The organism is Clostridium intestinale (assembly GCF_035905475.1).
Classification (GTDB): domain Bacteria; phylum Bacillota; class Clostridia; order Clostridiales; family Clostridiaceae; genus Clostridium_T; species Clostridium_T intestinale.
In genome coordinates, this window is the sequence record NZ_CP121166.1 from 2,015,555 (window position 1) to 2,073,225 (window position 57,671).

Genomic DNA, 57,671 nt, shown 5'->3' on the forward strand with positions numbered 1-57,671 from the left:
CTGTTCAATAAGTCCTTTATAGAAAGTTGGGATTTCTCCTACTCTTATTGGTTCTGGACCATCTTTAGTTATATATGCTGGAACCTCTACCATTGCATCATCTGGTACATTTTTAACTGCACCATTGTTTTCTACCATAACTAAATGTCTCTTTCTTAGGTCAAATGCTAAACTCATAGCTACTTCAACAATAAACTCACCATGAACTCCTGTGAAGAATTGTGAAAGATCTATTTCTCCAGTAGCATTGTATTCATCTACTGCATCAAATATTTTCTTTTCTCTTCCTTCCATAACTTCGTTAGCTCTTGTATGATTCTTATCTGCATCCTTAACTATGCTGTCACTTAATAGATAATATTGCATATAAGTATTAGGGAGATATTTAGGGAACATTCTTGCTATATATTTAGCATTATCAAATGTATGAAGCCATGATGCATCATTGTGTCTAACTTCACTTCTAGAGTCTGGTGGAATATAGCCATGTTCTCTAACATAAGCTTTTAATTCTTCAGTTTTATCTTCACCTTTTACTCTTACTTTAGTAAACCAACCGAAGTGATTTAATCCAAAATAATCTGCCTCAATATCATGTCTATCACAGTCTAATATATTAGACATATTTCTCATAATAGCTACTGGCATATCACATATATTAAGAATTCTAGCATTTGGTCTTAATTTATGCATAGCTTTTGCAACTATTGCTGCTGGGTTTGAGTAGTTTACAATCCAGTAGTTAGGACTTGCATATTTTTCACAGAAATCTATCATCTCAACCATTGGATATATAGTTCTTAAACCATATGCTAATCCTCCTGGTCCACAGGTTTCTTGTCCAACTACATCATATTTTAGTGGAATCTTTTCATCTGCTTCTCTTAATTTATATAAACCTACACGCATTTGAGCAAATACAAAGTCTGCGTCTTTAAATCCTTCTTCTGGATTAGTAGTAAATATAAGTTTTACTTCAGGATCAAACATCTCAACAACCTTTTTTACTATTACCCCTACCTTGTTTTGACGTTCCTCATTTATATCGTATAATCTAAGTTCAGATATTTTAAATTCGTCTTTTCTTGAAAGTAAACTTTTTACGATACCTGGTGTATATGTGCTTCCGCCGCCTACAATTACTAGTTTGAATGTTTTCATTTCAACTTCCTCCTAAATTCTTATTCTTTTATTTCTAATGCCTCATCAACAATTGTTCTAATTTTATTTATTGTAAGACCGTAGACTACTTGAATGTTATTTCCTTTTCTTACAACTCCAGATGCTCCTGTAGTTTTTAAAGTTTTTTCATCTATTACGCTGTTATCAACAACTTCTACTCTTAATCTTGAAAAACAATTCTCAACAGTTAATATGTTTTCTTTTCCACCTAAAGCCTTTATTATTGTAAGAGCTTTTTCTCTATCTGCTTTAGCCTCATCTTGGACTACTGCTGACTTCATTTGATTTTTTACTGCTGCTGCATTTTCATTTAAATCTATAATATCGTCTGAATCATCTTCTCTACCTGGAGTTTTTAGATTCATTTTTTCAATCATGAACTTGAACACAAAGAATATTACAACTATCTCAACAAGTCCTATTAATACATACATAGGCCAATGTGTTTTACCTACTCCAGCAGGCAAGTTTATAACTAAGAAATCCAAAATACCATTTGTTGCACAAACCCTTACATTGAATATATAAACAAACATTTGAAATAATCCATCAATAACTGAGTATACAAACCATAATAATGGTGCTGCAAATATAAATGTAAATTCAAGTGGTTCTGTAATACCAGCTATTACAGCTGTTAAAGTTGATGGAATTAATTGAGCTTTTAAGTTGCTACGTTTAACTTTTTTAGCTGTAAAGTAGAATGCTAAGGCTACTCCAATAACTCCAAAGGTTTTAACTAACCCATAAGTTAAAAATCTTGCTGAATCAGGCATCATAGTTATTGTTGGATCATTAAGGAGTGCTAAGAATACTGGTTTTGCGCCTATTACATTTTCACCACTTATTATCATCTGATCTCCCACTGCTGAATAAAGGAATGGTGACCAAATTAAATGATGTAGTCCTGTTGGAACTAAAAATCTATTCAAGAATCCATATACAAATACACCTAAAGCTCCTGCTGAACTCATAAATCCTGTTAAAGCTGTTATTCCATTTGCAATAGTTGGCCAAACATAAGTAGCCAAAATACTAAATACCGCAATTACTGGAATCATTACAACAAATACAAGTTTACTGTTACCATAAGGAGCCATAGCCCCTTTAAATTCTTTGCTTCCATATTTGTTGTGAACTACTGCAACAAGTACACCTAAAATCATTCCTAAAAAAACACCCATATCGGTTACATGGAAACCAAGTTGAATAGTTTGACCTGTTCCATATAAAGCACCTGCTGTATCTCCTTTGATTATCTTTCCTGATAACTCTAACCATCTACTATTTGCACCTAAAAATAATATATAAGACATAAGAGCTACAAAAGCAGCTTCTGCTTTTTTCTTTTTAGCCATTCCCATAGCTATTCCTACACAGAATAGAATACTTAAATTCCCCATAATAGGATTTAACATTCCATTAAAAAACTTTCCTATTGTCCAAATTGCTCCCTTTTCAGTAACAAAGGTTGTATTAGTAAAAACGGCAGTTAATGCGATAGACATTCCCACTATTGGTAAAAATAAGACCGGGCCAATCATAGCTTTGGCAAACTTTTGCATACTATTAAGAATCTTATCCTTCATTTAAATCTTCTCCTCTACCTACTTATTAAGTTTTATCTCTGGTAATTACCTTGAACCTAGAATAACATTATTAAATCTGCTTGTTAATAGTTTTCACCCTTTCAGTAACATGTTGACCAAAAAGTAAACATGTTTACCTTTTCAGATTAAAAATAGCCGTTTAAGAAAACCTTTCTCAAACGGCTATTTTACATGAATCACAAACTTTTCATCACTTTATCTAGTAAATATTCTATTATTATCATTACCCTAGCATAAAAATAATTTGCAGTTATATTTCTATCATCTAATTGTTTATCATCTAATATTGAAAAATGGAGAGTTGATTTTTTTGCCATATAATCCATAGGTCTTCCTGTAAAAGTAATTACCTCTAAATTATTTTTAACTGCATAATCTATAACCTTTGTTACACTTTCTGTTTCACCACTTTTAGATATACCTATAACTAATGACCCACCTATCTGATTGCTGTCGTACACTCCATATGAGTTAGTTTTAATACATTTAAATCCTAAAACCAAAAGCTTTCTCCAAAAAAATTCTGCAATAGGATCTGAAAAACCAGTAGCTGTTATAAGAATTATATTATCCCTATTTTTTACAAGCATATTTATAAAACTATCTATGTTTTCCTTCTCAATCTCCTCTATGAAACTGGTAATATCTGAAGTTCTATCTTGATTCTTTTTTTGATTTTTAATAATGAAATTAAGTCTATACACCATATCAGTGTAGCCTGTATATCCCAACTTTTTTGATAATTTAATTATGGTGGCAGTAGAAGTATAATTAATATTTGCAACTTCCCTTACTCCCATATTTAATACCTTATCTATATTTTTTAATATATATTCAAGTAGCTGTCTCTCAACTTCAGTTAACTTATAATTATCAGCAAGCTTATAAATATCAAACTCCATGTCCTACCTCCTGTAATTTATGATGCTCTTTTTATAATATCACAACTACATTGATAATCTCACAGGTTTTATTGGAATTTCCAAAAATAGATTTTTACACTTCACTTACTTTCTCAGCTAAAGGTATCTTTCTATCTTTTTTTTCTAAAATAACCAATCCTCCTAAAGTAATAATTGTACCTAAAAGAGATAAAAGCGTTATTTTTTCCTTTAATATTATGGCTGAAGTCAGGAGAGTTACTATAGGAACTAGATAAATGTAGACACTTGTCTTAACTACTCCTAACACTTTTACGCAATAGTTCCAGGTTCCAAAACATAAAGCTGATGCCCCTATTCCTAAAAATAGAATATTAAGCAAGTTATTCAGTTCAGAGAATCTATTTAAATTAATTTTGAAGTCATAAATAAACAAAGCGGGTATCATAAATATTATTCCATAAAAGAAAACCTTTCTCGTAACTAATATAATATTATATTTAAATTCACTTATCTTCTTTATTAAGGTAGAATATACAGCCCAAACAATTGCTGCAAAAACAGCTAATATATCCCCTATTGGGTTTAGCATAAGGACTCTACTACTATTGAAGTTTATTAATAATATTCCTATCATAGCAACTAGAAATCCTTTAAAAAATCTAAGTTCTAATTTTTCTTTTTTCAAGAAAAAGTGTGCAAGTAAAGCTGTAAAGAATGGATTTATAGAAACTATAACCCCAACATTAGAAGCAAGTGTATAGGTTAATGCTATATTCTCTAATAAAAAGTACAAGGTAACTCCAGTTATACCTGCAAATATAAAATACCACTCTTGCTTTCTATCAAGAAGCTTAAACTTTTTAGGATATGCCACTAAGAGAACAAAATAGCCTATAATAAATCTAAAAAATAGTATTTCTACAGGTGAAAATTCTTTTAAAAGTACCTTAGTAGATATGAATGTAGTCCCCCAAATTATTATTGTAATAAGTGCAAGTAAATGCCCTCTTGTATTTTCATTTTTTATCATAACTTTCTCCTTCATTATCATTTTGAGTAAATATCTTCATATATTGCCTTGGAGTAAGACCTATAAAATTTTTAAAGAACTTTGAAAAATGACTTTGATCCACAAATCCTGTCTCCATAGCAGTTTCAATTATTGATGCTCCACCCTCTAACAATAGTTTTGCTTTGTTTATTCTTATTGTTTCTAAATAACTATAAGGGGAAATTCCTTTTTGTTTAGCAAAAGAACGTAGAAGATAGTATTTACTTAATTTAACTAAATCACTTAGTTCATTTAAGGTTATATTCCTTGTATAATTATTTTCTAAAAACTCACAAACCATTTCAATTTCGCTACTTATATTGTCAAGCTTGAATACAGGTACTGGTTCTGTAAATTCCTCAATTAATTGCTCAATTAGAAAATAGAAAAGTTCTTCCTTTTTAAAATCCTTCTCTTCACTAAAAATCATAGAATGAAGTTCCTTTAAGGATGAAGATAGTTCACTATGAAATAGAACTGTTTTATTAAAGTAAGGAGTATATTCTTTCCCAGTAATCTCAAAAGCAACTTTTCTCATAACTTCCACTTTAATGTTAATGCACCTATAATCTAAGGTTTTATTGTCAATCTGCTCACAGGCATGATTGTCTTTTGGGTTAAACACAACTATATCTCCAGGCTCAACTATATATTCTTTATTTTTGCACTCTAACCTTCTCCTGCCACTATCTATAAAACCTATAACATAACAATCATGAAAGTGATTCGGAAACTTCTGCATTATACCTTTAAAGTTGTAAGCCTCTATATTAAGTTCTGTATCGTATTTTATGGTTCTTATTTCATTTTTCACTTTAAAACTTCCTTTCTCAATTTCATGGTCTAAGTTTATCATAAAAATAATATGGTTTCTTGTATGATATTGCTTTGTTTCTTCACATTAAATTGGACACAACTTATATTTTAGTGCTATAATCATTTTGTTAAAAACCATTAAGAGGAGTGAATTATATGTTTAGTGTAAATGCTGAAAAATGTATAGGCTGTGGTCTATGTGTTAAAGACTGTTTTCCAAGAGATATAGAAATGGTGGATGGAAAAGCTAAAATTAATAATGTAACTTGTATGAAATGTGGACATTGTATAGCTGTATGCCCAAAGGCAGCTGTATCTACCTATGACTATGATATGAATGAGGTAAAAGAATTTTCTTCTGAGGATTTTTCTTTAAGTTCTGATAACTTATTGAATTTTATTAAATATAGAAGAACTATAAGACAATTTAAAGATAAAGAAGTTGAAGAAGAAAAGCTTATAAAGATAATTGAAGCAGGAAGATTTACTCAAACTGGAAGCAATCTTCAAGATGTTTCTTATACTGTTATAAGAGGTGAAAACCTAAAAACACTTAAAGATATGACTTTTGAAAGCTTAAAAGTAATAGGTGAAAACATGCTAAATGATCCATCACCTGAGATGTCAAGATATAAGAGATATGCTCAGATGTGGTTAGACATGTATGCTAATTACAAACAAGATTCTAAAAATGATAAAATATTCTTTAATGCACCATCAGTAATAGTTGTTACAGCTAATTCAGATGTTAGCGGTGCTTTAGCATCTTCAAATATGGAATTAATGACAAATGCTTTAGGTCTTGGAACCTTCTTTAGCGGATTTTTTGTAAGAGCTTCTCAAAACAGCAAAGAAATTTTAGATTTTCTTAATATAGAACCAGGTAAACAAGTTGTTACTTGTATGATTATAGGATATCCAAGTGTCACTTATAAGAGAACTGTACCAAGAAAATCTGCAAGCATAACTTGGAAATAAGCTTTCTATAATTTATAATAAAATAAAAAAGGGAGGTATTTCTATGGATTTTGTAGAGTTAGTAAAAGAAAGATATTCTGTTAGAAGTTTTGATTCAAAAAAGGTTGAAAAAGAAAAGCTAGATTTAATACTTGAATCAGCTAGATTAGCTCCAACTGCTGCAAATCGCCAGCCACAGAGAATTCTAGTACTTGAAAGTGATGAAGCTTTAGAGAAATTAAAATCTTGCACTACTTATCATTTCAATGCACCACTTGCATTAGTTGTGTGTGTTGATACAGAAACTTCTTGGAAGCGTGTTAAGTTTGATGGTAAATCCTCAAGTGATATTGATGCAAGCATTATAACAACCCACATGATGCTTCAACTTCATGAACTTGGTCTTGGAAGTACTTGGGTTGGTTTCTTTGATCCAGTTGCAATAAAAGAAGCCTATAATATTCCTGATAATTTAGAAGCAATAAGTATACTTCCAGTAGGATATCCAAGTCAGGACTCAAAACCTAGCCCTATGCATACAACTAGAAAAGAACTTTCTGAAATAGTTTTTTATAATAAATTCTAATATGAAAAATGATGCTATTTATTCTAGCATCATTTTTTTATAATACTCACTTAATGAAGAAAGTCTTTCAATCATAAGTTCTTTTAAGGAATTGGGTTTTATTGACATTATAGAGTCAGAGTAATTAATAAAATAATTTGATATAAATTTCTCCTCTCCTTTATTATAAAAACCCTTGATATAATTTCTTTCACCCTCAATATTTAAGTGCATTGATGGATAGTGTTCCTTGTAAAATAAGTCTACACCTTTATTAGTTACCTCTATTTCAAAATCTATAGCTTCTTTTCTTTTAAATACTTTTAAAAATGCTTGCTTTAATTCTTTGATAGATTTGGGTTTATAATCATCTATTATAGAAATATACTCTATCTTGTCACATCTAAAAACTCTAATAGTTTCAGTTTCAAAATTAAATGCAGTTACATACCATTGCCCATAATTAGCTGTTATATCAAAGAACTGAACTTTATACTCTTTTCTAATTCCCTTTTTAGTATATATTAGATTACAAACCTGCTCCTCAATGGCTGCTTTTAAAATATCTTTTAATAAAGGACTACTATTATTATGTTTTGATACTTCAAACCGTAATATTTCTTCCATCTTATGAAGTTCGTCAATATATCCTTCTGAAAGACACATCTCAAATTTTCTTTTTAATGTTTCTAGTTTTAAATGAAATGGAGTTGATTCGTAAGCTTTTAAAGTTAACATCGAAAAATATAACGCACTCATTTCATCTACTGTAAATACAATTGGAGATAATAATTTGTTTTTTAAGACACCATAACGACCATTTCTTCCTGGTTCTGAAAAAATAGGCATTCCCATTTCCTCTAAAGATGCTACATCCCTTAATGCTGTACTTTTAGAAATATCATATCTATCCATTAGATCCTTAAGATTAAAGAAATTTTTATCATTAAGATATATCATCATATCATTTATTCTTTCAGATTTACTCATAATTTTCTCCTTATCATATTAATGGTATCAAAAAGTGACACCTTTTGAAAGTATACTATAACTATACTAATTATTAAAGGAGCGAATTAAATGGATATAAAAAAAGAATTTTTAAGAATTATGAAAGAGCACACTGAAATTGCCTTAGCAACAAATTTTGATAACCAATCTAACGTAAGAATTGTTAACTTTTATTATGAAGAAGCTTCTAACCTGCTATTTTTCACAAGTTTTAATAAAAACAATAAAATAAAAGAATTTAAATTAAACCCAAATGTAGCCTTTACAACAATCCCCCATGTAGAAAATGAACATATAAGAGCAACGGGACAAGTTATAGAAAGTCCTCGTACTATATATGATTTAAGAGAGGCTTTTGTAAACAAGTTCCCATTCTACGAAGATTTAATAAATCAAGTTGGAGAAAGTTTAATTCTTTTTGAAGTTCATTTTCCTAGTGCTAAAGTAACTTTAGATATGGAAAACAGCAGTACAATATCACTAAAATAAAAAATATCTGGAGGCAATTACTGTCTTCAGATATTTTTTATTCTCATCTATTTGCCCAAGCTGGAAGTTTCTCCATCATGGATTTTGCTGCTGTAGTTGCGACTTCTTCCATTAACCCTTGAGTATTAACTATAAATTTTGTTAAAGACTCTAACTTCTCATCATAAGACTGCATTGAGCCGTCTTCTTTTGAGCAGTATTTACAATAATCTTTAGTTTCATCTTCATTTGGAAAGTCCTCTTTATGTTTTAATGGCATTCCACAGGCAATACATTTTTTCATATTTTTCACCTCTTATTTATTCATTTTTACATAATCGGTTATTCCTAATCTGTTTCCAAAAGGATCTTCAAACTCTACTGCTACTCCAGTACCTATTTCAAAGGGTTCTGATAAAAATTCAACCCCTTTTTCCTTAAGTTCTTTATAAATATCTTGAACATTATCAACTTCAAACCATATAGTAGGTTTAATGTTTTTAAATATGGTTTCATCTTTTAGTATAATTGCAGGTTCTTCATCACCTACATTAAAAGCCATCATCCCTTTATTAGAGAAATCAAACTTAAGTTTTAATCCCAAAGTTTCTCCATAATACTCTTTTGCTTCCTTAAGATCCTTTACGCCTAGAAAAAAATTATCATAATTATTCATTTTAAAGTCCCCTATCTTTTATATATTTATTTGCAAGTTTATAAACTTGATTTACATGCTTGTTAGAAATATCCCAAGTTTTAAGTTCTTCTGTTATAAGAGAAGTATGTTTTTTACTTATATCTCTTAAGGCATTTCCTACAGATTTTCTTACATATTCACTTTCATCTTCTTTAAGTTCTGAAAGTAAATCTACTGCTACCTTTGGATGTTCCCTAAAATAATCTCTTCCTGTCCATATCCTTAATCCTTCAGTAACAGCCCTTCTGACATTTGCTCTATCACTTTTAAGCCAATCTTTAATTACAGGTAATGTTTTTTCATATCCTACGCAGGAGCAATACTTATCAAAGGCCTTTGCCAATATCTCTTGAACTCTCCAGTTTTCATCTAAGCTTACTTCCTCTTTTAGTAATACCAAGGCCTCATTTTTCTTCCAAGCAATTTCTCCTAAAATAAAAACCCCAAGTTCCCTAACTTGATAAATTTCTGATAAATAAAACTCTTTTCCAAGGTTAAAACTCTCTTCAATAGTATTGTTCTTAACTAAAACAAGAGCCTCTTTTTCAATTTCCTTAAACCCATTTTCAACTATTTTTACTCTATCTAGTATTTCCTCATACATGCCTATCCCTTCTTTACCTTTATTAGTTTTATATAATGATTAATTAAATCCTGACCATAATTATTTAAAATAGATCCATCTTTAGTAAATAAATCCCCATTAGTTAAATAATAATGGATTAATCCTACCCATGAGTTAAATAACAAATGTATAGGTGTATCTATTATTTTCCCTTTAGCTATTTCTTCCTTTAATACTTCCCCAATATGGAAAGATATACTGGATTGAATTATTATATATATATTACTAGCACTTTCAGGCAGCAATGTTCTCTCTATTATGAGCCTCGTATAAAACTTTTCAAACTCTATAAGTCCATTTATGTGGGCTTTTAGAATCTCTTCTAAGCTGCCCTTCACATCAATGAGCTCTTGAAGTTTTGAAACAATCCTATTCCCAACCTCTTCAATTACAGTATCTAGTAACTCCTCTTGAGTTTTAAAGTGAGAAAAAACTGTTCCGTGGGATACCCCTGCTTCTTTAGATATATCTATGGTTTTAGTATTTAATATTCCATTATCACCAAATAGTTTTATGGCTACCTCTATTAATTTCTTTCTAGTTAATTCCTTCTGCACATATCTTTTATTTTCTTTCATATGTTTCTTCCTTTAATTTAATTGAGTGTTTACTCATTGAGTTACAACTTAATAATATTCTTATAATTATTTTTTGTCAACAAAAAAGTATCCAGAATATTTCTCTGGATACTTTTTTTAAATCTATCCTATTGGAATATATGTAGCTTTTTCTCTTGGTTTTGAGAAAAAATCATCTACTGTTTTTATCCACTTTTTAAAGTGCTCAGTTTCTAAATGAGATGACATTCCTTTTTCTGAATTATATACTTCATAAAGCAAAAACTTAGTTTCATCTTCATCACTTTGAAAAAAGTCAAAACTTATTACTTCTTCTTCCTTTAAAGAATTTCTCTGATTCTCTAGAGTGGCCTTAATAAAGTCTTCTCTATTCTCCATATTAATATATAGAGTTACACTTTTTATTATCACTTTTAGTTCTCCTTATAGTTCCATGCTCATTCTAATCATATCAACACACTCTATACCATTTTCTATAATTTTTTCTTCATAATGCTTTTTGAAAAAATCTCTATCTACTCCAGTTATTCTAAAACCACATTTTTGATAAAAAGCTAGTTGAGTTATACTTGAATTTCCTGTACCAACTTCTAAAGTTTTTGCTTTTTGTATTTTGGATTTATTAATTGCATCATATATTAACAATTTACCTATTCCTTTTCCTTGATACTCATCGCAAATCGAAATATTTACAAGCTCCAAGGTAGCTGGTCTAGTTTTAATAAGTACATATGCACCTATAATATTGTTACCAATAAAACCACCATAAACTTCCCCTCTGCTTGCATACTCCTCTACTACTTCCATAGATGGATCTGATAATAAAAGTAAATCATAAGGAATTTCCTTTTTGTTTTCAATCTTTCTAATCTCAATTTTCTCCATTTGTCCCCCTTACTCCAATAAAAGTTCATAGAACTTCATTAGATTCCTTTTAATCTTACTACTATAGCATACCATACTCGTCTTACATTTGATTATTAAAATTCGATGTGGTATTCTTAAAAATAATATACAAATTTGACTTAAGGAGTAGCAAATATGGAAAGTATTTATAAAAATTATTCACCACTAGCTAAACTTGAAAATGAAGATGAGGTTAATAAATATTGGTTTATATTTTTCAATAACAAGCTTTTAGTAGAAGTCATTAATGATAAGGTAACCATCCCGTCTACTAAAACCCTAGAGGAATTAAACCTTTCTACTATTAGAAAACAATATCTTGGAACTCTTTTTGAACAACCTTCTTATTCAGTAGAAGTTGATTTAGAAGAATCTCCTAAAGAAAACTTGTACTTTAAGGAACTACGCTCTTTATATAATGACTTAGATGAAGATATCTTTCTTTTAGCTGGGAAAGCTTATCAAATTGTTACTTGGGATAAAACTCATCAATATTGTGGTTGTTGCGGAAGTACTACTATAACAATCAAAGAAGAATACGCAAAAAAATGTACAAACTGTGGATTTGTAAACTATCCAAGAATATCACCTGCAGTAATAACAGCTGTATTTAAAGAAGGTAAACTTCTTTTAGCTCACAATAAATCTTTTAAAGGAAATATGCATAGTCTTATAGCTGGTTTTGTAGAACCTGGAGAAACCCTTGAAGAAGCAGCCAAAAGAGAAATACAAGAAGAAGTTGGGATACAAGTTAAAAACGTTAAATATTGGGGAAGTCAACCTTGGCCATTTCCTAATTCATTAATGGTAGGTTTTACTGCTGATTATGAAAGTGGAGAAATAGTTGAGGATGGAACTGAAATTCTTTCAGCAGACTGGTTTGATATTGATAACCTACCTGAATTGCCAACTAGAGTGAGTATAGCAAGAAAAATAATAGATTCATATATAGAAAAAAATAAAGCCTAGAATTTCTAGACTTTATTTTTTAATTTAAATTATCCACAAAACATGTCCTATTTCTTCCTAAATTTTTTGCTTCATACAAAGCCTTATCTGCATCATTTATAAATTCTGATATGGTATGTTGATTATTAGGAACCATCGTTGTTACTCCTAGGCTTAAGGTCACATTTTTAGATATAGGAGAAGACTCATGGGGAATATCAAGATTTATTATATTTTTTCTTATCTCTTCAGCTATAATTTCTGCACCTTCTTTATGTGTCTCAGGCAATATTATAACAAACTCTTCTCCACCATACCTAGCTGAAAGATCCAAAGTCCTTTTTGCACTTTTAGATAGTTCTTTTGCGACTGCCTTTAAGCAGTCATCACCTTTAATATGTCCATAGTTATCGTTGTATAATTTAAAGTAATCAATGTCCATAATTATTAAGGACAGTGGTTTACTGGAGTTTAAACAATTATTCCAGCTCATCTCTATGTATGAATCAAAATTTCTTCTGTTTGATATTCCTGTTAATCCATCTGTGTAAGACAAATTTTCTAAATTAAAATTTGCTGCCTTAAGTTCAGATAATTCTTTTATCTTAATCTCCAGCAAGGTTTTTTGTTGCTCAATTATCTTGTTTTGATTATAAAGCTCTATAAAAAACTTCACCTTACTTTGTAATACCACTGGTTCAATAGGCTTAAAGAGATAATCAACAGCTCCAACCTCATACCCCTTAAATATACACTTCTTTTCTTTACTGATTGCAGTTACAAATATTATAGGAGTAAATCGAGTTCTTGAATTACTTCTCATTAGTTCAGCTATTTCAAATCCATCCATTTCAGGCATCTGAACATCTAATAAAACTAAAGCAAAATTATAATCAAACATCAAGCTTAGTGCTTCATTTCCTGAAGTAGCTTTTATAATATTGCATTCCATATTATAAAGTATGCTCTCTAATACCAATAAGTTTTCTGGCCTATCATCCACAATTAATATATCTATGTAATTTTTTCTGCTCACATTAAACTCCTCTAATAGTAATTTTATAAAATTATAAACCTAAAATTGTTCTTCTATATCTCTTTTGAAATATCTTTTCTTTCATTACAAAATCATTAAACATTTCTGCATTTTTAGAAAACTTTATATTTTCCTTAGAACCTAAACATAAAAACCCACCACTTATTAAGCTGTCTGCAAAAAGCTTAGTGACCTTGTCCTGCAAATCCTTACTAAAATATATTAATACATTTCTGCAGACTATAACGTGCATCTCTCCAAAAACTCCATCTGTAACAAGATTATGGTCTGCAAAAGTAACCTTCTCTCTCAAACTTTTATCAAACACAACAAAATCATTGCTTGCCAAATAATAGTTTGAAAGAGTTGATAACCCTCCAGCTTTTTGATAATTATAGCTATACTCCTTTATTCTCTCAAGTGGATAGATACCTTCTTTTGCCTTTTTTAAAACAACCTTATTAAAATCTGTTGCATATATTTGAGCTCTATCATATAAACCCTCTTCTTTTAGAAGAATAGCCATAGAATAAACCTCTTCTCCAGTTGAACATCCAGCATGCCAAATTCTAATAAAAGGATAAGTCTTAAGTACTGGTATAATCTTTTCTCTAAAACTTTTAAAAAAGCTTGGATCACGATACATTTCAGTTACATTTATAGAGAAATCACTTAATATTGTGCTTATAAACTTTTTATCATATATAACTTTGTGTTGAAGTTCACTTATATTTTTTAAATCTTCCATAGTCATTCTATGAACAATTCTACGTTTTATATGTGCTGGAGAATAACCCCTAAAATCATAACCGTATTTCTTATATATTGTTTCTAATAATAAAGCTATCTCCAAATCTTCATTATCAATTTTTTCTTTTAATTCCTCATTACTCATTTATACAACCACACCCTTAATAGAGAAATAAGTCTAGGAACATCTATAGGTTTAGTTAAATAGTCATCTGCTCCTACTTCAATACACTTTTGCCTATCTTCTTTCATTGATTTTGCTGTAACTGCTATTATAGGTGTTTTTGTAAATTTTGAATCTTTTCTAATTTCTTTAATTGCTAAATATCCGTCCATGTCAGGCATCATTATATCCATTAAAATTAAATCAATATTACCTTCTTCATTAAGTTTTTTTATTCCTTCACTTCCGCTTCTTCCAACTACTACCTTAAGACCTTTTTCTTCTAATACGCTAGTAAGTGCAAATACATTTCTCATATCATCATCTACTATTAGAATTTTTTTATTCTTAAAACCATCTTCTTCTACAGCTGATTGCATTTCATCTATTTCTATATTTTTCATTTCTATATCAGTTTCTTGAAGGAATAAACTAACTTCAGAAACTAATCTTTCACTAGAACGAGCACCCTTTATAATAATACTTTCAGTATACCTTTGTAACTTTTCTTCTTCATCTCTTGTTAATTGTTTTCCTGTATATATTATTATAGGAAAGTTTATAAGTTCTCTTTGCTTTAGTTCTAATAAGAAGTCTAAAGCTTTCATGTCCATTAATTCATAATCTAATATCATGCAGTCAAAGTTTTCATTTTCCAATAGTTCTAATGACTTTATACCACTTTTTACAGTTGTTATAAGTACATCTTTATCTTCTAATATTTGTTCCATATTTGAGTTTTTTTCTGACTCTACAATCAAAAGCTTTTTAAAATCATCTTTTAAACTATCCACTTCTTTTTCTTCTGCGGTCTTACTTACTTGAGTATTAACTTCACTATGAGTTTTAACCCTTTTTGCTTCAAAAGTCAAAGTAAAGGTGCTTCCAATGCCTTCATAACTCTTTACAGTTATTTCTCCATTCATAAGTTTTGCAAACTCTCTTGATATAGATAATCCTAGTCCAGTTCCACCATATTTTCTGCTTGTACTTCCATCTGATTGTTTAAATGCCTCAAATATAAGTTCTGTTTTATCTGATGCAATTCCTATTCCTGTATCTTTTACAGCTATATCTATATAGTAATTATACTCATCAGATTTTTTAGTTTTGCTTGAAGTTATAGAGTAAGTAACTCCACCTTTATGAGTAAACTTAAATGCATTAGATAAAAGATTGTTCGATATCTGCTGAAGTCTTTGATAGTCTGCCATTACTTCTAACTCTAATCCATCTTCTACTTCAACATCAAAGTATAAACCTTTTTTCTCTGCAAATGGAGCAAAAGATTGTTTTACATATTTGACTAAGTCTGCTAAACTGATAACTTCTAAGTTCAACTCTAACTTACCTGCTTCAACTTTAGAAATATCTAATATATCATTTATAAGTTTCAACAAGTCTTCCCCAGATGAGTTTATAGTGTTTGCAAACTCAAGTTGTTTTTCAGATAATGTACCATTTTCTTTATTTTCTGCAATCATTTGTGAAAGTACTATTATACTATTTAATGGAGTTCTAAGTTCATGGGACATGTTAGCTAAAAACTCTGACTTATATTTACTTGCAAGTTCTAAAGCATTAGCTTTTTCCTCTATTTCCTTTTGGGCTTTTGTTAAATTTTCATTTTTAGCTGTTATATCTTTTTTCTGAAGTTCTAAACCCTTAGTTCTCTCTTCTAGTTCTTCATTTAAAACTCTAAGTTCTTCTTGCTGCCTTTGCATGTAAGCTTCGGACTCTTTTAAAGCCTTAGTTTGTTGTTCTAACTCTTCATTATTTTGTCTTAACTCTTCTTGCTGAGTTTGTAGTTCTTCTGACTGCTCTAAAGTTTTTCTTAAAAGCTCTTTCAGTTTGTTTTGAGCTTCTGCAGAGTTTACAGCTATTGCAACTCCATTACTTACTTGTTCAATAAACTCTAACTGTTTATCACTAAACTCGTCAAAAGTTCCGAGTTCAATTATACAAACTACTTCATTATTGTCTAAACAAGGAACAACTAAAATGTTTTTAGGGACTGCTTCACCTAGTCCAGTATTTATGTATACATAGTCCTCCGGTATATTACTAATTGTCATACTTTGCTTTTCTAAAGCAGCTTGACCTATTATACCTTCTCCAAGTTTAACTATGTTAGAAAGATTTTTACGTTTTTTATATGCATAACTTCCAACTAACTTAAAGTTGCCATCTTCTGTTTTAACATATATAGCTCCTATTTTTGCATCAACATATTTACTTATATAATTAATCACTTTGTTGGCTAATACTGGTATGTTAACCTCTCCATTTATATTTTCGGTAAGCTCTGCATGTCCTGACTTAATCCAATTTTGATTTCTATTTTCTGTCATTATTTCCGTTAGTTTAAACATAAAAGTATTAAAATACTTAGCCATAGCCCCAAGTTCATCTTTTGAGTCTGCATTTAATCTAACATTTAAATCTGCATCTCCTTCAGATATCCTTTTAAAAGTTTCTGTTACTGTAGTTACAGGTTCCACAACCATTCTTGCCAAGAAGAAACCTATAAGAACTGAAACAAAAACTACTGCAACAGCTCCAACTAAAATTACATATACAGTTAACTTTTGAGTAGCTTTAAGATTGCTTTTTCTAGTTTCCAATACACTAACTTCTTTGTCAGCAATCTCCTTTAAAGAACTCCTCATGTCGTCCATATAGTTCTTAGCAACACCTTTTTGAGCTTCTTTAACTAATTCCTCAAGTCTTACGTTTCCAGTATTAACTTGTTTTCTTGCTTCAATTATGTTGCCATTTTGATAGTCAATCCATAAGTCTAAATCACTTCTTAATTTATTTATTCTTGTTTGCTGTATTGGATTACCACTTGTATAACTACTTAACTCTTCAATCTCATTATAAATATCTGTCTTTCCTTTATTAAAAGGTTCTAAAAACTCATCCTTACCTGTAAAAGCAAAACCTCTTGCTCCAGTTTCCATATTTAATAAACTAATTAAAATCTGATCCGATTTTCTTATTATATTGTAACTCTCAACATTTGAATCAATTGCCTTACTTTGTCCATTAAAATTAATGTAAATATAACTTAGTAGTCCAAGTACAAATATGACGACTAAGCCAAGTGCAAATGATAATTTTTGAGCAATTTTAAAATTCTTTAAGAACATATAATTCTCCTAAATCAAATTATTTTTATCCTGTATCAAAGATATTTTAGCATACGACAAATTATTACACAATCAAATAATATTAATTAAAATTTTTATCTAAATTCATTAAAAAAATTGAATATAAAGTTTAATTTAACAATAAAAACCACCAAAAATTTATTTGACTTTTAGTGGTTTTATGTCCATTATTTTATAATATTATCAAAATCCCAGTTACATATTTTTTCATTAAAAACTTTATGCATATATTGACTTGATTCTTTCTCTAAAGGTAACCATTTATATTTATCATGTTCCTCTGACAAGGTTATTTCACCTTCTTTAATGGTACACAGATAAATTACTCCAACAATCTGATAGTCGTCAGATACAAAAGTCCATGTATCAAAAAGTTTGATAGGATTTACCTTAATCTTAAGTTCTTCTCTTATTTCTCTTTTCAAAGTTTCTTCTGGAGTTTCTCCAAATTCTAATCTTCCACCTGGCAATTCATATAAGTCATAATTTACATTCGATTTATGTACTGCTAAAAACTTACCCTCATTAACAATTAACGCTTTTGTAGCAAAATATATAGTTTTAGTTCTCATTTTAAGTCTCCCTTTTACCCTATTTTAATATGTGCATATACTCTTTAGCATCTTTACCTTCAACTAAAAAGCTTTGACCCTTTGAACAAAATACTGAGGTAGATGTATACTCAATGTCAGCATTTTTGTTATATCCTATTTTTTCAATTACCTCTTCTTCATTATGGCACACATCATAACCATCAAATATTAAGTTAAGCTTACCTTTCCCTTTTGTAATTGCAACAAATTCAATGTTATAGTTCATAAAAGTTGCTACTGGTCCTCTTCCTATTATTATCACTTTATCAAGGTTTATATCAGGAGCTTCAAAAGTACCATTTAACCTTTGTATATCTGATAATATTTTTCCCATATAATCTAAATGTATATCTATTTTAAATCTATAATAAGGCTCTAGTATTATATTTTTTGTACTTTCTAACCCTTGTCTTAATGCTCTTAAGGTAGCTTCTCTAAAATCTCCACCTTCTGTATGTTTATTGTTTGCTCTTCCAGTAAGTAAAGTTACCTTTATATCCGTTATAGGTGAACCTGTGAGTATTCCCCTATGTTCTTTTTCAAATATATGTACCTTTACTAAGTTTTGATTTCCTACTGTCATATCATCTGCATGACATTTATTCTCAAACTTTATTCCTTCATTTCTTTTTAAAGGTTCTAACTTTAAGTGAACTTCTGCATAATGTTTTAATGGTTCAAAGTGTCCATATCCTACTGTTTCTTCTACTATTGTTTCTTTATAAAGAATTTCACATGGCCCAAACTCAACCTTTAAATCAAATCTCTCTTCCAAAACTTGTTTCAATATTTCTAGTTGAATTTCTCCCATTATATGAAGTTGAATTTCTTGTAGTTTTTCATCCCAAACTATATTAAGAGATGGATCTTCTGCTTCTAAGATTTTAAACTTATTTAAAACTTCTTTAATGTTTAGTTTTTTATCAAATATAACTTTAGACTTTAATGTAGGAACCATTTCATAATCAGCATTATCTACTAAAGTCCCAATTCCCTGACCTGTTTTAAAACTACTAAGACCAGTTACTCCAAATATATCTCCAGCATGAACTTCATCAACAGTTTTAAACTTACTCCCATTATAAACTCTTATCTGACTTACTTTTTCATAACTTTCTCCATCCTTAGTTTTAAACTCGTCTCTTACCTTTAAAGTTCCACTTAAAACTTTTAAGAAAGTTACTCTACTACCTTGTTCATCATACTTAATCTTGTAAACTAGTGCGCTTAACTCTTCATCTTTGTCATACTCTGTATAAGTTAGTAAGTCAAACTTAGCTAAAAACTCTTCAACTCCTACATCTTGTAGTGCAGACCCAGTTAAACATGGATAAACTTTGTTTTCTTTTATAAGTTTCTTTAAAGAACTTAACCACAACTTCTCATCATACTCACCATCTAGATACTTTTCTAATAGGTTTTCATCTCTTTCTGCTACAAACTCTGCTAACTCTTCACTTATACTGTTATCTTCAAACTCTTTTGATATTAAAAGAACATCTTCTGTTAGATTAGTTTTGATTTCATTTAACACACTCTCAATATCTGCAGTTTCTCTATCCATTTTGTTTATAAAAAAGAAAACTGGTACCTTATTTTTTCTAAGAAGCTCCCAAACAGTTTCAGTATGAGCTTGTATTCCATCAACTCCGCTGATAATTAATATGGCATAATCCATAACCTTTATGGCTCTCTCCATTTCCTTGGAAATATCGATATGACCTGGAGTATCTATAAGATAATAGGTAGATTCATTGTAATTAAAAACAGCTTGATCTGAAAAAATTGTTATTCCTCTATCTTTTTCTATATTGTGGCTATCTAAAAAGGAGCTTTTATGATCAACTCTTCCTCTATTTTTTATGCTTTTTGAGTGAAAAAGTATCTGCTCAGAAAAAGTAGTCTTTCCAGCATCGACATGGGCTAATATTCCTATTGTTTTCTTCATGTATTCTTCTTCCTAACTTTCTTCTGTATTTAACGTTCTTACTTTTAGATAAGTATTATTCCCTTTTGTCCAATTTTTTAGATTTATTAATCTCTCTCCATTATCGCCGTGATCTTTACTATTATAGGCTCCAACTAATTTATCGCATGGTACTTTAGAACATTCTCCACAATGATTGTAGTTCTTATCAATTGAACATTCTGCAACTGAACAATTACCCCAAAATGGTTTTCCATTACATCTTTGACAACCTGGACAATTAGTTTTCTCTTTCCAATCACATACTCCACAGTATGTACCACATCTTCCTACTAAGTTTTTATCCATATTACAATCACCTTTTCCCTAACTCATAGTCTGATTTAAAAATGCAATAATACCAAATAATAACTTGTTTATTAAGTGCCTCCATAATTTCATCTACTTTAAATCTATACTTAAATCCACATTTTTCATTAACTCGTCTTGAGTTAGTATTATAGTCAAAGTGACCACACCATACTAAGTCTAACTCTAGTTCATTAAATCCATACTCAATAAGACACTTAACAGCTTCTGGAACAATTCCGCTTCCCCAGTACTTAGGATTAAGAACATATCCCACTTCTCTTTGACTTAAGTGCATTAAACTATCATCTGGCTTTCTATCATGAAGTCCAATTCCACCTATAACCTTATTTTCTTCTTTTAAAACAATAGCATAGTTTTCTCCACTTTCAATAAAGATTTTAATTATCTCTTTACTTTCTTCTTCACTTTTATGTGGTGCCCATCCAGCATTAGGTCCAACTAATGGACTTTTAGCATACTCATATAAATCTTTACTATCACTTTCTTTCCACTGTCTCAATATCAATCTATCGGTTTCTAAAGATTTCAATTTACTCCCTCCATGCTAAGTTTTAAATTCTTAATATAATTAAATAGCTTAGGTTGAATCACCGGATAAGTTAACTCCTTCGGCATTGCTTCAAAAAATTCAACTTGTGAAATCTCATAGTCAGGTAACTTACCTATTGTTTCAACTTCTGCATAAAATAGTTGTCCAAAAGTTTCACCATCATCTTTTTTTACAGAGTATATACATACTGGAACTATAGAGTATGTTTCAGCACCAGTTTCTTCAAATAGTTCTCTTCTTGCCGTAAACATAATATCTTCATTTTCTTCTCTATGCCCTCCAGGAATTTCCCAGGTTTCTCTATCTTTATGTTTTACAAATATCCATTTATCTTTATACCTTGCCATAATTACAGTAAACATAATCTTTTCATCTTTTATAGAATTAAGTTCATGAAAATTTACTTCCATCATATTACGCTCTCCCACATATTAATATAAAAAGTATATCATATATACCATTTTATAACAATTTAACAAATAAAAAAGCCATTGTTTGCTTAACAACAGCTTCTACATATATTAATATCCTACTTTTTCTTTATACCAATTAGGCTTAAAGCTTTTAAATCCATCATAAACATCATAAAGTTCTTCTGCATTTTTTATCATGTAATTAACTTCTTCTTCTCCAAAAGGAATAGCCCAATATATCGACCCTATTGCATTTGTAACCATATAAACAAGAAGCAATCTAAAAAATTCATCTGGAACATCATTATTAAAATAGCCATGTATCTGGCCTATCATAAAAGGAATACTAACTTGCCAAGTAAATATGCTCCTATTAAATTCCTCCCAAGGATCACCATAGTCACTTCTGTTAAAATCAATAACTCCAAGCTCTCCTTCTTCTGATATCACTAGATTACCTAAATGAAAATCTCCATGATGAAAGGTTTGTGGTCTATTTTTTAAATAGCATATACTTTGTTCAAGAATCTTTATGTATTTAAAATCCTCAGGTATCTTTATTGAGCAATTCTTATAACCTTCTATCTTTTTTCTTATTTTAAGCCCATACCGTAAAGCCCAATCTTCTACATCTTCATTAAAAGGAATAGAATGAATCTTACTTAAGATTTCCCCTGCTTTTACTCCAAGCTCATACTGAGATTTCTCACTAAAGCTATTAATTACATCTACACAGTCACTTCCTGAAACCCAGCTAAGAAGCATATATGAATTTTTACTTTCATTACAAACTCCAAATTCTATTGGTCTTTGCATATTTATCCCAGTAGTTTCAACCAACTTCATGAAATTAAACTCTTTAAGTTTATTCTCATAACTTGAATACTCAAACAGCTTAAGTAAAAACTTCTCTCCATTTTTATCCTCTATAAAAAACTTTTTATCTTCTGAAAAACCTTTTAAAACAGGTTCTACTTTTATCCAATCCTTGTACATAGGAATATCTTTTATAGCTCTTAACTCTTCCATCACTTCTCCTAGTTAAACTAAACTTTTAATATCATTCCATTTTCTATATCTTTAAACCCGTACTGATTGTATAATTTCCTTCCAATTTCAGTTGCATTTAACATTATAAATTGTGCATGATTAGTTTTTGATATCTCAATTAACTTCTCAAGTATTGTGCTACCTATCTTCATTCTCCTATATTCTTCTTTTACATACATACTTGTTATATATGCATTTTTCCCTGATATATTTGAAAGAGAAGGTACAGATTCATAAAAGAACACTATTCCAGTTCCAACAATACTATTTTCATCTTCTGCTAAAATAGTAACACATTCTTTAGTTAATATCTTACTTTCAAAGTACCCTTTAATATTTTCATATACTTTTTCAAAAGCTTCATGTGATTTGTCAAGACCTATAAACTCAGCTCTAAGGCTTACTAAACTATCTATATCGCTTTTCTCTGCTAACCTATAGTTAATCATATCTTACGCACCTATCTAAGTTTCTTTACAAAATTTATCCCATCTTTCCACTGTCCATTTATTTCTACTACATTTTTCACTCTATCTAAAAACTCAAACCCATTTTTTATTAATACTATTTGAGAACCTACATTGTCTACAGCTGTTCCAGCTTCTATCATATGTAGATTGTGTACTTTATACGCATATTCCAAAATAAGTTCTACTGCTTTTTTACCATATCCCTTACCTTGATATTTTTCAGCTATCCTATACCCGAGTTCAGCTTTATTGATATCTCCCCTTACTATAGATACAAGATTTATTCTCCCAATAAGGTTCTCAAACTCATCAAATATCAAATACATGTACACTGATTCATCTTTTTGCTCCTCAACTAGCTCCTTTTGTATCTTTCTAAAATTGTTTATATCATAATACTCATTTCCTCTTGATGGCAAAATTTTTCCAAAAAAGTCTCTGTTCTCAACTTCAAATTTATAAAGCTCATCTGTATGAGATTCTTCAAGTAATCTTAATTTAATATTCATGTTACCACCTCTAATTACTAATCAAATATTGTAAAAGAGTTAGGATCAATATATGCCTTATAACACATCTCAATCTGCTCTTTTGTATTTCTTCCAGTAGACAACTCTGGTAAGTCATCTACTTTAAAAAGTCCGCTTTCCTCTGTTTCTATGTTAGGGACAAATTCTCCCCCTATTAATTTGCAAAGTACAAATATCTTATAGATTCCATAAGGACTAACTTCATCGATATGTTTGCTTCTATCTAATACCGCAATCAATCTTTCTGCAATTACGTTTAAACCTGCCTCTTCTTTCACTTCTTTAACAGCATTTTCTTTAACTGATAAATTTGATTCAGCCCATCCTCCAGGCATAGACCAACGTCCATCAATGCTCTCCTTAACTAATAAGATCTCATTCCCAACAAAAATAGCTGCTCTTATATCAACTTTGGGAGTTTGATATCCAGTTTCATTACAAAACAATTCCTTAATCTTCTCACTGCTTGTTTCTGTATATTCCTCTAAGATCTCAACTGAAATATCCCTTATTTGATAAAATCTCTCTACATCATACTTATCCTTCGAATATTCTAATCCAGCTTGAGCTATAGACTGAAGTCTTTTAGCCCAATCAAGCCATCTTGGTTCCATAGGTATCCTCCTTTTAGTTATATCTCTTTAAAAATAATATTTACTAATATTATTTAAAATTGCCAATATCTAAATTATACTATATATTTACAGTTAGGTTATAGATTTGTTTATATTATATTAACTTTCTATTTTCTATATTGCTTTTGTAAATTTAATAGTATACAATTCATTTGTGCACTTTTAATAAATCTATAAATATCGATTAAATAAGGAGGATTATCATGTTACTTTACGCTATAATTTCTATTACTTCAGCGCTTATTTTTTATACCATTGGAGTATGGAGTGAAAAAATTCAAGGTGAGTTAAAGAAATGGCACTTAGTTGTTTTTTGGATAGGTCTATGTTTTGATACTCTTGGTACAACTCTCATGAGTAAAATAGCTGGAGATGGATTTCAACTTAATTTTCATGGAATCACAGGATTAATTGCAATTGTGTTAATGTTATTCCATGCTCTTTGGGCTACATTTGTATTAGTAAAAAATGATGTTAAAGCTAAAGTTAATTTTCATAAATTCAGTATAATTGTTTGGATAATTTGGTTAATACCTTTTATATCAGGAATGATTGTTGGAATGTCAAAATAGAGAAGTAGTGAAGAACTTTCTTCTTCACTACTTCTCAAAATACCCTACTATTTCTCTACCACTTCTCAAATTTCTCAACTACTACTTTTTCAAACCTATAAATAACGCATGTATAATGAAAATTTGTTCTATCTAATCTCTTATCCTCATTATAATAATCATACTATTTTATTACCTATTCCATCCCCTAGCTCACCTTTCTTTAATCATCATATCTTTAACTGCCCTAAATAAATACGATAAACCAAACCCTAAAAGTCCTCCTACTGACCCCCAAATAGCATTTTCAGTAATAACTCCAATGGCTACACCTAGTACAAAACACCCAACTATAAATCCGATTTCAGAGTCTTCTTTATCCTCTTCCGAACAGTCCTCATTTTCTGTTTCTTCATTTTTTGAATCACTTACCTTATCCCTAACTAAATCATCTAAAGTAATATCAAATAAATCACTTAACTTTATTAATTTATCTATCTCAGGATAATTTTGTCCAGACTCCCACTTTGATATAGACTGCCTAGAAACATCTAACACTTCTGCAAGTTGTTCTTGAGATATTCCTTTGTTTTTTCTTAAACTTTGTAATTTTTCTGCAAAACTCATATTATCACCTCAACTAAAGACTACCCCATTACAGTTTTTATCTCTATACATTTCACTTTACATCCTGTCAACTCTAGGTTGCAATTAACCTATTCCATTTTATAGAATGAATTTATTTATTAGATAAATAATTGCTACACTTAACAAAACTATTGCCGTGGAAAGTAATATTATTTTCACTATTCTATATTTAAATAGTTTTGATATAAAGTATGCTACACCTTCAAATACAATTTCAAAGAGAAACTCAAATATAAAATCTAACATTTCAAATCAGCTCCAGCCATCCTTCTTACTCTTTTATAAAACTATACCATATATTTGAATTAATAATAATTACTAACTTCTTAATTTTACTAAATATATAAGTCATAAGAATATTTTTCCTATATTTGTCCATAATTCAAATAATAATCAATGTAAGGATATGATAAATTAATGCAAAATAAATCTTTATCTAAAAATCTTCATACTAATTTACAAGTTATTAAAGACCTATTTAAAAATGACAGTACTCTAAAAATAAGAATATTTCAAAATGAATCTTTAGGATTTATAGAGGGATGTATCATTCATATAGATGGAATGGTGGACAACAAATTTGTAAGTGAAAATGTAATAAGCCCTTTTTTAAAATCAGATTTCTCAAATTACAGTGGTTCTGATATATTTAAAATATTTAAAAATCAAATTGTTACTTCAAATGAATTAGAAGAATGTAATAGTCTTGATTCTATAGTTGATTCCATTTTAGAAGGCGATACTATATTTCTATTAAATAATTCTAACTATGCTTTAATCATAGGTTCTAAAAATTTTCAAACAAGATCAGTAACAGAGCCAACCTCTGAAAAAGTTTTAAGAGGCCCAAGGGAGGGATTCACTGAGTGCCTTCTTACTAATATATCATTAATAAGAAGAAAGATTAAAAATCCAAATTTAAAGTTTCAATTTAGGGAAATTGGTGAAGAAACCAATACTAGAGTTTGCATATGTCACATAGAAGGAATAGCCTCAAGTAAAATTTTAAATGAACTCATAAAACGACTTGATTCTATATTAATTAATAGCGTGTTAGATTCTCAATATATCCAAGAAATCATAGATGACCTGCCATTATCGCCCTTTGAAACTATAAACAGCACTGAAAGACCTGATGCAGTTGCAGGAAAGTTACTTGAGGGAAGAATTGCTGTTTTTGTAGATGGTAGTCCTTTTGTTTTAACATTACCTTTTTTATTTATTGAATATTTTCAAGTTGATGAGGATTATTATAACAACTTTGTATTTATGTCTTTCAATAGATTGTTAAGAATTTTAGGTTTTATTCTATCCATAAGTATTCCTGCAATCTATTTATCTTTTGTAACTTACAATCAAGAAATGATACCTACTCCTTTATTAATAAGTATTTCTGCTGCAAGATTAGGGGTCCCTTTTCCAACTGTTGTTGAGTCTTTTATTATGCTTTTAGTTTTTGAAATTCTCAGAGAAGCTGGCGAAAGAATACCTAATAACATGGGTCAGGCAGTTAGCATAGTTGGGGGTCTTGTTCTTGGTCAAGCAGCTGTAGAAGCTAGAATAGTTAGCGCTCCTATGGTTATTGTTGTAGGATTAACCGGTATATGTGGACTTTTAAATATTAGAGTAAAAGGAGCTGCTATCTTTTTAAGATTCTTTTATTTAATATTAGCATCATTATTTGGCATGTATGGATATATAATTGGACTTATATCTACGCTTATATACTTAATGAGTATATATTCTTTTGGAGTTCCTTATATGACTAGGGTTGGTTCAATAAAATTTCAAAACATAAGAGATTCAGTTGTTAGAGCTCCCTGGTGGTATATGGGAGTAAAACAATATATTATTGGTTCAAAATTAAGTATGAAAAATAAAAGGAAAACAGGTTATGGCGATGAAGATAAATAAAAAAACCTATATTTTGTTGCTCTTTATTTTTATTTCTACTAACTTAAGTAGTTGCTGGAATTACAGAGAAATAAACGATATGTCCATAGTTTCTGGTGTTGCTATTGATAAAGGTGGTGCTGATGGAAAATATGAAGTTACAGTTGAACTAATTGACATACAACAAGGAAAGGACATAAATATGCACTCCAAATATATAACCTTTTCTGGTGATACCATGTTCGAAATTAGTAGAAACATGATATCTCTTATTGGGAAAAAATTATATTGGAGTCACTCAAAAAGCATAATTATAAGTGAAGATATCGCACGAGATGGCATTTCTGCAATACTTGATTGGTATAGTAGAGATGCTGAAACAAGAACAGATGCTTATATATTAGTCTCAAAAGAAAATACAGCTAAAGAAGTTTTAAAATCAAAACCAGTAACAGAAAATTATACATCTTTTGAATTATCAAAGCTTCTAAAAAACGAAGATACCTTATCCAATGTTCCTGTAGTAGACTTATGGGATATACTTGATACATTGGCTCAAGATGGTTTGAGCACATGGCTTCCAACAGTAAAAATCAATAAAAACAATGATGATAATATACTTCAAGTAGATGGTTCTGCAATTTTTTCTAAAGATAAACTTATAGGCTGTATTGATGAGAATTCTACAAAAAACATATTGTTTGCTAAAGATAAGGTTAAGGGAGGATTGCTGGTTTTAGATAAAGAAAGTGAATCTCCTGTTACTTTTGAGATATTCAAAAATAAAACTACAATAAAACCAAGTGTTGAGAAGGGAAATTTACAGTTTAATATATATACCGATACAACTGTAAGTTTGGATGAAATACAATCCGATTATGAATTTTATACTGAAGAGGGTAAAAGTGAATTGGAAAATGAATTATCTGATATGCTTCAGAAGTCTATCTATTCTTCAATAAAAAGAATTCAATCTGAATATGGTGCTGATATTTTAGGTTTTGGTGCAAAACTAAATGAAAATAATCCAGCTACTTGGAATGATGTAAAAGATGATTGGGATAAAACATTTAAAACGTTGACTATATCAGTTAATTCAAAAGTTAATATAAAAAATAGTGCAGTTACATCTAAACCAATAAAAGTAGGTGATTAAGTGTTAATAGTAATTTTTTCAGCTTATATACTGATATTTTTGAATGATCAAATTCCCCTTTATAAGCAAGGGCTTAAAAAAGACTTTTATCTTAGCACAGTTATATTAACCTTATCCTTAATTATATCGGTTTTAATAACCCTAAGAATAAAACTTCCTAGTCCATCTAGACCATTAGAACAACTAGTTAAATTAATTGTTGAAAGGATTTAATAATGAATAAAGAAACAATTTCTGATAGCCAAGGGTTTAGTATAGTAACCTTATTTTTCTTGGGGAGTATTGCAATATTAGGAACTGCTAGCGAGGCAAAAAATGACAGTTGGATTTCTATATTAATTGCTATTGTACTCTCTATTCCTGTAATATTTATTTATGCTAGAATTTTATCTCTTTTCCCAGGAAAAGATTTTTTTGATATATTAACTGTAGTGTTTGGCAAATGGATAGGAAACTTTTTTTGTATAATATACACTTGGTATTTTTTTCATTTGGGAACTTTAGTTTTACGTAACTTTGGAGACTTTATGAATACTCTTGCCTTTCCAGAGACTCCATCTATAGTTTCTATCCTGTTCATAAATGTATTATGTATATTAAGTGCCAAATACGGTATTGAAGTCCTTGGCAGAAGTTCTAAAGTTCTTTTAATCATATGTGTAATTGTATTGTTAATCATTCAAGCTTTATCCATCCCACAATCACATTTTAATTATATTAAACCCATCTTAGGTAATGGACTACTGCCTGTACTTAAAGGTGCTTTTTCAGCTTTCACCTTTCCATTTGCAGAATCTATAGTTTTTTTAGGAGTTTTTAGTTCTTTAAAGAAAAAAAATTCCTCTTACAAAATACTATTCTCTGCTTTATTAATAGGTGGTGTTATAATTTCTATAGTCCAGATAAGAAATATAGTTCTTATAGGTAATAACGTATTATCTTCACTATATTTCCCTTCTTATATTGCTGTAGGAAGAATTCATATAGGGGACTTTTTTGAGCGAATGGAAGTAACAGTATCTATTGTTTTAGTTGCTTCAATATTTGTTAAAATAAGTGTATGCTTAATAGCCACCTGTAAAGGGATAAGTAAAATTTTTAATACTAAAAGCTATAAATCCATAGTTATTCCAACCAGTTTATTAATGAGCTATTTTGCATATTTTATTTTTGATAGTACAATGGAAATGCTTAATTTTGCTACTGTAGTATATAAATTTTACGTAATTCCTTTTCAAATAATTATACCTATTATTACAATCATCTTTATTGAAATAAAACGTAAAAAAGGCATATTAAAAACAACTTAGTAACAAATAATCTCTATAACAAATTTGGTTATAGAGATTACTTTTAATTATCTGTAATTTTCAGCTCACTTATTACTATTTCTTCATTTGGGTTTGGTACAGGCAAGGTCTGAGCCCCTAGGGATTGGTTTGGACTTGGTACTGGCATGTCTTTTACTCTTCCGTCTGTATTATCTATAACTTCTGAAATGTTATTATCTTTTCCTTCTTCTTGAGTTTTGTAAGACTTATAAGTTATTCTTGATTTGATTTTAGATTCCTCATTAGTTGGTTTTAATATTAAAAAGGATAAGCAAAAAATCATAAACGTCATAACTAAATATCTTATTGCCCTTTTCACTAAAACCATCTCCTTTTATTTTTTTCTTTATATACATATTACATAATATATTTCTATATTCCTATTAAAATACATCATAAATTTTCTCTTCATTATTGACTTTATTAACTATAAGTAACTTAAGAGGAGATTTTTTATCACTCCTGTCATGTCCTAAAAAACATAATGTGTTATCGTCAATTTCTCCATAATAACTTCCAAACTCCATAGGACTATACTTTTCACTATACTTTGTATACACATTATAATCCCCTTCTTTAATACCTACATACCTATCTTCAAAATTTCTATTATCAATTAAATCCAATTTATCTTTTTCAATATCATATAAATATGTGTTTTTGTTTTTTATTTCAGCCCCACTATCAGCAGTGTTAAACATTATAATTTTTGAACCAGTTTCATCTACTCCATAAAAAGTGGTCTCTAACCCTTGGATATGATTCATATCTATATCTTTTATGTCTAAAGCTCTAGAGATTTCTTGTTTTTCTAAATCATAAACCATAATTCCAACAGCTCCACGAAGAATTGCTTTATCTTTAGAAACATAAATTAAATCTGTAAATGATCCTCCGTATTCACCTTTTTTAATCTCCTCTATAATTTCATCCATATTCTTGTTAATTTTTGCTGCTTCTTTATTCCTACACCCAGCAAACACACTAATAATTATAAAAATAACTATTAGTAAACTAAGATTTTTTTTATTCCTCATATCCCACCTACCTTTTATTAAAATATTACTCCTCAGTCATGATTTTCTATATATGAAATTTTCTTATTTTCATACATAAGCATGTCTATATGTTTAAAGAATTCATCTGCTTCCATTTTGGAATTACAGCTATAGATATCGTATCCTATAGAAAAGTTAAGGTTGTATGGTTTTAAATTACTTACATTAAAATTCTCAACATTTTTTCTGATTCTATTTACCACCTTATCAAGAGTTTGTCCATTATATATGTCAGTTATAATTACAAACTCATCTCCCCCAAACCTTGCTATAAAATCATCTGTATTTAAACTTCTTCTTATAATCTCAACTGAATCTTTTAATGCCTCATCTCCAATTTTATGTCCAAATCTATCGTTTATAGATTTAAATTCATTCAGATCCAATAGTATTGCTGAAAATGATTTGTTTTCAGTTGAATTCCTAATTCTTTCTCTTATGTACTCATCAAGTTGTCTTCTATTATATATTCCAGTTAAGTAATCAGTATTTATTCCTCTATTTTGTATGTTAAAATATATAATTAATAAAGATAACATCATTCCTACCCAATTTAAGGAGTATCCATAAAAAAGTACTTGGATAGTTGTCCCAATTGCCATTGGAATAAAATAGGCAATCATAGAAATATACTTACGTTTTTCAATATACTGCTTATGTTTAATTAAATACATTAAGGAATATATAAGAAGCCCATAACAATATGCTACATGTAAAACAAAATAAGGACCTCTATGATATATATTATTTTGATCAACATAAAAAAAGCTTCCAGTAAATAAGCTTACAATACATATCATTAAATTTAATAAGAAAAACACCATCAAAACCTTTTGTTTTTCTCTAACCTTAACATCACTAGAAAAAACATGATAACTAGTATAAAGAACACTTAAAGATGGTGGAATTGGTTCCAGCACATAAAGTAAAAAGTTAAACCCAGTATTCAAAGTTAAATTCATAGATCCTTTAAGTCCATTAAATTTCCAAGCAAAAGCATCTATAATTATCATCCCTATATTGGCTAAAATCATAGCTTTAAACAATTTATATTGCATTGAAATATTCTCTGAACTGCTTCTTATATTTAAGAATATAAACACTAAAATTATAAGAGATACTGTATTAGCATCCAATGTTTTTAAAGTCACCTTAACCGCCCCATATTAAATAATATTTTAATATTAAATATACCTTGTTTTTACATTAAAATCAATTACATAAGTTAATTGTATCACAACTACTACTTTTTGGTAATTTTTTTCAATCTTTTTTTATAAAATTTAAACCCCGAATACTAGTCAACTAGTATTCGGGGTTTTTTAAATACTTATTTAATATCTAAAAGCCAATTTTCTGCTTCAGATTTATCCATAAATACTCCTAAGGCCTTACCTTTATTACTTTCTAATATCATTTCTCTAAATCTATCATTTACTCTATCCTCATTGTTTAAAACAATGACCATTTTTATACGATAATTTATAAATTTCTGAAGTATCATTCCAGCTAATTTTGTTCTTAAATTAAAAAAATCGTCTGATAATATTTCCTCATGTAGTAATACGTTATATACATCCGCTTCCCAGCAACTAGATATAATATCTAAGCTGTCTTGTTCAGATTTAATTTGCTCGTTAGAAGCTCCATTAAATTCTAAGTATTTTTTATTTAATTTCTCAACTACATTGTATTTCATTTAAATTCTCTCCATCCTTTTATGTATTTTCAGTAAGAAGTGCTATTGTACTTAACATTTCCTGAGTAAAATCTATACTACCCCATAGAACCACTTTAAGTTTTCTGTCTTCAGTATAATATTTGGCATTAATTGCAGCTTTTCCAATCTTAGAGTCTCTACTATTTGTAATAGCAACTAATGTATTTGATATTCTCATATATTCATCTGGAGATATGTTATTAATATCAACTACTGTAGATACATTTATATTATGTTCCGAAACTTCACCACTTGAAGTGAATTCAAATTCATTCTCTTCCTTTTTATCTTCTTTACTAACAGAAAAATCATTTTTCTCCATGAATGTACTTAAATCATGTCCTGATATTCTCCATTGCTTTCCTACTTTACGAGCTCCGAGTTTTCCCTCATTTATAAACTTTCTTATAGTTTTATGGTGCATACCTAATAAATCTGCTATTTGGTCAATAGTATAAAACTTTTCTTCCAACTTAATACCTTCTTTCAAAGTTACTCTATATTTAGATATTAATGATTTTATTGCTATTTGTCAAGTTTTTGTTGTATTTTGTTACTATTTTTTATCCTTTATACCCAAAATACCATAGTATTTTTTCAAATACTATGGTACCTCTTTAACTATTTTACTTTTCTATAAATTTAGTCAGTTCTTTATTAAATCTGTCCTTCTCATCATAGAAGACCGCATGTCCACTATATTCAAATGGTATCAATTTAGAGTTTTTAATAGCTTTCTTTTGTGCTTCTCCTAATTCAAAGAAACAAACTTTATCATGAATACCATGAAGAATTACTGTTGGAACTTTAATTTTCTTAAGGTCAGAAAATAACTCCTCCTCTCCTAGCCAAGTTTTTGCAACCATTGCTGTTCCCCATCCTGATGCTTCTAATCCTATGTTAAAAAACCATTCTGACATTCCTTGGCTTATATATTGAAAGAAAAATAAGTCTCCAAATCCTTTTAGCATCTTTGGTCTATCAGTATATGTTCCGTCGATAATATTATCTACTACTTCCTTTTTTTGTCCATATGGAAAGTTGTCTCTTTGTATAAGACTTGGTGCAGCTGCTGCAACTAAAGCTAATTTTGATACTCCATATCCATCATGTCTAGCCATATATCTAACTGCAATAGCTCCTCCAGTTGAATGTCCTAAAAGTGTTATATCCTTTAATTCAAGAGCATCAATTACACAGCGAACATCATCAGCTAAACGATCATAATCATATCCACTCCACGGTCTATCTGAATTACCAAATCCTCTAGTATCTATTCCTATACATCTATATCCCATCTTTGGTAGTTCATCAAACTGATACTCAAATAACTTAGTGCTTCCTGGCCAACCATGTAAAAACAATATAGTTCTTTTCCCTTCTGGATTAAGATCCTCTACATATATTTTCACATTTTTTTCAACTCTAACGTAGTATCCCACTAAAATGCCTCCATATATATTTTTTCACTATATTTTATTCATTATCATATAAATAAGTGAGTTATTTTTTAGATTTTGGACAACTTGCTAATTATCTATTATAATGTAGAAAATGGTTGAAATATGTTTTGATATGAACACTTGAGGAGGTAACAAAGTGAATTTTTTAAAGAAACTATTACTTCATAGGATTACTTTTGTATTTGTCTCTATTTTAGTTCAAATTGTTGTCTTGGTATGGGCTGTATTTAAGTTAGATGAATACTTTGTTTATTTTTATGGAATAAGTGTATTCATAAGTATGTTATCCGTATTAGCAATTACCAACAGTAATAGTAATCCAGCTTATAAAATTGCATGGATAATTCCTATATTATCTCTTCCTGTTTTGGGTGGTCTATTTTATGTGTTTTTTGGAGGAAGCAAGCTAAACAGACGAACAAGGAAAAAAATGAAATATATAGCTCTTAAATCCTCTGAGGCTCTATCCTCAAAGGATGATATCTTAGCTGATATTAAGGATAAAAATCCTATTGCAGGAATACAATCTACATACATAAAAGATTACGCTTTTTGTCCACCTTATGATAATACTTATGTGGAATATTTTCCTCTTGGGGAAGATGTCTATAAAGTCCTCATTGAAGAACTAAAAAAGGCAAAACATTATATTTTCCTAGAATATTTCATTATAACTGAAGGATTTATGTGGAACAGCATTTTAGATATACTTATAGAAAAAGCTAAAGAGGGAATAGATGTTAGAGTAATGTATGATGATGTTGGCTGTCTTTTAACTCTTCCAGAAGGGTATGACAAAAAATTAGAGAAGCTTGGGATAAAATGCTCAGTTTTTAACCCTTTAAAACCTTTTATATCTTTTAGATTAAATAATAGAAATCATAGAAAAATCGCTGTTATTGATGGGATTACAGGTTTTACAGGGGGCTTTAATTTAGCTGATGAGTACATAAATGAATATGAAAAATACGGACATTGGAAAGATACTGCTATAATGCTTAAGGGTGACGGTGTCTGGAGCCTTACTGTAATGTTTTTAACTATATGGGATTTTCAAAAAGGAATTGATGAAGATTTCAGTAAATTTAAGAACCCATTAATTTCAGAGCTAATATTTAATAAAAATGAATATGTCCAACCTTTTACTGATAGCCCCTTAGATGAAGAGCCTGTGGGAGAAATTGTTTATCTTAATTTGATTAACAAGGCAAAAAAATATGTGTACATAACTACCCCTTATTTAATTATTGGTAATGAAATGGTTACAGCTTTAACTTCAGCTGCAAAGGGAGGAATTGATGTTAGAATAATAACACCACATATTCCAGATAAAAGAACAGTTCATGAAGTAAGCAGATCATATTATAAAACCTTAATTAATAGCGGAGTAAAAATCTATGAATATCTTCCTGGTTTTATTCACTCAAAGTCTTATATTGTTGATGATGAATATGCAGTAGTTGGAACTATTAATATGGATTATAGAAGTCTGTATTTGCACTTTGAATGTGGTGTTTGGATGTATAACTGTTTAAGTATCAAAGATATATATTCAGACTTTATGGCAACATTGGAAAGATGTAAACAAATAACTCTTGAAGAAACAAACAATATAAAATGGTATAGAGCAGTTCTTCGTTTGATACTTCGTATATTCTCCCCAATTATGTAATAAAGGCGATACAAGAATATTTTTTAATCATTCTTGTACCGCCTATTTTAAGCCTTTTTACAATATATATCATACCTATTTAGCTATCCCATCTAAATTAAAGCCTTCCATTTCATGTTCAAATAAAGGCTTACTGTAATAATAACCTTGAATGACATTGCATCCAAGCTCATTAAGTATATCCAATTGTTTTTTCTCTTCTACTCCCTCTGCTACTATTCTGTACTCAAGTGATTTGCATAAATCAATAATACATTTTACTACAGCCTTATACTTATTAATATGTATGTTATCAATAAAAGACTTGTCTATTTTAAGTGTGTTTATAGGAAGTGCCGTAAGATAAGTTAATGAAGAATATCCTTTTCCAAAATCATCTACAGCTATCTTAATACCTCTTTTAATAATCTCATTTAAAATTTCAATTTTATTATTATGAAGATCTATAAGCATTCCTTCTGTAATTTCTATCTCGATTAAAGAAGGAGACGTATTATTTTTCTGACATATATCTATAAGTTTATCTATAAAATCTTTATTGAGCTGCATAGGAGATATATTTATAGATATATTCTCGAAGTTATAACCTGACTTATTTAATAAATTTATCTGTTTACATACATTATCAATTACCCACTCACCTATTTCTACAATACTTCCTGAAGACTCTGCTATAGGGATAAACTCACTTGGGGCAATTAACCCAAGCTCCTTGCTCTTCCATCTTAATAAAGCTTCAAAACCCGTAGTTTTATTATTGAAACTATTAACTTGAGGCTGATACATTATATATAATTCATCATTACTTATAGCACTTTTAAGTTCTTGCTCTATTAGAAATTTTCTATCATATTTATTTGACATTGATTTTTCAAAAAATGTTATGAAATTTTTTCCCTTCATTTTGGATTGAGCCAAAGCTAAGTCTGAATACCTGTATAATTCTAGCATGCTGGTCCCATCCTTTGGAAATAATGATATTCCAAAACTTACAGTTATGTATAAATCTTTTTCCTTAATCTTTAAAGGTAACTTTAATCTTTCTAATATTCTTTTACACAACTTATTTATTTCTTCAACTTCATGGAAGTTTTCTACTAATATTATAAATTCATCTGCACTCAAACGGTGAATTTTGCCACTACCGTAAATAGACTCACACAATATTCTAGAAACTTCTTTTAGGACCAAATCTCCATAGCTAGGTCCATATATATCATTTATCAATTTGAAATCATTTATATCCATATAAATAATAGATCCTTTTTGATTTTTAAGCTTCCATCTATTTAAATATAATTTAAAATTCTCTTTAAATAATGCTCTATTTGGAAGTTTTGTCAAAGAATCATAATAATATAGATATTCAATATCATCTTTTAATTTTTTCTTATCAGTTATATCTTCTATATACCCTGCTAGTAACTTTATCTTGTTTTCATGGTTTTTAATTAAATCTCCTTCAATTAAAATCCATATTTCTTCACCATTTTCATTTTGAATTTTAAATTCTTTTTTATATAAATCACTAGCTCCATCTAGCAATGATTCTAGTTCATTTATAGGGTCCATTTTATTTTCTTCCACTTTTATTTTATTAATGAAATCAAATAAACTCTTAGTGTTTTCTAACTTTTTTTGTACTATATTCTCAAGGTTTTTTGAAAAGTAAAATTTGTCTTTCTCTATATCCCATTCCCATACTGCTATTCGTCCTTTATTTAACCCTTTTAAATATCTTTCTTCGACTTTTTTATAACAAAGTTTCATAATCTTCACTCCACATGAAATTACTCTATTTTACTTTCCTGGAGATAGTCTACTATAAGTTTATCCATCTTTTCGCTTATCTCTTGAAGAATATCTCTATCTGATTTATTTAAGAAATTAATATTTATAATTAACTTATTTAAAATCTCCCTCATAACCTCAATTTCTTCCTTTTTCCCCATGATTCACCCCCAAGAACATCCCTTACTATTGTATGTATTTTGTCTTTTAAACAAAATACATATTTTGTGCATTTATTTATGACCAAATACTAATTAAGTCTCTATAAAGCTATAAAGATTTATGGATATTTTTAAATTAATTATATATATATCGGTAAATCATTTCATAATACCCCAAAATAATACAATATTTTATTAATATTTGGCTTTATATGAATATTATGTTATAATGATTATGTACAAAATATGTATTTTGTAGATATTTAGTATTTATATACTATTATTATATTTATTGTAATTATTTTTAACAAAAATTTAATTTTGACCAAATAAAAAGGAGTAAACTTGCGTTCACTCCCTTTATATATTACTCCATTAATTCAACACGAGAATATATTTTGTTCTTCAGTATTCTTTTGCCTATTCTAGCCTTTTCATCTGTTTTTATATTATTCTTAGCTGAAAATTCTGCTTCCACTTGTTTTATTCCATAAGAAGATTTTTTTTCAGCTATTTCTTTAATCTTCTTTAGAATATCTATGCGGTCTTTTTCCATATTAATCACTCCTCATGTTGACTAGTAAAAAGCTCCATTTTTAGAACCTCTATTTCTAATTTTTGTTCTAAGTAACTTATTACTTCAATAATAATTATATGCTCCTTATCTATCAATAAATTTCCTTTTAAAACAAAAATTATATTCTCATTGAGATATTTGGTATTAAGTTTTGCAAATATATATTTACTTTTCCTAAACTCTTGAGGTTTACAAAAACCAAATAAATTAATAGAATACATTATAGAACTTAGTGATTCTAATGTAAGCTTAATGTCCTTCTGCATTCTGCTAATGTCCTCTTCACTATCATAATATGTATATATTTTGATTTGTTTTCTAATTTTTGCATATTCTTTTATTACACTTTCATATAATTCATTTATATCAACATCTAATCCATTTTCTAAGCGAGTATCAATGTACTTTAGTACTTTAATCTTGCTATTAAGCACAGCATATAGAGTATCTATTTCATTTTCTTGAAGCATTTCAACATATTTAACACTTTTTATCTCATCCAAAGTAAATTCTGTATTTTTTAATTTTATATTTATTAAAGTTCTACAGGATATAAAAACAAAGTCCCATATCACAGCTAATAAAGACATAACTGCCAAGAAAAATACAAAATTAAATCTATACTGTGGTGACCAGCTAACTTCTATAATAGTAAACTCTTTAATATTTTCATAAAAAGAAATTGAAAATAAGGAAGTCCATATAAGAACTACTACATAGTATCCTCTTCTAGTAAGCTTCATGTCCTCCTCAAACCCTTGCTTAAAATGAGCCAAAAACATATATATAATGAAAAAAACTATGGGAATAAAAATAAATAATAAAAGTTTTATATCCATAATGACCTCAACATAAATTTTTATATTAATTTCTATTCCTTTATAAATGAATTTAGTACTAAACCTAATAAACTTAAGATTTGCTATTCAAACTATCTCTTTTATCTCTAAAAATAGTTAATAAATATATTATTATTACAGGAGAAACTAATAAGGCAGTACATGCTATTCCTATACTTACTGATATATTAGTGGCTATGATTCCAATGATTGGCCCTCCTATTATTTGACCTAAAGCATTAACCTGACTATTAGTAGAAATCACCGTAGCTCTTGCCTTTTCATCTATGTGGTTATTTAACCATGCACTAAATATGGGTTCATTTATAGTTCTAAACATGTTTGTAAGTAAATATCCCATAAGCATTATTGTAAAATCTTTAGTAAGAGCAAATATAAGCATAAATATAATGTAAAATATATTCGTACCTATTAATACTACAGCACTATTAATTTTTTCTTCCCTCTCTAGTCTCTTTACTATAAGTTGCATAACCCCAGCATTTAATAACATTCCACTTATACCAAAAATTCCAAACCAAGTTACTGAACTTAGATTCCAAATACTAGGCAATATGGTATCTTGTAAAAAATGAGCTGTGTAAAGCCTATCATATCCTTCACTAGCTAGTCCATAGAATAAAGTTGCTGATAAAAGAAGCATTATTATTGGTTTACTTTTTATAAACTTTACGCTAGATCTAAAAGTATAACCCATCTTTCTAAATGTATTTAACTCATCTGGCGCAGATTGAGTAAAATTTCCCTCTTTCATATAAATCCATAAAAATATAGAAAATATTATAAATATAGCGCCTCCTAAAGCAATAGGAATTCTCACAGAAAAATTGCCTAAAATTGTACTGAAAACTATTCCTACAACTGAGCCAATCTGTCCTGCTTGCGCACCTTTTATATAAACCCTATTTAAATCTTCTCCCTTACTTTCTTCTGCTATCCATGCATCAATTGATCCACTAATAAATGTATGCCCTATTCCCCATACTATTTGAGATATGATAATAATTATGAATTTAGGTATTGAGGCTTCTATCATAAATCCAAGTCCTATTAAAGTGGTACCTATTATTATGGATAACTTACGGCTATAAACATCTGAAACTATTCCTGTTGGAATTTCAAATATGAAGCAAGCAGCTTCTAAAGTTGTGCCAACAAGTATAAGTTGAAGGGGATTTAAGTGTACTTTCTCTATATGATAAACCATAGACACTGTAAAAACAGAAGAAAAGCACATTGCTGTTATTGCTGAAAATAATAAATATATTTTATATGAAGAAATTTTATTAGTCATAATTAATCACCATCCTTAAAAAAGGTCGTAAATGAACTATTCATTTACGACCTTATAATTGCATTATTTATAAACATGAAAATCTAAAGTAGTCTAAATTTATATAGACTAAGATCCAATATCACATATAAACGAAGTAAAAATAGGTATAAAAAAGCACCCTGTTTAGAACACGGCCTTCTCCCACTTTTACTAATAAGGTATAACATGCTCATTTAATATTGATTATTTTATGATACACAAACAGACCTTGAATAAAATCAAGATTCTTTTAAATATATCACTAGTAATCTTTATTCAGTTAGTTTAGTTACAAACTACCTCTTTTAGCATATTTACACACCTTTTCGTTTATATTTTTATGTAATATTCGTTCATGTTTATTTTCTTATACAAATTAATTATACAATGTTTTCAAATATATGCAATAAAAACTCCTCAGAATTTTTTTATCTTCTGAGGAGTTTAGTTTTATTTTAAGCTTATTAATAATTGACCTGCTTTAACTTGTTGACCTTCTTTTGCAATAATTGATCCAACAACACCTTCAACAGCAGCTGTAACCTTAGCTTCCATCTTCATAGCTTCTACAATAATAACTGCTTGATTTTTAGCAACTGTTTCCCCTTCTTCTACAAGAATTGATAGGATAGTTCCTGGAATAGGTGCTCCTATTTGTTTTCTATCAGAAGGGTCTGCCATTTCAATTGTGTTAAAATCTTGAATAAACTTGTTGTTTTTATCTTTAATCTTAACCTCTCTGCGGTTACCATCAACTTCAAAAACAAGAATCTTATTCCCTTCATTATCAGGATTACTTACACTTAAAAGTCTTATCATATAAGCTTTTCCTTCAGCTACTTCTACTTCACAAGTTTCTCCTTCATAAAGTCCGTGGAAGAATACATCACTTCCCATTCTTGTAAAGTCTCCAACCTCTTTTCTGTATTTTACATATTCCTCAAATACATCTGGGTAAAGAGCATAACTTAATATGTCTCTCTTATCAGGTTCAATTTCTAGTTCTTCTTTTAAATATTTCTCTATCTTATCAAAGTCTTCTGGAGGAAGTAGTTCTCCTGGTCTACAAGTTATAGGTTCTTCTCCTTTTAGAACTATCTTTTGAAGTTCTTCTGGGAATCCTCCACTTGGTTGACCCATCATTCCTTTAAAGTAAGAAACTACTGAATCCGGGAAAGCTAAATGTGCTGCTTTTTCATGAATATTTTCTGGAGTAAGATTGTTTTGAACCATAAATATAGCAAAGTCTCCAACCATTTTTGAAGATGGTGTAACTTTTACAATATCTCCAACCATATCATTTACAACCTTATAGTTTTCTTTAACTTCATGAAATTTGTGGTCAAGTCCAAAGCTTTCAACTTGTGGTTTTAAGTTTGAATATTGTCCACCTGGTATTTCATATTTGTATATTTCAGCAGATCCAGATTTTAAATCAGACTCAAAAGCTTGATAAACTGGTCTTACTGCATCCCAATAATCTGAAACAAGCTGAATTCCTTTAAGGTTAATTCCAGTATCTCTTCTAGTATTTTTAAGTGCAGCAACTACTGAGTTTAGTGCAGGCTGACTTGTAAGTCCCGACATACTGTTAAATGCTGTATCAACAATATCAACACCAGCCTCTGCTGCCATTATTACTGTAGCCACTCCATTACCTGTAGTGTCATGAGTGTGAAGATGTATTGGAATACTAATTTCTTGTTTTAATGCACTTACTAATTTAAAGGCTGCATGAGGTTTTAAAAGTGCTGCCATATCCTTAATTCCTAGTATATGAGCACCAGTTTTCTCAATTTCTTTTGCAAGTTTTATATAATAATCTAAGTTATATTTACTCTTCTCATCATTTAAGATGTCACCTGTATAACATATAGCTGCTTCTGCGACTTTCCCTGTTTTTAGAACTTCTTCTATAGATACTTCCATACCCTTAAGCCAGTTAAGAGAATCGAATATTCTAAATACATCCATACCATTTTTTGCAGATTCTCTTATAAATTCACGAATTACATTATCAGGATAGTTCTTATATCCTACTGCATTTGCTCCTCTTATAAGCATTTGGAATAATACATTAGGAATCTTCCTTCTAAGTTCAGTTAATCTTTCCCATGGTGACTCATGTAAGAATCTATAGGCAACATCATACGTTGCTCCACCCCACATTTCAAGAGAGAATAAGTCATTCCCATATACAGAGGTTGCATCTGCTATCTTTAACATATCTCTAGTTCTTACTCTTGTAGCCATTAAAGATTGATGAGCATCTCTCATAGTTGTATCAGTTAAAAGTAACTTATTTTGATTTTTAATCCATTTAATAAGTCCATCAGTACCTTCATTATCTAAGATTTGCTTAGTTCCACTTAAATTATCAGGAATTTCAACCTTAGGAACTACAGGGACATCAAAGTCCTTTTTAACTCCATTAGTTTCATTAACTACCTTTTCCCCAATGTATCTTAATATCTTACTTTCTTCATCTGTCTTAGCTTCTATAGAAATAAGTTCAGGATTTTCTTCAATAAAGCCAGTATGACATTCTCCTTTTAAGAAGGTAGGATGATTTAACACGTTTATTAAGAAACCAATATTAGTTTTAACTCCTGAAATTGTTGTTTCTTCTATAGCACGAATACTCTTCTTTATTGCATCTTGGAAGGTTCTAGACCAAGATATATTTTTTACAAGTAAACTATCATAATAAGGACTAATAACAGCACCTGTAAATCCATTACCACCATCTAGTCTTATACCAAACCCAGAACTTGTTCTATAAACATCTATTTTTCCTGTATCAGGAGCAAAACTGTTAGATGGATCTTCTGTAGTAATTCTACATTGAATAGAATATCCTCTTGGTTTTACATCATCTTGAGAATATAAACCTATTTCTTCAGAGTTTAAAGGAAAACCTTCTGCAATTAAAATCTGACTTTGAACTAAATCTATACCAGTTACCATTTCTGATACAGTGTGTTCAACTTGAATTCTTGGATTCATTTCTATAAAATAGTGATCTCCGTGCATATCTACTAAAAATTCTAAAGTACCTGCACCTCTATAATTAACATGTTTAGCTATCTTTATAGCATCTTCACAAATTTCATTTCTTTTTTCTTCAGAAAGAGAAAATGCTGGAGTAAATTCTACAACCTTTTGATGTCTTCTTTGTATAGAACAATCTCTTTCATATAAGTGAACTATATTACCAAACTTATCTCCTAATACTTGAACCTCAATATGTTTAGGTTTTTCAAGATATTTTTCAATAAACATAAGGTCATTGCCAAAAGCTTTTTTAGCTTCATTTTTAGCACTGCTAAAAGCATACTCAAGTTCATCTTCACTATGAACTATTCTCATACCTCTACCACCACCACCTGCAGCAGCTTTTATCATGATAGGATATCCACACTCTTTTGCAAATACACTTGCATCTTGGACAGTGTTAACTCCATCTTCATGCCCTGGAATAGTTGGAACTCCAACTGCCTTTGCAACTATTTTGGATTTAATCTTATCCCCAAGAGAATCCATCATATCAGCTGTTGGTCCTATAAACTCAATACCTGATTCTTCACATCTTTTTGCAAACTCAGGATTTTCTGATAAAAATCCATAACCAGGATGAATAGCATCAACACCCTTTTTAAGCGCAAGGCTTATAATTTCTTCAATATTTAAATACGCTTCAACAGGACTTTTATTCTCACCGATTAGATAAGCTTCATCTGCTTTAGTTTTAAATAAGGAATACTTATCCTCATTAGAATAAATAGCAACTGTTCTAATTCCAAGCTCACTACAAGCTCTAAAGACTCTTATAGCAATTTCGCCCCTATTTGCTACCAAAACTCTTTTAAATTTCTTCATAAAAATGCCCCTTTTCTCTCCTAAAATTTTTGCCTATAGCTAGATTTAGTTTAATGGCTAATAATAAACTTGTAACCACAAAAAAACAAACCTTAACGAACATTTAACAATATATATTAAGGCTTCTTTCTTATTTTCTATATTACTCTATAAAAGCCACCTTTGCTCTTTTTATTATAAATTCAATCTACAATGCAATATACACACTTAATAAAATTCATTATTATAATATATATTCTCTCATTGTTTTCAACTTAAGTACATCTTTATTTTAATTATTATATCATAATTCTTTTAATACTGCTATTCTACAAATAAAATAAATATATTTTTATTGAAGGCTTTTCACTATAAAAATTTGAAAAATGCAAGTTTCACTTCATAATTATTTCGTATTTCACTTTAACACCATCTTATTAAACAAAAGTAAAATTCTTCATTTATATAGCCAAAACCCGAAACTTATCTAACAAACTCCATTATCCTTACCCCTAAAATATTAAGAGGAACTTTAGAATTTTATTTCCTAGGTGAATAGTAAGCAATAAAAAAACCGCCTTACTATTCACCTAGGAATCTTAAAGCGGTTTTCATTATTATTTTATTCCTTCACTCAAATAAGGATTGTACATCATATAAGCATGATTTTCAGCAATATACTCATCTTTTATCAATCCAATATTATCATACATTTTTCTATAAATTATGTTATTTCTAATATATCCTCCGAATAATCCTGCTGTTATTGAATGTTCTTTTTCATACACTTCGTACTTATTAATTGATGGTACAGTGCCCCTCCATTCACCAACTAGATGTTCATCAGTCAAATAAACTACTAATTGATACTCCTGTTCTGTATTATTGTATATTTGTAAGTCTAAAAAATTATAAGCGCAGGTTGCCCCAGTACCAAAAGGCTGAGTTCTATTACTATCTGGAAATACATCATGACTATGTCTATATCTTTCAGTTACTATTAGTGAAGTATGTAATGTCATCCAATATATTAGATTTGAAAGCTGACAAAGCCCACCACCAACTCCAGCTTTAAAGCTACCATCTGCACATAGCATAAGTCCATCTAAATATCCCTTTTTATAAGATGCCTTTCCTATAAGCTTCCAATAGGAAAATGTTTCTCCAGGTTTTATTACTATTCCATTAAGTTTCTCAATAGCAAGTCTAAGATTTGTTATCTTATTATGTTGAAGTTTCATATCTACATTCTTAAGCTTTCTTAATAATGGTGTTTTATGTTCAAAGATAACATAAGGTGATTTCTCACTAACAATATTTTTCGAATACTTTTTCCCACTAAAATACCACTGCTTGTACCTTTTCATTGAATAATATAATTTTCCTAAAAATAATCTAAGTTTTGATCTCTTAATAGGCTTCTTCTCAATATAGCTCATAAAACCCTCCACCTTTTTTGTTAAGTAAGATACTCAAGATTTATTACTGGTAATTATACCATTTAATTCAAATATATTGATTACAAACTCTATACAATAATTTATTTACTTTTCCCATACAAGCTAATGATACCGTCTTAAATCTTCTCTAAATAAAATTACATTTTTAAATAGAAATTAGATTTATTTAATAAATAACCCTACCGTTCCACTTTCCAATATAATTAAAACTCCCAATACTATAAATATTATTGGAACAAAAATATGTTTATACTTTTCAATATTTTTATTAACAAAAGGATGTTCGACTAATTTAAAACCAATAAAACACCATACACCTGTAAGTAATAAAAAAACTATAACTGTTATTAATATAGAATATAATTTCATACTTGAGAACACTGGTATATAAATACCAATGTTGTCTCCACCATTCGCAATGGTTACTCCTGCTGCCTTTAGTATATTTGGACTAATAAACTTTCTAATAGATACTAAGGTTTTATTTTCTTGATTCAAAACTACTTGTTCTTGTATATTCTCTTCAGTATCTTGAACCTCTTCTTCAACGTTATTCTTGATTTCTTTTTTATACTCAATATATTCCTTTATCCCTAGATATATAGGTACTAAACCGAGTAACCCAACATACTCCTGTGGAATTATCGATATTCCTAATGCCCCTGCAATACTTATTGCTGTTAAAGCTCCAATTCCTAAATATTGACCAATGACAATATGCTTAACTTTCATGTCTTTATTAACTTGAGAGAAAAACATCATTAAAATAAAAATATCATCAATATTAGTGCTAAAAAATGAAACTAGAGCAGTTATTATTGTACTAATCACTTATAATCCTCCAAACAATTAAATATCAGCTAATCTATTTAAATTATACTATATTAATCCCAGTATATAATCGCCTTTATTGATGCAAATTATCTTAAGATAAAATAATTTATTATAAAAAGAGGTGATACAAAATGAGAAGATTTATTAAACATCACATAGTTTTACTATTAATTTTTCTTTGCTCCTTCTTACTTACTATATGTACGCAAGCTCAACCTAACATTGATAATAGCGATGCACAACTGGTTCTTGATTCTTTAAATACAACAACTGTGCCAAGAAATTTACGAAAAACTTCTGATATCTCTTATCTGTCCAGTAATAAATCATTAAACCTTACTGGATTAGCTTCGTTAAATATCTCAGGAAGCCAACAATTTTCTGAGCAAAACCTACCATTAATGCTAGATTATTTAGACACATCCCTTCCTATAACTATAGTAGATTTAAGACAAGAATCTCATGGTTTTATAAATGGATATCCTGTTAGCTGGGCTAATTTAAAAAATGATGCAAACAAAGACCTAAATAAAGAAGAAGTTATATTAAAGGAAAGTAATCAACTTGAAAATATAGAATTAAATTCAACTATTGCTTTTCAAAAACCTACTACAAAATCACTTAATGTAACTAAAGTTGAAAATGAAGATGCACTAGTTAGTTCGAAGAACCTATCCTACATGAGAATACCCGTTACAGATGGCAAAATACCATCAGATTACATGGTTGACTACACAGTAGATTTTTTTAAAAACATTAATGAAAATTCTTGGCTTCATTTTCATTGTAAAGCTGGTGAAGGAAGAACCACCACCTTTATGATTATGTATGATATGTTTAAAAACGCAAAAAATGTCTCTAGCTCTGATATAATAAATCGCCAATTATCTTTAGCCAAGTTTAATACTAATGTTATCAATAGTTTTCATAATCCTGAAAGAGATAAGTTTATGCTAAATTTTTATGAGTACTGTAAAACCAATAATGATAACTTTAGTTCAAAATGGAGTGACTTTATAAAAACTATAACTTTTAATCACTCTATTAAAACTTTCTCTAAAAATACAATAAACTCAAACTATATAAAGAACTCTGAGGTTCCTAAGTTTCTATATGTTATTTCTTTAGATAAATTATCCCCAAGCGAAAAAACTATGATTGCCTCCCTTCAAGGGCTAGCCAACAATAAATCTTCTACTCAAATATATACTTTAAATTCTAATGAGCCAGATTATCAAATCTGGCTAGATGACTTGAAAAGTAATTATAATGTTAACTACGAAATTATTTCTGACCCTTGGATATTAGTAGATAAATTTAAACAATATGTAGATGGTTATATATTATTTAGTCATAAAAGCTCTATGGACCCCTCAATAAATAACGCCTGCTCTCTTGCAGCATTAAAAAATTCTATAGTCATTAATGAAGATATTGAAAATGAAGTAAATCTACACGGAATTACTAATCTAATTGGTGATTGTAGAAACACTGATAACACCTGGGCATATGATAACTTGTGGGATAAAGGCTTGAACCACTCTCTTTTAATTCAATTATCCCCTGATAAGGACTCCGCCTTAAGAGATTATGCTATACTTTCCAAAGCTTTAGTTTTCTATGAAGAAGATGTTACTAATACCACTCTAAGGGATAAAATATTTTCTAATGCTAACAAAAACTCCACCTGTTTAGGTTGGGGGCCAGATGAATTTATTAATGTAGGTACTGCTTCAAAATATGGAGTGAGTATTGTAGCTTCGGACTGGTCATATAACTTAAGTGTACTTAGTTCTTTTAAATCAACTCCTATAAATCAAAAATCTTCCCCAGAGTTTTTAGAAGAAAAAAATGTCCATTACGTTACCTTTGTAATGTCTGATGGTGATAATCAGCAGTGGATTCTTGGAAACAACTATAGCTCTAAAGACTGGTATGGATCAAGTTTGAGAGGTTCTTTCAATATGGGTTGGTCCATTACTCCTTCTATATATTATTTAGCCCCAACTGTTCTTAATATGTATTATAAAAGTGCAAACTCAAGCAATTATAATGATTATTTTATCGTTTCTCCTTCTGGAAATGGATATATGTATCCTAGTAAATTTGATACAAAAAGTTTAATTCCTTATATAGATGAATTAAATAATTACATGGATAATGTGAATCAGAATTATGTATCAATAATCGATGATTCCTCATTTTACGATACTGAGCTTTGGAACAAATTTACTTATAAAGATAATATTCAAGGGTTATTTTATTTAGATTATCATAAACATAATAACTATCAAGGAAAGATTTTGTGGTCTAATAATAAACCTATAGTATCTTGTAGAGATATACTTTGGAAAAACCTAGAGGATGAGAATGACTTAATTGAAAAAGTTAATTATAGGGTTAATGCTCTAGAACAAACAAATATTTCAATTCCTGAAAGCTATACCTTTGTTTATGTCCATGCATGGAGTAAAAACTTAGAAGATGTTGAAAAAGTAATTAATAAATTAAAGGAAAATCCTAAAATAAGAGTAGTAACTCCCAAAATCTTTATGGAGTTAATTAAGCATAACGTCACGCATTAATCTTCAACGCTTATATTTATATAAATTGTAACATCAATATTTTTTTTACATATAATATATTAAAACTAAATCTTATAATAAAAATACCATCTCCTCTAATGCTTAGAACCCCTATACTATTGTATAGAGGTTCTTTTAGTTTTCTGTCTTCTTTAATGATTTTTCTTTTTTATATAATCCTTGGTCATATCTTTCGATTTTACCACTTAATCTTTCTACTGTTCTTTGCATTTCTTCCATCTTTAACTTAAGTAAATCTCGTTGTTCAATTAAAAGCTCTTTTCTAGCTTCAACAGTTTCATCACCTTGTCCAAATAGTCTAACATATTCTATTAAAGCTTCAATTGGAAGTCCTGCACTTCTCATACATTTTATAAATTCTACCCATTTACAATCTTCTTCAGTAAAATCTCTTATTCCATTTTTCTTACGATTTACACTTGGAAGTAATCCAATACGCTCATAATAACGTATTGTATCTTGTGAAAGCTCATACATTTTGCTTACTTCTGCGATAGTCATTTTCCTTCACCTCATATTTATTAATTATTGCAATTCTCTTCTAAGTTCAATTATCTCTTCTATTAAATTCTTTTCTGATATACAAGTCATTAAATGATCTTGCGAATGTATAAATAACATTGAAAGATTTACATTTTCTCCATTTGCCTCTTTTGTTAACAAGGAAGTTTGTACATTATGTGCTTTTTCTAATTCTCCCTCAGCCTTTTCAATTAGATTACCTATCTCTTTAAACTTTCCTTCTTTCGCTTTAGAAAGTGCTTCATACATGTACGCTTTAGCTTCTCCAGCAGTAATTATTATATCCATAACTATCATTTCTTCAGTACTCATTAAATAATCCTCCAAAAATATTTTTTGTTATTACCTTTAAATTTAGTCTACTATTTGGAGTTAACTCCAAGTCAATAACTTTTATAAAAACAATTTATTTTTTATATCACTTTAAAATTCTTCCATTTTCCGCTTTTATATCTCACAATATAAATGATTGCACGAAGCATCCAGTCAAATCTCATTGCCACCCATATCCCAATAACCCCCATATTAAATACAACTCCTAATATATACCCAAGAGCTATACGTAGTATAAACATAGACCCAATTGAAACCAACATGGTGTAACGAACATCCCCTGCTGCACGTAAAGAATTTGAAAAAGTAAATGAAAGAGGCCATAAGAATATAGCAAATACATTATGAATTATTACAAGTATATAGGTCAGTCTGCTTACTTCATCAGATAAAGTGTATAAATTTAAAATCCATGGGAGCAAAGCAATCTCTGCTAAACTTATAATTAAGGTTGCAATATAAGTAACCTTTGTAAGTTTCTTAGTATAATAACTAGCCTGATTATATTCCCCTGCACCAACACATTGTCCAACTACTGTAACTATAGCTAAATTCATAGCACTTGCAAAACTTATAGAAATTCCAACTAAACTATTAGTAATTCCATTTGCTGCAATCTGAGTTGTACCAAATAATGAAATAATACTAACTAAAAGAACACGCCCTAATTGAACAATCCCATTCTCTAATCCATTCGGAACTGCAATATTTAAAATTCGTTTTATCATACTTCCTTGCCATGAAAAAATCTCAGGAAAACTTACAAATATATCATTTTTCTTATTTAGAGACTTGTACATCATAATTAATGCTGCAATTCCACGAGCAATTAATGCTGCAACTGCTATAGCAATAACTCCACCATGAAACACAAATATTCCAATAGCATTTCCAATAACATTAATTACATTCATTATTATAGAAACAATCATAGGAACACGAGAATTCCCCATAGATCTAAATAAAGCAGCACATGAATTATAAATTGCTAGAAACGGATAGGATAATCCAGAAATAATAAAATATACAATTGCAGCCTCCATAACATCAGCTTCTATATTTCCAAAAAGAACGCTTAGTAATGGTTTATTAAACAAAACTACTAATAACATTATTACTGTAGAAATAACTACAGTAATAGTAATTAACTGACTAGCAGCGTTACGTGCATTATCTTTTTCTTTTTTGCCAATATACTGAGAAACAATCACAGCTCCACCTGTAGCTAAAGCAGCAAGTACGTTAATTAATAGCATATTTATCATATCAACTAGTGAAACACCTGAAACTGCTGCTACACCAGCATAAGAAACCATCATAGTACCAATTATCCCAACAGTTATGATTAAAATCTGATCCATAAATAAAGGGATAATTAATTTTTTAAGATCTTGATTTGAAAACATAAGTCTACCTCACTTTCATTAGTTGTCTATCTAATTTACAATTTAACATCTTATTTACTTTGGGTCTAATGCTTATATTTCATCAGCATTAATGCTTAAAAGGCATGATAAAAGCCGTACATAAATAAATGTACAGCTTTTATCAGTAATGGATTCACAATATATTCTTTGTTTAATTATGCTTTAAAAGCATCCTTAATATGTTCTATAAACTTAGTTGTAGACTTGGAAAAAACTTGATGTTTCTTCCATGCTATAACGCAGCCTGTTTGTAACTCAGGATAAAAAGGTTTAAAACAGGTTTTTGTTTCATCATTAATATTAACTAATCTTTCTAGACATATAGCATAGCCAAAACCTTTCTCAACAAGAATAGCTACATTATAAATAAGATTGTAGGTTGCAACGATATCTAGTTTTTCAAAATCTACCCCTAACCAGTTTTCTATTTCATTTTGAACAATTGCACGTTTTGTATTTATTATAGGTATTCCAATCAAATCTTGTTTTTCTATATATTCTTTTTGAGCTAAAGGACTGTCTTTACTCATTAAAATCCCCCAAGTTTCTTTCTGATGAAGCCTTATAAAATCATATTTTTCAATATTTACAGGTTCTAGAAGTAGACCTATATCAATTAATCCTTTATCCATTTTTTCTTTTACATCATCAGCATTACCACTATGGAAATTATATTTAACTCTCGGATATTTCTCTCTGAATCCTTGAATTATATCTGATAATACATACATTGAATTTATTTCAGCAGCTCCTATAAATACCTCTCCGCCAATTAAATCATCTTGCTCACTAAACTCTCTTTCTGTTTTATCAGCTAAATCAATAATTTCTTCTGCTCTTCTCTTAAGAAGCATTCCATCTTCAGTAAGAGCTATCTTATTTTTTCCTCTTATAAATAGCTGTGTTCTTAATTCCTCTTCTAATTGCATTAATTGACGTGATAATGTTGGTTGTGTAATATGTAATAGCTCTGCTGCTTTAGTTATATTCTCTACTCTTGCTACTGTTAAAAAGTACTTTAATACCCTTATTTCCATATTAAAATCTCCGTATATTTTTTCCATAAATATTTTAAAATAAAGAAGGGCTATAAAAACATTTCTATAGCACCATCAATACAATTTATTTGACAAAGGTTACTGCATGTGGCACATATGGTTCTTCTAATAATGAAATTTCTTCTGGTGTAAGCTTAACATCTAACGCCCCTACTCCATCTTCAAGATGAGATATTTTAGTTGCACCAATTATTGGAGCTGTAATAGGTTCTTTATGAAGAAGCCAAGCAAGTGCTATTTGAGCTCTTGGAACACCACGTTTTTTAGCAATCTCTGCAACTATTTCTACCACTAATCTATCAGTATCTGCTGTAGTATCATACTTAAACTTGGCAATTTCATCTGTTTCAGAACGATATGTTTTTTCAGCCAAATCACGTGTAAGTCTGCCTGCTGCAAGTGGACTATATGGAGTCATAGCTATTTTTTCTTCTATACAAAGAGGCATCATTTCTCTCTCTTCTTCACGATATAAAAGATTATAATGGTTTTGCATAGATACAAACTTAGTCCATCCATTTTTCTCAGCTACATACAAAGCTTTTTGAAATTGATATGCTGCCATAGAAGAAGCCCCTATGTATCTTGCCTTACCAGCCTTTACAACATCATGTAATGCCTCCATAGTCTCTTCAATTGGTGTATTATAATCCCATCTATGAATTATATAAAGATCTACATAATCCGTTCCTAGACGTTTAATACTTTTATCAATTTCACTCATAATTGCTTTTCTAGAAAGGCCTGAACCATTTGGTCCTTTATGCATCTGTCCATGCACCTTCGTTGTAATAACTATTTCATCTCTATTTGCATAATCTTTCAAGGCTCTTCCAAGAATCTCTTCACTTGTTCCCCCTGAATATACATTAGCTGTATCAAAAAAGTTAATCCCTAATTCAAGAGCCTTCTTTATTATAGGACGACTTTTCTCCTCATTAAGAACCCATTGATGAATCCACTTTTCAGAATCTCCAAAACTCATACATCCAAGACAAAGTCTTGAAACATCCATTCCTGTATTACCAAACTTTATATATTCCATGTTTTAATCCTCTCCTCAAACAAATTTAATTATTATAAAATTCTTCTAAACCCTATTATATGTTTTATCAAATTCTGATTAGATATACAGGTAACTTAATTTCTTCTAACCATTACTTAAATTAAGTCTACTATTTAGAGTTAACTCCAAGTCAAGACTTTTTAAGAAAAAAATCTACTACACTAATTTATTTAACAAGTGCAATAGATTCTACTCTCTTTTTATTTAATATAGTATATATAATTTTCTTTTCTAACCGCAGGATTAGGACGTTCACAGTCTGGATAACCAAGAATACAAGCTCCAACTCCACTATACTCCCCATCAACTCCCCATTTTTTTAACAAAACTTTTCCTTCTTCTGATTCAAATGTCTCATAAACACGGTTAATCCAACAAGAACCTATATTTAGTGAATGTGCAGCATTCATCATATTACCCATGCATAAACTTCCATCTTTTATATTATTTTTATTGTTTTTATCCCCTAGTACAAGAACAACCGTAGGAGCTCCATAAAAAGGTTTGCTCTTAGGATTTGGGCTAAAGCTTGCATTTAACTTTTCTAACTCTTCAATAGTCTCTTTATCTTGAACTGCAATTAGTATGGCACTTTGCTTTCCCATAGAACTTGGAGCATAGCTACCTGCTTTAAGAATTATATCTAACTCTTCATTTGAAATCTGTTCGGATTTGTATTTCCTTATACTTCTTCTTTCTAGTAAATCTTTAATTGTTTGATTCATGTTAATCCTCCTTTATCTTTTAGAAATGCTTTTTTTTTTGGCACTTAAAGATTCGTTTATATGTACCATATTATGTCTTGTTGCTGGCATTAATATGATACCTGCCACATTTTTTCTTCCCCAGAAATCTATGAGCCAATTTGAAGCTTCCACATCTAGAACCGCTCCTTCATCTATAATCCTTTGTAATTTTTCTTTATCAAACTTTCTTTTCATATCTTCATTAGCTAAGTTTCCTATGATTGTCCTTGTTTTTTTACCTACAGCTATTCTATAGTTTTTTAGCTCTTGTATATTTATATTTTTGCTAAACTCTAATATCTCTTCAGAACTTAAAGCATTTCCAGTGTCAATAATTTCAGTATTTATTTTTTCTTTCCAATTTCCAGAATTAAATACTTGCTCATCTCCTGCAACTAATAAATTCATTGTTATGTCTTCAATTCTACTAGAGTGCCATAATCCATATGCTATAGTACGTCCTTTTTCATTAATTGAAGTTCTAAATATTTCATCCTCTAAGTCTTCTAAAAGCTCATCTTCAAAAGTTTTCTCATCAGTTCCTGATACATAAGATGAGTGTACCATAGAATGTACCATCCTAGCTAAAGCCTTACTTTCCTCAACTTTATCTTTTTTTAGAATTATTTCCCTCAATTCTTTTAAATGTTTATTCCAAGTTTTAAAATCCATACTAAACCCCCTCTTTTACTTATTGAATTATCCTAATTATACCACATTCCAATTTATTCATATTAAATAAAGAAAAAATATCCTAAAATTCAGTTCTGAGTTTTAGGATATTTGTATTTAGTGACTAATTTGTTTTGGTTTGTTTTGGAGTAATTGTTACTTCTCCTTTACCTGTTACCACAAGTAAATATTCTGGTTTCATAGGGATTGTATCTATTTTAGTTGAATTAGGGTCAAGTTCTATATGTTGAATCGGAATATATTCTTTATCAAAAATTAGTACAAGAACTGGATCTGTTTTTGAAATATTATTAACTGAGTATATGTTGCCTTCAGAAATATTAAAATCAGCTAAATTATATATTCCTTCTTTATAACTTGCTTCAACTGCAAATACACGCTTTGAGAGATTTATATTAAAAAATAGACATAAAAAAATTAAAAATAAAACGATACACTTCTTCATTATATTACTCCTTTATTCTTTAGGACTTAGATATACCTGCCCTTTGCCAACAACCAAAATAGTATAACTAGATTTTAGTGGCACTGTATCAAGCTTTTGTATAGTTGGTAAAAGACGTATAGATTCTACTATAACTAAATTTTCATCCAAGATATATAAGTACATTTTATCTGCTGTTGAAACGTTTTGAATAGTGAACACACCAGACTTTGATATATTAAGATCTGATAAAGTATAAATTCCTTGTTTAAATACATTACTAACTGCAAAAGCAGATTTGCTTGTAACTATATTAAAAGATAAACATAAAATAATTAGAAATACCTTAATAAATCTTCTCATTTTTCACACACCTTTCGTTTTTATTTTACGTATTAAATATAATAATATTCATAAAAAGAGATAGCTATAAAATCCATAGCTATCTCTCTTTTACCTTACTCAAATTTCTGTATATCCTTCTTCTTGTAATAGAACTTTTAATTTATAAAGAGTCTTATCTCTATATCTTATTGCATGCATATAAGGAACATTTTTATAATCTGAATAGGCTTTTACTGTTTTATCTTTGAAGAATATAAAATCTATTAATTCTGATTCTTCTTCAGTTAATCTTTTTAAAACTATTTCTAAAGCTTTATAAATATCTTTTTTATAAATTTTATCTTCGATAGAATCAATTTTATTTGACAAGGTTCTTACAAATATATCATCCATGATTAAGCTTTGATGACCATTAGTTTTCGCCAAGGTTCCAACATTTCTACCTATATCCTCGAGACAATTTCTTATGACTTTTTCTGCATAAGCAGTGAAAGTTTTTTCTCCTAATCTATACTTATCAACAGATCTAATTACTTTAAATAGGCATTGATTTATTATTTCATCTACTTCATATTCCTTGATTGTATTTTTTCTTACATATTGGTTAGTCAAGTTTTTTGCCATATCATAGTATTCCTCAGCTAATATATTTTTAGCTTCTTTGTCTCCAGATTTACAACGGGATACAAGATCATCAATATAAATATAACGATCCATAACTTAATATCTCTTTGTTTATTTTTTTTATATTTAAAATCATTGTTTTTCTCCTTAAATATAAGAATTAATACATTTTTCTCTGTATAATTCTATATATATGCAAAAACCTACAATGTTGCGTGGTAAATATAGGTAAATAAAAAATGTAGTGACTCCTAAACTAGGCCATCACTACATTTCAAGCTTTTTGCTTTTTATAAATTTTTAAATATTTATTAATTCATGAGTGGTTTCTTTAGAAATGCTATATATCTGAGTTCCTAAAGCTCTTCCTATTTTATCTCCTACAGCATATAAGTCCTCATATGAAGAATCTGGATTAATGTTTCTAAAAACTAAGTTTCTAAAAATATCCTTTCCTTCCTTATCTAGTCCAGCTTTATATTTAACTATTAAATATAAAGACGTCTCTATAGCTTCAACCATGATTATTCCCCCTTAATTATAATACTTTCTATATAATCAAGTACGGAGTTTATAATCTTTTTACCATATCTTTTCTATATATAATGCAATTATTCTATAATTTTATAATAAATAACTGTATCATGTAACCCACCTTCAGTAGATTCCGCATATTTAGGTATTCTTCCTGCTTCAATATAACCCTTTGATTTATATAATAAATTAGAAACTTCACCTGCTCTTGTATCTAATATTATAAGGCTTCTTTTTTCTTCAACTGCTCTTTTTTCTGCCGCTTCCATAAGAGTTTTTCCAACTCCCATTCTTCTAGAATTAGGCTGTACTAAAAGTTTAGCTATTTCTGCTCTATGTTTTCCATTCTGCTTCATGCATAAATGTAGCTGTATAGTTCCAATTATCCTTCCATCAACTTTTACAACAAAAAGTATAACCCCATCATGTAAAACCTTGCTCCAATACTCTTTTGCAACCTCTAAACTCAATGGTGCTAAAAATCCAATTGAAGCTCCTGAATTAACTACATCCATTAATAATAATGAAAGCTCTTCTAGAGTTTCACTTGTAAGTTCTTTTAATTCTATTATTTCAAAATTGTTATTCATAATATTCACTTCTCTTTCTGATATATTTCAAATCACTTTTATTAATATTCTAGCATATACAAAAATAAGGTTGAAGTTATAAACTTCAACCTTATCAGCTTTAACAGTTTTGAATCTCATTCCAAAACCACATTATTCATTTTTATTACATTACTCTTCTAGCAGCGTAGAAAGACCAAATATTAGATACCTTAACTACATCTCCAGTTTGAGGGGAATGAATCATTTGTCCGTTACCTACATATATACCTACATGTCCAGGACTTGTAAATACTAAGTCTCCTACTTGAAGGTTAGAGTAGCTTACTGGTACACCATCATTAACTTGAGTAAATGTTGTTCTTGATAGAGATACACCAACTTGTCTAAATACATATTGTGTAAATCCAGAGCAG

Annotated in this window: 62 protein-coding genes (2 of these 62 running past the window's edge); 10 read left to right on the plus strand and 52 right to left on the minus strand. The window is 29.3% G+C overall.

All coding sequences use genetic code 11. The features are described from left to right. The 5 genes from P8F83_RS10415 to P8F83_RS10435 form a co-directional block, all read right to left on the minus strand. A protein-coding gene (locus P8F83_RS10415; protein WP_238902404.1) for a 6-phospho-alpha-glucosidase crosses the window boundary here: on the minus strand, positions 1-1,161 show its 5' portion. It extends 168 nt beyond the left edge of the window; the window shows 1,161 of its 1,329 coding nt (coding positions 1-1,161); the start codon lies at positions 1,159-1,161; its stop codon lies beyond the left edge, outside the window. A gap of 20 nt (positions 1,162-1,181) precedes the next feature. Next, a complete protein-coding gene (locus tag P8F83_RS10420; protein ID WP_326514539.1) occupies positions 1,182-2,771 on the minus strand; it encodes a PTS transporter subunit EIIC in 1,590 nt (529 codons plus the stop codon). Between the two features lie 197 nt (positions 2,772-2,968). Then, positions 2,969-3,694, minus strand: coding sequence for a MurR/RpiR family transcriptional regulator (locus tag P8F83_RS10425; RefSeq protein WP_326514540.1), 726 nt, complete (start codon positions 3,692-3,694; stop codon positions 2,969-2,971). Positions 3,695-3,788: 94 nt separating this feature from the next. Then, entirely contained in the window at positions 3,789-4,706 is a 918-nt protein-coding gene (locus P8F83_RS10430; protein WP_326514541.1) for a DMT family transporter, read from the minus strand. Then, positions 4,693-5,541: an AraC family transcriptional regulator gene (locus P8F83_RS10435; protein ID WP_326514542.1), complete on the minus strand. Its 849-nt coding sequence runs from the start codon at positions 5,539-5,541 to the stop codon at positions 4,693-4,695. The genes P8F83_RS10430 and P8F83_RS10435 overlap by 14 nt, the downstream gene beginning before the upstream one ends. A 158-nt stretch (positions 5,542-5,699) precedes the next feature. Here P8F83_RS10435 and P8F83_RS10440 point away from each other — a divergent pair, with 158 nt between their 5' ends. Then, positions 5,700-6,521: a nitroreductase family protein gene (locus P8F83_RS10440; RefSeq protein WP_326514543.1), complete on the plus strand. Its 822-nt coding sequence runs from the start codon at positions 5,700-5,702 to the stop codon at positions 6,519-6,521. Between the two features lie 43 nt (positions 6,522-6,564). Continuing rightward, a complete protein-coding gene (locus tag P8F83_RS10445; RefSeq protein WP_073022412.1) occupies positions 6,565-7,086 on the plus strand; it encodes a nitroreductase family protein in 522 nt (173 codons plus the stop codon). Between the two features lie 18 nt (positions 7,087-7,104). On the opposite strand, the gene P8F83_RS10450 is transcribed toward P8F83_RS10445, so the two are convergent. Further along, complete coding sequence (locus tag P8F83_RS10450) at positions 7,105-8,055, minus strand: helix-turn-helix transcriptional regulator (RefSeq protein WP_326514544.1); 951 nt, start codon at positions 8,053-8,055, stop codon at positions 7,105-7,107. 90 nt (positions 8,056-8,145) lie between these two features. On the opposite strand from P8F83_RS10450, the gene P8F83_RS10455 reads away from it, so the two are divergent. Continuing rightward, a complete protein-coding gene (locus P8F83_RS10455) occupies positions 8,146-8,565 on the plus strand; it encodes a pyridoxamine 5'-phosphate oxidase family protein (protein WP_326514545.1) in 420 nt (139 codons plus the stop codon). A 43-nt stretch (positions 8,566-8,608) separates the two neighbouring features. Here the strand turns inward: P8F83_RS10455 and P8F83_RS10460 are convergent, their stop codons facing one another. From P8F83_RS10460 to P8F83_RS10485, 6 genes are all read right to left on the minus strand, one after another. Next, the gene (locus P8F83_RS10460; RefSeq protein ID WP_326514546.1) at positions 8,609-8,848 is read right to left on the minus strand and encodes a zinc ribbon domain-containing protein; all 240 of its coding nucleotides are present in this window, start codon (positions 8,846-8,848) and stop codon (positions 8,609-8,611) included. 12 nt (positions 8,849-8,860) lie between these two features. Then, positions 8,861-9,220: a VOC family protein gene (locus P8F83_RS10465; RefSeq protein ID WP_326514547.1), complete on the minus strand. Its 360-nt coding sequence runs from the start codon at positions 9,218-9,220 to the stop codon at positions 8,861-8,863. Position 9,221: 1 nt separating this feature from the next. Beyond that, complete coding sequence (locus P8F83_RS10470; RefSeq protein ID WP_326514548.1) at positions 9,222-9,845, minus strand: DNA alkylation repair protein; 624 nt, start codon at positions 9,843-9,845, stop codon at positions 9,222-9,224. 2 nt (positions 9,846-9,847) lie between these two features. Next, positions 9,848-10,444 (minus strand): TetR/AcrR family transcriptional regulator, encoded by a 597-nt coding sequence (locus P8F83_RS10475; protein ID WP_326514549.1) that lies wholly within the window; start codon positions 10,442-10,444, stop codon positions 9,848-9,850. Between the two features lie 123 nt (positions 10,445-10,567). Next, complete coding sequence (locus tag P8F83_RS10480) at positions 10,568-10,855, minus strand: putative quinol monooxygenase (protein WP_326514550.1); 288 nt, start codon at positions 10,853-10,855, stop codon at positions 10,568-10,570. A 12-nt stretch (positions 10,856-10,867) separates the two neighbouring features. After that, on the minus strand, positions 10,868-11,329 hold the full coding sequence (locus P8F83_RS10485) for a GNAT family N-acetyltransferase (RefSeq protein WP_326514551.1): 462 nt from the start codon (positions 11,327-11,329) through the stop codon (positions 10,868-10,870). Positions 11,330-11,485: 156 nt separating this feature from the next. Between P8F83_RS10485 and nudC the strand changes: the two genes are divergently transcribed. Then, on the plus strand, positions 11,486-12,319 hold the full coding sequence (nudC, locus tag P8F83_RS10490; RefSeq protein ID WP_326514552.1) for an NAD(+) diphosphatase: 834 nt from the start codon (positions 11,486-11,488) through the stop codon (positions 12,317-12,319). Positions 12,320-12,338: 19 nt separating this feature from the next. On the opposite strand, the gene P8F83_RS10495 is transcribed toward nudC, so the two are convergent. The 12 genes from P8F83_RS10495 to P8F83_RS10550 all read right to left on the minus strand — a co-directional run bounded on the left by P8F83_RS10495 (position 12,339) and on the right by P8F83_RS10550 (position 23,939). Then, complete coding sequence (locus tag P8F83_RS10495; protein ID WP_326514553.1) at positions 12,339-13,334, minus strand: diguanylate cyclase domain-containing protein; 996 nt, start codon at positions 13,332-13,334, stop codon at positions 12,339-12,341. A 31-nt stretch (positions 13,335-13,365) separates the two neighbouring features. Beyond that, entirely contained in the window at positions 13,366-14,229 is an 864-nt protein-coding gene (locus tag P8F83_RS10500; protein ID WP_326514554.1) for a CheR family methyltransferase, read from the minus strand. Further along, on the minus strand, positions 14,226-17,399 hold the full coding sequence (locus P8F83_RS10505; protein WP_326514555.1) for a response regulator: 3,174 nt from the start codon (positions 17,397-17,399) through the stop codon (positions 14,226-14,228). Before P8F83_RS10505 ends, P8F83_RS10500 begins: the two co-directional genes overlap by 4 nt. A gap of 188 nt (positions 17,400-17,587) precedes the next feature. Continuing rightward, positions 17,588-17,992, minus strand: coding sequence for an NUDIX hydrolase (locus P8F83_RS10510; RefSeq protein WP_326514556.1), 405 nt, complete (start codon positions 17,990-17,992; stop codon positions 17,588-17,590). 19 nt (positions 17,993-18,011) lie between these two features. Then, positions 18,012-19,961 (minus strand): translation factor GTPase family protein, encoded by a 1,950-nt coding sequence (locus tag P8F83_RS10515; protein WP_326514557.1) that lies wholly within the window; start codon positions 19,959-19,961, stop codon positions 18,012-18,014. A 12-nt stretch (positions 19,962-19,973) separates the two neighbouring features. Then, positions 19,974-20,288, minus strand: coding sequence for a DUF3795 domain-containing protein (locus P8F83_RS10520; RefSeq protein ID WP_326514558.1), 315 nt, complete (start codon positions 20,286-20,288; stop codon positions 19,974-19,976). A 7-nt stretch (positions 20,289-20,295) separates the two neighbouring features. Beyond that, positions 20,296-20,841 carry a GNAT family N-acetyltransferase gene (locus P8F83_RS10525; protein WP_326514559.1) on the minus strand — a complete coding sequence of 182 codons (546 nt, stop codon included), beginning with the start codon at positions 20,839-20,841 and terminating at the stop codon, positions 20,296-20,298. After that, positions 20,838-21,275: an NUDIX hydrolase gene (locus P8F83_RS10530; RefSeq protein WP_326514560.1), complete on the minus strand. Its 438-nt coding sequence runs from the start codon at positions 21,273-21,275 to the stop codon at positions 20,838-20,840. Before P8F83_RS10530 ends, P8F83_RS10525 begins: the two co-directional genes overlap by 4 nt. Before the next feature lie 108 nt (positions 21,276-21,383). Then, on the minus strand, positions 21,384-22,304 hold the full coding sequence (locus P8F83_RS10535; RefSeq protein WP_326514561.1) for an aminoglycoside phosphotransferase family protein: 921 nt from the start codon (positions 22,302-22,304) through the stop codon (positions 21,384-21,386). A gap of 17 nt (positions 22,305-22,321) precedes the next feature. Further along, positions 22,322-22,774, minus strand: a complete 453-nt coding sequence (locus tag P8F83_RS10540) for a GNAT family N-acetyltransferase (protein WP_326514562.1) — start codon at positions 22,772-22,774, stop codon at positions 22,322-22,324. Between the two features lie 11 nt (positions 22,775-22,785). After that, positions 22,786-23,304, minus strand: a complete 519-nt coding sequence (locus P8F83_RS10545; protein WP_326514563.1) for a GNAT family N-acetyltransferase — start codon at positions 23,302-23,304, stop codon at positions 22,786-22,788. Positions 23,305-23,321: 17 nt separating this feature from the next. Next, on the minus strand, positions 23,322-23,939 hold the full coding sequence (locus tag P8F83_RS10550) for an NUDIX hydrolase (RefSeq protein WP_326514564.1): 618 nt from the start codon (positions 23,937-23,939) through the stop codon (positions 23,322-23,324). Between the two features lie 224 nt (positions 23,940-24,163). On the opposite strand from P8F83_RS10550, the gene P8F83_RS10555 reads away from it, so the two are divergent. Next, positions 24,164-24,532: an HsmA family protein gene (locus P8F83_RS10555; RefSeq protein ID WP_326514565.1), complete on the plus strand. Its 369-nt coding sequence runs from the start codon at positions 24,164-24,166 to the stop codon at positions 24,530-24,532. 192 nt (positions 24,533-24,724) lie between these two features. Here the strand turns inward: P8F83_RS10555 and P8F83_RS10560 are convergent, their stop codons facing one another. Continuing rightward, the gene (locus P8F83_RS10560; protein WP_326514566.1) at positions 24,725-25,138 is read right to left on the minus strand and encodes a helix-turn-helix domain-containing protein; all 414 of its coding nucleotides are present in this window, start codon (positions 25,136-25,138) and stop codon (positions 24,725-24,727) included. A gap of 438 nt (positions 25,139-25,576) precedes the next feature. Between P8F83_RS10560 and P8F83_RS10565 the strand changes: the two genes are divergently transcribed. From P8F83_RS10565 to P8F83_RS10575, 3 genes are all read left to right on the plus strand, one after another. Beyond that, a complete protein-coding gene (locus P8F83_RS10565) occupies positions 25,577-27,073 on the plus strand; it encodes a spore germination protein (RefSeq protein ID WP_326514567.1) in 1,497 nt (498 codons plus the stop codon). Further along, entirely contained in the window at positions 27,054-28,208 is a 1,155-nt protein-coding gene (locus tag P8F83_RS10570) for a Ger(x)C family spore germination protein (protein ID WP_326514568.1), read from the plus strand. The genes P8F83_RS10565 and P8F83_RS10570 overlap by 20 nt, the downstream gene beginning before the upstream one ends. 215 nt (positions 28,209-28,423) lie before the next feature. Beyond that, entirely contained in the window at positions 28,424-29,518 is a 1,095-nt protein-coding gene (locus P8F83_RS10575) for a GerAB/ArcD/ProY family transporter (protein ID WP_326514569.1), read from the plus strand. Positions 29,519-29,561: 43 nt separating this feature from the next. On the opposite strand, the gene P8F83_RS10580 is transcribed toward P8F83_RS10575, so the two are convergent. From P8F83_RS10580 to P8F83_RS10605, 6 genes are all read right to left on the minus strand, one after another. Continuing rightward, complete coding sequence (locus P8F83_RS10580) at positions 29,562-29,858, minus strand: hypothetical protein (RefSeq protein WP_326514570.1); 297 nt, start codon at positions 29,856-29,858, stop codon at positions 29,562-29,564. 64 nt (positions 29,859-29,922) lie between these two features. After that, positions 29,923-30,576: a hypothetical protein gene (locus tag P8F83_RS10585; RefSeq protein ID WP_326514571.1), complete on the minus strand. Its 654-nt coding sequence runs from the start codon at positions 30,574-30,576 to the stop codon at positions 29,923-29,925. A gap of 32 nt (positions 30,577-30,608) precedes the next feature. Continuing rightward, positions 30,609-31,748 carry a GGDEF domain-containing protein gene (locus P8F83_RS10590; RefSeq protein ID WP_326514572.1) on the minus strand — a complete coding sequence of 380 codons (1,140 nt, stop codon included), beginning with the start codon at positions 31,746-31,748 and terminating at the stop codon, positions 30,609-30,611. A gap of 179 nt (positions 31,749-31,927) precedes the next feature. Beyond that, entirely contained in the window at positions 31,928-32,296 is a 369-nt protein-coding gene (locus tag P8F83_RS10595) for a DUF4180 domain-containing protein (protein WP_326514573.1), read from the minus strand. Between the two features lie 19 nt (positions 32,297-32,315). Further along, positions 32,316-32,789 (minus strand): helix-turn-helix domain-containing protein, encoded by a 474-nt coding sequence (locus P8F83_RS10600; protein ID WP_238902435.1) that lies wholly within the window; start codon positions 32,787-32,789, stop codon positions 32,316-32,318. 154 nt (positions 32,790-32,943) lie between these two features. Then, a complete protein-coding gene (locus P8F83_RS10605) occupies positions 32,944-33,759 on the minus strand; it encodes an alpha/beta fold hydrolase (RefSeq protein ID WP_073022445.1) in 816 nt (271 codons plus the stop codon). A 157-nt stretch (positions 33,760-33,916) separates the two neighbouring features. Between P8F83_RS10605 and cls the strand changes: the two genes are divergently transcribed. Continuing rightward, entirely contained in the window at positions 33,917-35,452 is a 1,536-nt protein-coding gene (gene cls / locus P8F83_RS10610) for a cardiolipin synthase (RefSeq protein ID WP_326514574.1), read from the plus strand. A gap of 75 nt (positions 35,453-35,527) precedes the next feature. Here the strand turns inward: cls and P8F83_RS10615 are convergent, their stop codons facing one another. The 8 genes from P8F83_RS10615 to P8F83_RS10650 form a co-directional block, all read right to left on the minus strand. Further along, entirely contained in the window at positions 35,528-37,222 is a 1,695-nt protein-coding gene (locus tag P8F83_RS10615) for a sensor domain-containing protein (RefSeq protein WP_326514575.1), read from the minus strand. A 20-nt stretch (positions 37,223-37,242) separates the two neighbouring features. Then, entirely contained in the window at positions 37,243-37,404 is a 162-nt protein-coding gene (locus P8F83_RS10620; protein WP_156337821.1) for a hypothetical protein, read from the minus strand. 367 nt (positions 37,405-37,771) lie between these two features. Further along, positions 37,772-37,960, minus strand: a complete 189-nt coding sequence (locus tag P8F83_RS10625; protein ID WP_021801192.1) for a hypothetical protein — start codon at positions 37,958-37,960, stop codon at positions 37,772-37,774. A gap of 5 nt (positions 37,961-37,965) precedes the next feature. Next, positions 37,966-38,724, minus strand: a complete 759-nt coding sequence (locus P8F83_RS10630; RefSeq protein ID WP_326514576.1) for a hypothetical protein — start codon at positions 38,722-38,724, stop codon at positions 37,966-37,968. A 169-nt stretch (positions 38,725-38,893) separates the two neighbouring features. Further along, positions 38,894-40,135, minus strand: a complete 1,242-nt coding sequence (locus P8F83_RS10635) for an MFS transporter (protein WP_326514577.1) — start codon at positions 40,133-40,135, stop codon at positions 38,894-38,896. 471 nt (positions 40,136-40,606) lie between these two features. After that, entirely contained in the window at positions 40,607-44,035 is a 3,429-nt protein-coding gene (locus P8F83_RS10640; protein ID WP_326514578.1) for a pyruvate carboxylase, read from the minus strand. Positions 44,036-44,631: 596 nt separating this feature from the next. Further along, on the minus strand, positions 44,632-45,453 hold the full coding sequence (locus tag P8F83_RS10645; protein ID WP_326514579.1) for a VanW family protein: 822 nt from the start codon (positions 45,451-45,453) through the stop codon (positions 44,632-44,634). Positions 45,454-45,636: 183 nt separating this feature from the next. Then, positions 45,637-46,305, minus strand: coding sequence for a cadmium resistance transporter (locus tag P8F83_RS10650; RefSeq protein WP_326514580.1), 669 nt, complete (start codon positions 46,303-46,305; stop codon positions 45,637-45,639). Positions 46,306-46,439: 134 nt separating this feature from the next. On the opposite strand from P8F83_RS10650, the gene P8F83_RS10655 reads away from it, so the two are divergent. Continuing rightward, the gene (locus tag P8F83_RS10655; protein ID WP_326514581.1) at positions 46,440-48,893 is read left to right on the plus strand and encodes a GxGYxYP domain-containing protein; all 2,454 of its coding nucleotides are present in this window, start codon (positions 46,440-46,442) and stop codon (positions 48,891-48,893) included. Positions 48,894-49,028: 135 nt separating this feature from the next. Here P8F83_RS10655 and P8F83_RS10660 read toward each other — a convergent pair whose 3' ends face one another. The 13 genes from P8F83_RS10660 to P8F83_RS10720 all read right to left on the minus strand — a co-directional run. Next, positions 49,029-49,415 carry a MerR family transcriptional regulator gene (locus P8F83_RS10660; RefSeq protein ID WP_326514582.1) on the minus strand — a complete coding sequence of 129 codons (387 nt, stop codon included), beginning with the start codon at positions 49,413-49,415 and terminating at the stop codon, positions 49,029-49,031. Between the two features lie 24 nt (positions 49,416-49,439). Beyond that, complete coding sequence (locus P8F83_RS10665; protein ID WP_326514583.1) at positions 49,440-49,748, minus strand: PTS lactose/cellobiose transporter subunit IIA; 309 nt, start codon at positions 49,746-49,748, stop codon at positions 49,440-49,442. Positions 49,749-49,849: 101 nt separating this feature from the next. Further along, complete coding sequence (locus P8F83_RS10670; RefSeq protein ID WP_326514584.1) at positions 49,850-51,175, minus strand: MATE family efflux transporter; 1,326 nt, start codon at positions 51,173-51,175, stop codon at positions 49,850-49,852. Between the two features lie 176 nt (positions 51,176-51,351). Continuing rightward, a complete protein-coding gene (locus P8F83_RS10675; RefSeq protein ID WP_326514585.1) occupies positions 51,352-52,233 on the minus strand; it encodes a LysR family transcriptional regulator in 882 nt (293 codons plus the stop codon). 85 nt (positions 52,234-52,318) lie between these two features. Further along, entirely contained in the window at positions 52,319-53,299 is a 981-nt protein-coding gene (locus P8F83_RS10680) for an aldo/keto reductase (protein WP_326514586.1), read from the minus strand. 221 nt (positions 53,300-53,520) lie between these two features. Further along, the gene (locus P8F83_RS10685; protein ID WP_326514587.1) at positions 53,521-54,045 is read right to left on the minus strand and encodes a nitroreductase family protein; all 525 of its coding nucleotides are present in this window, start codon (positions 54,043-54,045) and stop codon (positions 53,521-53,523) included. 12 nt (positions 54,046-54,057) lie between these two features. Then, positions 54,058-54,738, minus strand: a complete 681-nt coding sequence (locus tag P8F83_RS10690; protein WP_326514588.1) for a DinB family protein — start codon at positions 54,736-54,738, stop codon at positions 54,058-54,060. Positions 54,739-54,862: 124 nt separating this feature from the next. Continuing rightward, the gene (locus P8F83_RS10695) at positions 54,863-55,204 is read right to left on the minus strand and encodes a hypothetical protein (protein WP_326514589.1); all 342 of its coding nucleotides are present in this window, start codon (positions 55,202-55,204) and stop codon (positions 54,863-54,865) included. 12 nt (positions 55,205-55,216) lie between these two features. Next, a complete protein-coding gene (locus P8F83_RS10700) occupies positions 55,217-55,546 on the minus strand; it encodes a hypothetical protein (protein ID WP_073022457.1) in 330 nt (109 codons plus the stop codon). Between the two features lie 99 nt (positions 55,547-55,645). Continuing rightward, entirely contained in the window at positions 55,646-56,245 is a 600-nt protein-coding gene (locus P8F83_RS10705) for a sigma-70 family RNA polymerase sigma factor (protein ID WP_326514590.1), read from the minus strand. Positions 56,246-56,452: 207 nt separating this feature from the next. Then, positions 56,453-56,674 (minus strand): DUF1659 domain-containing protein, encoded by a 222-nt coding sequence (locus tag P8F83_RS10710; RefSeq protein WP_073022459.1) that lies wholly within the window; start codon positions 56,672-56,674, stop codon positions 56,453-56,455. Between the two features lie 89 nt (positions 56,675-56,763). Further along, positions 56,764-57,276, minus strand: a complete 513-nt coding sequence (locus P8F83_RS10715) for a GNAT family N-acetyltransferase (RefSeq protein ID WP_326514591.1) — start codon at positions 57,274-57,276, stop codon at positions 56,764-56,766. Positions 57,277-57,421: 145 nt separating this feature from the next. Further along, positions 57,422-57,671, minus strand: partial view of a C40 family peptidase gene (locus P8F83_RS10720; protein ID WP_326514592.1) — the final stretch only. 956 nt of this gene lie beyond the right edge of the window; 250 of the gene's 1,206 nt are visible here — the last part of the coding sequence; the start codon falls outside the window, past its right edge; its stop codon occupies positions 57,422-57,424.

Coding starts and splice junctions, on each gene's coding strand:
- P8F83_RS10695 (WP_326514589.1), bottom strand. CDS start 55,204: ATGAAGAAGTGTATCGTTTTATTTTTAATTTTTTTATGTCTATTTTTT.
- P8F83_RS10530 (WP_326514560.1), bottom strand. CDS start 21,275: ATGATGGAAGTAAATTTTCATGAACTTAATTCTATAAAAGATGAAAAG.
- P8F83_RS10450 (WP_326514544.1), bottom strand. CDS start 8,055: ATGAGTAAATCTGAAAGAATAAATGATATGATGATATATCTTAATGAT.
- P8F83_RS10455 (WP_326514545.1), top strand. CDS start 8,146: ATGGATATAAAAAAAGAATTTTTAAGAATTATGAAAGAGCACACTGAA.
- P8F83_RS10675 (WP_326514585.1), bottom strand. CDS start 52,233: ATGGAAATAAGGGTATTAAAGTACTTTTTAACAGTAGCAAGAGTAGAG.
- P8F83_RS10550 (WP_326514564.1), bottom strand. CDS start 23,939: ATGGAACCAAGATGGCTTGATTGGGCTAAAAGACTTCAGTCTATAGCT.
- P8F83_RS10560 (WP_326514566.1), bottom strand. CDS start 25,138: ATGAGTTTTGCAGAAAAATTACAAAGTTTAAGAAAAAACAAAGGAATA.
- P8F83_RS10595 (WP_326514573.1), bottom strand. CDS start 32,296: ATGAAATACAATGTAGTTGAGAAATTAAATAAAAAATACTTAGAATTT.
- P8F83_RS10665 (WP_326514583.1), bottom strand. CDS start 49,748: ATGAGTACTGAAGAAATGATAGTTATGGATATAATAATTACTGCTGGA.
- P8F83_RS10625 (WP_021801192.1), bottom strand. CDS start 37,960: ATGGAAAAAGACCGCATAGATATTCTAAAGAAGATTAAAGAAATAGCT.
- P8F83_RS10420 (WP_326514539.1), bottom strand. CDS start 2,771: ATGAAGGATAAGATTCTTAATAGTATGCAAAAGTTTGCCAAAGCTATG.
- P8F83_RS10615 (WP_326514575.1), bottom strand. CDS start 37,222: ATGAAACTTTGTTATAAAAAAGTCGAAGAAAGATATTTAAAAGGGTTA.
- P8F83_RS10710 (WP_073022459.1), bottom strand. CDS start 56,674: ATGGTTGAAGCTATAGAGACGTCTTTATATTTAATAGTTAAATATAAA.
- P8F83_RS10660 (WP_326514582.1), bottom strand. CDS start 49,415: ATGACTATCGCAGAAGTAAGCAAAATGTATGAGCTTTCACAAGATACA.
- P8F83_RS10485 (WP_326514551.1), bottom strand. CDS start 11,329: ATGGAGAAAATTGAGATTAGAAAGATTGAAAACAAAAAGGAAATTCCT.
- P8F83_RS10470 (WP_326514548.1), bottom strand. CDS start 9,845: ATGTATGAGGAAATACTAGATAGAGTAAAAATAGTTGAAAATGGGTTT.
- P8F83_RS10570 (WP_326514568.1), top strand. CDS start 27,054: ATGGCGATGAAGATAAATAAAAAAACCTATATTTTGTTGCTCTTTATT.
- P8F83_RS10540 (WP_326514562.1), bottom strand. CDS start 22,774: ATGATTAACTATAGGTTAGCAGAGAAAAGCGATATAGATAGTTTAGTA.
- P8F83_RS10555 (WP_326514565.1), top strand. CDS start 24,164: ATGTTACTTTACGCTATAATTTCTATTACTTCAGCGCTTATTTTTTAT.
- P8F83_RS10505 (WP_326514555.1), bottom strand. CDS start 17,399: ATGTTCTTAAAGAATTTTAAAATTGCTCAAAAATTATCATTTGCACTT.
- P8F83_RS10680 (WP_326514586.1), bottom strand. CDS start 53,299: ATGGAATATATAAAGTTTGGTAATACAGGAATGGATGTTTCAAGACTT.
- P8F83_RS10715 (WP_326514591.1), bottom strand. CDS start 57,276: ATGAATAACAATTTTGAAATAATAGAATTAAAAGAACTTACAAGTGAA.
- P8F83_RS10705 (WP_326514590.1), bottom strand. CDS start 56,245: ATGGATCGTTATATTTATATTGATGATCTTGTATCCCGTTGTAAATCT.
- P8F83_RS10535 (WP_326514561.1), bottom strand. CDS start 22,304: ATGGAAGAGTTAAGAGCTATAAAAGATATTCCTATGTACAAGGATTGG.
- P8F83_RS10545 (WP_326514563.1), bottom strand. CDS start 23,304: ATGAATATTAAATTAAGATTACTTGAAGAATCTCATACAGATGAGCTT.
- P8F83_RS10645 (WP_326514579.1), bottom strand. CDS start 45,453: ATGAGCTATATTGAGAAGAAGCCTATTAAGAGATCAAAACTTAGATTA.
- P8F83_RS10500 (WP_326514554.1), bottom strand. CDS start 14,229: ATGAGTAATGAGGAATTAAAAGAAAAAATTGATAATGAAGATTTGGAG.
- P8F83_RS10430 (WP_326514541.1), bottom strand. CDS start 4,706: ATGATAAAAAATGAAAATACAAGAGGGCATTTACTTGCACTTATTACA.
- P8F83_RS10445 (WP_073022412.1), top strand. CDS start 6,565: ATGGATTTTGTAGAGTTAGTAAAAGAAAGATATTCTGTTAGAAGTTTT.
- P8F83_RS10585 (WP_326514571.1), bottom strand. CDS start 30,576: ATGAGGAATAAAAAAAATCTTAGTTTACTAATAGTTATTTTTATAATT.
- P8F83_RS10690 (WP_326514588.1), bottom strand. CDS start 54,738: ATGGATTTTAAAACTTGGAATAAACATTTAAAAGAATTGAGGGAAATA.
- P8F83_RS10565 (WP_326514567.1), top strand. CDS start 25,577: ATGCAAAATAAATCTTTATCTAAAAATCTTCATACTAATTTACAAGTT.
- P8F83_RS10640 (WP_326514578.1), bottom strand. CDS start 44,035: ATGAAGAAATTTAAAAGAGTTTTGGTAGCAAATAGGGGCGAAATTGCT.
- P8F83_RS10620 (WP_156337821.1), bottom strand. CDS start 37,404: ATGGGGAAAAAGGAAGAAATTGAGGTTATGAGGGAGATTTTAAATAAG.
- P8F83_RS10630 (WP_326514576.1), bottom strand. CDS start 38,724: ATGAAGCTTACTAGAAGAGGATACTATGTAGTAGTTCTTATATGGACT.
- P8F83_RS10575 (WP_326514569.1), top strand. CDS start 28,424: ATGAATAAAGAAACAATTTCTGATAGCCAAGGGTTTAGTATAGTAACC.
- P8F83_RS10515 (WP_326514557.1), bottom strand. CDS start 19,961: ATGAAGAAAACAATAGGAATATTAGCCCATGTCGATGCTGGAAAGACT.
- P8F83_RS10475 (WP_326514549.1), bottom strand. CDS start 10,444: ATGAAAGAAAATAAAAGATATGTGCAGAAGGAATTAACTAGAAAGAAA.
- P8F83_RS10425 (WP_326514540.1), bottom strand. CDS start 3,694: ATGGAGTTTGATATTTATAAGCTTGCTGATAATTATAAGTTAACTGAA.
- nudC (WP_326514552.1), top strand. CDS start 11,486: ATGGAAAGTATTTATAAAAATTATTCACCACTAGCTAAACTTGAAAAT.
- P8F83_RS10670 (WP_326514584.1), bottom strand. CDS start 51,175: ATGTTTTCAAATCAAGATCTTAAAAAATTAATTATCCCTTTATTTATG.
- P8F83_RS10655 (WP_326514581.1), top strand. CDS start 46,440: ATGAGAAGATTTATTAAACATCACATAGTTTTACTATTAATTTTTCTT.
- P8F83_RS10700 (WP_073022457.1), bottom strand. CDS start 55,546: ATGAGAAGATTTATTAAGGTATTTCTAATTATTTTATGTTTATCTTTT.
- P8F83_RS10465 (WP_326514547.1), bottom strand. CDS start 9,220: ATGAATAATTATGATAATTTTTTTCTAGGCGTAAAGGATCTTAAGGAA.
- P8F83_RS10510 (WP_326514556.1), bottom strand. CDS start 17,992: ATGAGAACTAAAACTATATATTTTGCTACAAAAGCGTTAATTGTTAAT.
- P8F83_RS10635 (WP_326514577.1), bottom strand. CDS start 40,135: ATGACTAATAAAATTTCTTCATATAAAATATATTTATTATTTTCAGCA.
- P8F83_RS10440 (WP_326514543.1), top strand. CDS start 5,700: ATGTTTAGTGTAAATGCTGAAAAATGTATAGGCTGTGGTCTATGTGTT.
- P8F83_RS10460 (WP_326514546.1), bottom strand. CDS start 8,848: ATGAAAAAATGTATTGCCTGTGGAATGCCATTAAAACATAAAGAGGAC.
- P8F83_RS10520 (WP_326514558.1), bottom strand. CDS start 20,288: ATGGATAAAAACTTAGTAGGAAGATGTGGTACATACTGTGGAGTATGT.
- P8F83_RS10685 (WP_326514587.1), bottom strand. CDS start 54,045: ATGAATCAAACAATTAAAGATTTACTAGAAAGAAGAAGTATAAGGAAA.